The organism is Paenibacillus sp. NPDC057886 (assembly GCF_042796655.1).
GTDB lineage: Bacteria > Bacillota > Bacilli > Paenibacillales > Paenibacillaceae > Paenibacillus.
In genome coordinates this window covers 286,884-344,554 of the sequence record NZ_JBHVMZ010000004.1, presented here as the reverse complement: position 1 = coordinate 344,554, position 57,671 = coordinate 286,884, and the positions used below count along the sequence as shown (strand labels likewise).

55 protein-coding genes (2 of these 55 cut by a window edge) are annotated in these 57,671 nt (G+C 46.5%); 36 read left to right on the top strand and 19 right to left on the bottom strand.

Going from position 1 to position 57,671, the window contains the following annotated elements; all coding sequences use genetic code 11:
• Positions 1-51, top strand: the end of a protein-coding gene (locus ACFVQB_RS15790; protein ID WP_379440821.1) for a hypothetical protein. 753 nt of this gene lie to the left of the window's left edge; the window shows 51 of its 804 coding nt (coding positions 754-804); its start codon lies beyond the left edge, outside the window; the stop codon is at positions 49-51.
• Positions 52-101: 50 nt separating this feature from the next.
• A complete protein-coding gene (locus ACFVQB_RS15785; RefSeq protein ID WP_379440818.1) occupies positions 102-668 on the top strand; it encodes a nitroreductase family protein in 567 nt (188 codons plus the stop codon).
• Positions 669-690: 22 nt separating this feature from the next.
• Here the strand turns inward: ACFVQB_RS15785 and ACFVQB_RS15780 are convergent, their stop codons facing one another.
• Both ACFVQB_RS15780 and ACFVQB_RS15775 read right to left on the bottom strand, forming a co-directional pair.
• A complete protein-coding gene (locus ACFVQB_RS15780) occupies positions 691-2,148 on the bottom strand; it encodes a 4-hydroxyphenylacetate 3-hydroxylase family protein (RefSeq protein ID WP_379440816.1) in 1,458 nt (485 codons plus the stop codon).
• 202 nt (positions 2,149-2,350) lie between these two features.
• The gene (locus tag ACFVQB_RS15775) at positions 2,351-2,503 is read right to left on the bottom strand and encodes a DUF1540 domain-containing protein (protein WP_072733378.1); all 153 of its coding nucleotides are present in this window, start codon (positions 2,501-2,503) and stop codon (positions 2,351-2,353) included.
• Positions 2,504-2,866: 363 nt separating this feature from the next.
• On the opposite strand from ACFVQB_RS15775, the gene ACFVQB_RS15770 reads away from it, so the two are divergent.
• Positions 2,867-3,679, top strand: coding sequence for an AAA family ATPase (locus ACFVQB_RS15770; protein WP_379440811.1), 813 nt, complete (start codon positions 2,867-2,869; stop codon positions 3,677-3,679).
• Positions 3,680-3,840: 161 nt separating this feature from the next.
• On the opposite strand, the gene ACFVQB_RS15765 is transcribed toward ACFVQB_RS15770, so the two are convergent.
• Both ACFVQB_RS15765 and ACFVQB_RS15760 read right to left on the bottom strand, forming a co-directional pair.
• Positions 3,841-5,304 carry a HAMP domain-containing sensor histidine kinase gene (locus tag ACFVQB_RS15765; protein ID WP_379440809.1) on the bottom strand — a complete coding sequence of 488 codons (1,464 nt, stop codon included), beginning with the start codon at positions 5,302-5,304 and terminating at the stop codon, positions 3,841-3,843.
• Complete coding sequence (locus tag ACFVQB_RS15760) at positions 5,289-5,975, bottom strand: response regulator transcription factor (RefSeq protein WP_379440806.1); 687 nt, start codon at positions 5,973-5,975, stop codon at positions 5,289-5,291. The genes ACFVQB_RS15765 and ACFVQB_RS15760 overlap by 16 nt, the downstream gene beginning before the upstream one ends.
• A 190-nt stretch (positions 5,976-6,165) precedes the next feature.
• Between ACFVQB_RS15760 and ACFVQB_RS15755 the strand changes: the two genes are divergently transcribed.
• The 10 genes from ACFVQB_RS15755 to ACFVQB_RS15710 all read left to right on the top strand — a co-directional run bounded on the left by ACFVQB_RS15755 (position 6,166) and on the right by ACFVQB_RS15710 (position 20,263).
• Entirely contained in the window at positions 6,166-6,885 is a 720-nt protein-coding gene (locus tag ACFVQB_RS15755) for a YceI family protein (protein WP_113052015.1), read from the top strand.
• Positions 6,886-7,201: 316 nt separating this feature from the next.
• Entirely contained in the window at positions 7,202-11,563 is a 4,362-nt protein-coding gene (locus tag ACFVQB_RS15750; RefSeq protein WP_379440802.1) for a glycosyl hydrolase 53 family protein, read from the top strand.
• A 161-nt stretch (positions 11,564-11,724) separates the two neighbouring features.
• Positions 11,725-12,741, top strand: coding sequence for an iron-hydroxamate ABC transporter substrate-binding protein (locus tag ACFVQB_RS15745; RefSeq protein WP_379441387.1), 1,017 nt, complete (start codon positions 11,725-11,727; stop codon positions 12,739-12,741).
• 246 nt (positions 12,742-12,987) lie between these two features.
• Positions 12,988-14,028: an SPFH domain-containing protein gene (locus ACFVQB_RS15740; RefSeq protein WP_379440799.1), complete on the top strand. Its 1,041-nt coding sequence runs from the start codon at positions 12,988-12,990 to the stop codon at positions 14,026-14,028.
• Entirely contained in the window at positions 14,025-15,128 is a 1,104-nt protein-coding gene (locus tag ACFVQB_RS15735) for a diacylglycerol kinase catalytic domain-containing protein (protein ID WP_379440797.1), read from the top strand. Before ACFVQB_RS15740 ends, ACFVQB_RS15735 begins: the two co-directional genes overlap by 4 nt.
• A gap of 80 nt (positions 15,129-15,208) precedes the next feature.
• Positions 15,209-15,922: a response regulator transcription factor gene (locus ACFVQB_RS15730; protein WP_379440794.1), complete on the top strand. Its 714-nt coding sequence runs from the start codon at positions 15,209-15,211 to the stop codon at positions 15,920-15,922.
• A complete protein-coding gene (locus ACFVQB_RS15725; RefSeq protein WP_379440791.1) occupies positions 15,919-16,911 on the top strand; it encodes a sensor histidine kinase in 993 nt (330 codons plus the stop codon). Before ACFVQB_RS15730 ends, ACFVQB_RS15725 begins: the two co-directional genes overlap by 4 nt.
• A gap of 171 nt (positions 16,912-17,082) precedes the next feature.
• Positions 17,083-17,853: an ABC transporter ATP-binding protein gene (locus tag ACFVQB_RS15720; RefSeq protein WP_379440788.1), complete on the top strand. Its 771-nt coding sequence runs from the start codon at positions 17,083-17,085 to the stop codon at positions 17,851-17,853.
• Entirely contained in the window at positions 17,828-19,777 is a 1,950-nt protein-coding gene (locus tag ACFVQB_RS15715) for an FtsX-like permease family protein (RefSeq protein WP_379440786.1), read from the top strand. Before ACFVQB_RS15720 ends, ACFVQB_RS15715 begins: the two co-directional genes overlap by 26 nt.
• A 144-nt stretch (positions 19,778-19,921) precedes the next feature.
• Positions 19,922-20,263, top strand: coding sequence for a cupin domain-containing protein (locus tag ACFVQB_RS15710; RefSeq protein WP_379440783.1), 342 nt, complete (start codon positions 19,922-19,924; stop codon positions 20,261-20,263).
• Between the two features lie 261 nt (positions 20,264-20,524).
• Here ACFVQB_RS15710 and ACFVQB_RS15705 read toward each other — a convergent pair whose 3' ends face one another.
• Genes ACFVQB_RS15705 through ACFVQB_RS15685 form a run of 5 tightly spaced genes read right to left on the bottom strand, consistent with a single transcriptional unit; the run spans position 20,525 to position 23,316 of the window.
• Positions 20,525-20,824 (bottom strand): metal-sulfur cluster assembly factor, encoded by a 300-nt coding sequence (locus tag ACFVQB_RS15705; RefSeq protein ID WP_379440780.1) that lies wholly within the window; start codon positions 20,822-20,824, stop codon positions 20,525-20,527.
• Between the two features lie 25 nt (positions 20,825-20,849).
• The gene (locus ACFVQB_RS15700) at positions 20,850-22,082 is read right to left on the bottom strand and encodes a hypothetical protein (RefSeq protein WP_379440778.1); all 1,233 of its coding nucleotides are present in this window, start codon (positions 22,080-22,082) and stop codon (positions 20,850-20,852) included.
• 13 nt (positions 22,083-22,095) lie between these two features.
• Positions 22,096-22,704 (bottom strand): DUF2249 domain-containing protein, encoded by a 609-nt coding sequence (locus tag ACFVQB_RS15695; protein WP_379440775.1) that lies wholly within the window; start codon positions 22,702-22,704, stop codon positions 22,096-22,098.
• Entirely contained in the window at positions 22,691-23,065 is a 375-nt protein-coding gene (locus ACFVQB_RS15690) for a hypothetical protein (protein ID WP_379440772.1), read from the bottom strand. The genes ACFVQB_RS15695 and ACFVQB_RS15690 overlap by 14 nt, the downstream gene beginning before the upstream one ends.
• Positions 23,066-23,082: 17 nt before the next feature.
• A complete protein-coding gene (locus ACFVQB_RS15685; protein ID WP_379440769.1) occupies positions 23,083-23,316 on the bottom strand; it encodes a DUF2249 domain-containing protein in 234 nt (77 codons plus the stop codon).
• Between the two features lie 316 nt (positions 23,317-23,632).
• Here ACFVQB_RS15685 and moaA point away from each other — a divergent pair, with 316 nt between their 5' ends.
• The 6 genes from moaA to ACFVQB_RS15655 are packed head-to-tail and all read left to right on the top strand — an operon-like array spanning position 23,633 to position 32,819.
• A complete protein-coding gene (moaA, locus tag ACFVQB_RS15680; RefSeq protein WP_379440766.1) occupies positions 23,633-24,634 on the top strand; it encodes a GTP 3',8-cyclase MoaA in 1,002 nt (333 codons plus the stop codon).
• A 59-nt stretch (positions 24,635-24,693) separates the two neighbouring features.
• Positions 24,694-28,446, top strand: coding sequence for a nitrate reductase subunit alpha (locus tag ACFVQB_RS15675; RefSeq protein WP_379440763.1), 3,753 nt, complete (start codon positions 24,694-24,696; stop codon positions 28,444-28,446).
• Positions 28,436-29,905 (top strand): nitrate reductase subunit beta, encoded by a 1,470-nt coding sequence (gene narH / locus ACFVQB_RS15670; protein ID WP_379440760.1) that lies wholly within the window; start codon positions 28,436-28,438, stop codon positions 29,903-29,905. Before ACFVQB_RS15675 ends, narH begins: the two co-directional genes overlap by 11 nt.
• Positions 29,890-30,582, top strand: coding sequence for a nitrate reductase molybdenum cofactor assembly chaperone (gene narJ / locus ACFVQB_RS15665; protein WP_379440757.1), 693 nt, complete (start codon positions 29,890-29,892; stop codon positions 30,580-30,582). The genes narH and narJ overlap by 16 nt, the downstream gene beginning before the upstream one ends.
• Positions 30,579-31,304, top strand: a complete 726-nt coding sequence (gene narI, locus ACFVQB_RS15660; RefSeq protein WP_379440755.1) for a respiratory nitrate reductase subunit gamma — start codon at positions 30,579-30,581, stop codon at positions 31,302-31,304. Before narJ ends, narI begins: the two co-directional genes overlap by 4 nt.
• Positions 31,305-32,819, top strand: coding sequence for a nitrate/nitrite transporter (locus ACFVQB_RS15655; RefSeq protein ID WP_379440753.1), 1,515 nt, complete (start codon positions 31,305-31,307; stop codon positions 32,817-32,819).
• A 157-nt stretch (positions 32,820-32,976) separates the two neighbouring features.
• Here the strand turns inward: ACFVQB_RS15655 and ACFVQB_RS15650 are convergent, their stop codons facing one another.
• Positions 32,977-33,678: a Crp/Fnr family transcriptional regulator gene (locus tag ACFVQB_RS15650; RefSeq protein WP_379440751.1), complete on the bottom strand. Its 702-nt coding sequence runs from the start codon at positions 33,676-33,678 to the stop codon at positions 32,977-32,979.
• An 80-nt stretch (positions 33,679-33,758) separates the two neighbouring features.
• On the opposite strand from ACFVQB_RS15650, the gene ACFVQB_RS15645 reads away from it, so the two are divergent.
• A complete protein-coding gene (locus tag ACFVQB_RS15645) occupies positions 33,759-34,487 on the top strand; it encodes a YwiC-like family protein (protein ID WP_379440749.1) in 729 nt (242 codons plus the stop codon).
• A gap of 140 nt (positions 34,488-34,627) precedes the next feature.
• Complete coding sequence (locus ACFVQB_RS15640; RefSeq protein ID WP_379440746.1) at positions 34,628-35,353, top strand: ZIP family metal transporter; 726 nt, start codon at positions 34,628-34,630, stop codon at positions 35,351-35,353.
• A 95-nt stretch (positions 35,354-35,448) separates the two neighbouring features.
• Here ACFVQB_RS15640 and ACFVQB_RS15635 read toward each other — a convergent pair whose 3' ends face one another.
• The 3 genes from ACFVQB_RS15635 to ACFVQB_RS15625 form a co-directional block, all read right to left on the bottom strand.
• Complete coding sequence (locus ACFVQB_RS15635; RefSeq protein ID WP_379440744.1) at positions 35,449-35,874, bottom strand: YlbF/YmcA family competence regulator; 426 nt, start codon at positions 35,872-35,874, stop codon at positions 35,449-35,451.
• 117 nt (positions 35,875-35,991) lie between these two features.
• Entirely contained in the window at positions 35,992-36,678 is a 687-nt protein-coding gene (locus ACFVQB_RS15630; RefSeq protein WP_379440741.1) for a Crp/Fnr family transcriptional regulator, read from the bottom strand.
• 41 nt (positions 36,679-36,719) lie between these two features.
• Positions 36,720-37,709: a multicopper oxidase domain-containing protein gene (locus ACFVQB_RS15625; protein ID WP_379440738.1), complete on the bottom strand. Its 990-nt coding sequence runs from the start codon at positions 37,707-37,709 to the stop codon at positions 36,720-36,722.
• A 314-nt stretch (positions 37,710-38,023) separates the two neighbouring features.
• Between ACFVQB_RS15625 and ACFVQB_RS15620 the strand changes: the two genes are divergently transcribed.
• The 6 genes from ACFVQB_RS15620 to ACFVQB_RS15595 all read left to right on the top strand — a co-directional run bounded on the left by ACFVQB_RS15620 (position 38,024) and on the right by ACFVQB_RS15595 (position 42,185).
• The gene (locus ACFVQB_RS15620; protein ID WP_379440735.1) at positions 38,024-38,632 is read left to right on the top strand and encodes a hypothetical protein; all 609 of its coding nucleotides are present in this window, start codon (positions 38,024-38,026) and stop codon (positions 38,630-38,632) included.
• Positions 38,629-38,790, top strand: coding sequence for a hypothetical protein (locus ACFVQB_RS15615; protein WP_379440732.1), 162 nt, complete (start codon positions 38,629-38,631; stop codon positions 38,788-38,790). The genes ACFVQB_RS15620 and ACFVQB_RS15615 overlap by 4 nt, the downstream gene beginning before the upstream one ends.
• The gene (locus ACFVQB_RS15610; RefSeq protein WP_379440729.1) at positions 38,787-39,344 is read left to right on the top strand and encodes a hypothetical protein; all 558 of its coding nucleotides are present in this window, start codon (positions 38,787-38,789) and stop codon (positions 39,342-39,344) included. The genes ACFVQB_RS15615 and ACFVQB_RS15610 overlap by 4 nt, the downstream gene beginning before the upstream one ends.
• A gap of 77 nt (positions 39,345-39,421) precedes the next feature.
• A complete protein-coding gene (locus ACFVQB_RS15605; protein ID WP_379440726.1) occupies positions 39,422-40,174 on the top strand; it encodes an SMI1/KNR4 family protein in 753 nt (250 codons plus the stop codon).
• A gap of 3 nt (positions 40,175-40,177) precedes the next feature.
• Positions 40,178-41,479, top strand: coding sequence for a hypothetical protein (locus ACFVQB_RS15600; protein ID WP_379440723.1), 1,302 nt, complete (start codon positions 40,178-40,180; stop codon positions 41,477-41,479).
• Between the two features lie 94 nt (positions 41,480-41,573).
• Positions 41,574-42,185 (top strand): SMI1/KNR4 family protein, encoded by a 612-nt coding sequence (locus ACFVQB_RS15595; RefSeq protein ID WP_379440721.1) that lies wholly within the window; start codon positions 41,574-41,576, stop codon positions 42,183-42,185.
• A 66-nt stretch (positions 42,186-42,251) separates the two neighbouring features.
• On the opposite strand, the gene ACFVQB_RS15590 is transcribed toward ACFVQB_RS15595, so the two are convergent.
• On the bottom strand, positions 42,252-42,578 hold the full coding sequence (locus tag ACFVQB_RS15590; RefSeq protein ID WP_379440718.1) for a hypothetical protein: 327 nt from the start codon (positions 42,576-42,578) through the stop codon (positions 42,252-42,254).
• 105 nt (positions 42,579-42,683) lie between these two features.
• Between ACFVQB_RS15590 and ACFVQB_RS15585 the strand changes: the two genes are divergently transcribed.
• Positions 42,684-43,736: a leucine-rich repeat domain-containing protein gene (locus tag ACFVQB_RS15585; protein ID WP_379440715.1), complete on the top strand. Its 1,053-nt coding sequence runs from the start codon at positions 42,684-42,686 to the stop codon at positions 43,734-43,736.
• Between the two features lie 147 nt (positions 43,737-43,883).
• Complete coding sequence (locus ACFVQB_RS15580; RefSeq protein ID WP_379440712.1) at positions 43,884-44,588, top strand: cupin domain-containing protein; 705 nt, start codon at positions 43,884-43,886, stop codon at positions 44,586-44,588.
• Positions 44,589-44,712: 124 nt separating this feature from the next.
• Here the strand turns inward: ACFVQB_RS15580 and ACFVQB_RS15575 are convergent, their stop codons facing one another.
• Positions 44,713-45,759 carry a Rieske 2Fe-2S domain-containing protein gene (locus ACFVQB_RS15575; protein WP_379440709.1) on the bottom strand — a complete coding sequence of 349 codons (1,047 nt, stop codon included), beginning with the start codon at positions 45,757-45,759 and terminating at the stop codon, positions 44,713-44,715.
• A 360-nt stretch (positions 45,760-46,119) separates the two neighbouring features.
• On the opposite strand from ACFVQB_RS15575, the gene ACFVQB_RS15570 reads away from it, so the two are divergent.
• The 4 genes from ACFVQB_RS15570 (at position 46,120) to ACFVQB_RS15555 (ending at position 50,757) form a co-directional block, all read left to right on the top strand.
• Positions 46,120-46,566 carry a carboxymuconolactone decarboxylase family protein gene (locus tag ACFVQB_RS15570; RefSeq protein ID WP_379382031.1) on the top strand — a complete coding sequence of 149 codons (447 nt, stop codon included), beginning with the start codon at positions 46,120-46,122 and terminating at the stop codon, positions 46,564-46,566.
• 37 nt (positions 46,567-46,603) lie between these two features.
• On the top strand, positions 46,604-47,533 hold the full coding sequence (locus ACFVQB_RS15565) for a sigma-70 family RNA polymerase sigma factor (RefSeq protein WP_379440706.1): 930 nt from the start codon (positions 46,604-46,606) through the stop codon (positions 47,531-47,533).
• Positions 47,534-47,751: 218 nt separating this feature from the next.
• Positions 47,752-50,070, top strand: a complete 2,319-nt coding sequence (locus ACFVQB_RS15560) for a PEP/pyruvate-binding domain-containing protein (protein ID WP_379440703.1) — start codon at positions 47,752-47,754, stop codon at positions 50,068-50,070.
• Positions 50,071-50,157: 87 nt separating this feature from the next.
• On the top strand, positions 50,158-50,757 hold the full coding sequence (locus ACFVQB_RS15555; RefSeq protein WP_379440701.1) for an acyl-CoA-like ligand-binding transcription factor: 600 nt from the start codon (positions 50,158-50,160) through the stop codon (positions 50,755-50,757).
• A 138-nt stretch (positions 50,758-50,895) separates the two neighbouring features.
• Here ACFVQB_RS15555 and ACFVQB_RS15550 read toward each other — a convergent pair whose 3' ends face one another.
• A complete protein-coding gene (locus tag ACFVQB_RS15550; protein ID WP_379440698.1) occupies positions 50,896-51,849 on the bottom strand; it encodes a hypothetical protein in 954 nt (317 codons plus the stop codon).
• 239 nt (positions 51,850-52,088) lie between these two features.
• Positions 52,089-52,730, bottom strand: a complete 642-nt coding sequence (locus ACFVQB_RS15545; protein ID WP_379440696.1) for a spore coat protein — start codon at positions 52,728-52,730, stop codon at positions 52,089-52,091.
• Positions 52,731-52,965: 235 nt separating this feature from the next.
• Here ACFVQB_RS15545 and ACFVQB_RS15540 point away from each other — a divergent pair, with 235 nt between their 5' ends.
• Positions 52,966-53,697: a DUF1361 domain-containing protein gene (locus ACFVQB_RS15540; protein ID WP_379440693.1), complete on the top strand. Its 732-nt coding sequence runs from the start codon at positions 52,966-52,968 to the stop codon at positions 53,695-53,697.
• A gap of 145 nt (positions 53,698-53,842) precedes the next feature.
• Here the strand turns inward: ACFVQB_RS15540 and ACFVQB_RS15535 are convergent, their stop codons facing one another.
• Complete coding sequence (locus ACFVQB_RS15535; protein ID WP_379441383.1) at positions 53,843-54,859, bottom strand: alpha/beta hydrolase; 1,017 nt, start codon at positions 54,857-54,859, stop codon at positions 53,843-53,845.
• Between the two features lie 105 nt (positions 54,860-54,964).
• On the opposite strand from ACFVQB_RS15535, the gene ACFVQB_RS15530 reads away from it, so the two are divergent.
• Together ACFVQB_RS15530 and ACFVQB_RS15525 are read left to right on the top strand one after the other, a co-directional pair.
• Positions 54,965-55,558, top strand: coding sequence for a TetR/AcrR family transcriptional regulator (locus ACFVQB_RS15530; protein ID WP_379440690.1), 594 nt, complete (start codon positions 54,965-54,967; stop codon positions 55,556-55,558).
• A 157-nt stretch (positions 55,559-55,715) separates the two neighbouring features.
• Positions 55,716-56,741, top strand: coding sequence for a serine hydrolase domain-containing protein (locus tag ACFVQB_RS15525; RefSeq protein ID WP_379440688.1), 1,026 nt, complete (start codon positions 55,716-55,718; stop codon positions 56,739-56,741).
• Between the two features lie 113 nt (positions 56,742-56,854).
• Here ACFVQB_RS15525 and ACFVQB_RS15520 read toward each other — a convergent pair whose 3' ends face one another.
• A protein-coding gene (locus tag ACFVQB_RS15520) for a serine hydrolase domain-containing protein (RefSeq protein ID WP_379440685.1) crosses the window boundary here: on the bottom strand, positions 56,855-57,671 show its 3' portion. Its footprint extends 158 nt past the window's final position; only the last 817 of its 975 coding nucleotides appear in the window; its start codon lies beyond the right edge, outside the window — the gene reads right to left on this strand; its stop codon occupies positions 56,855-56,857.

Below are 57,671 nucleotides of genomic sequence, written 5' to 3'. Positions count from 1 at the left end.
GTCGATCGGTGGAGAAGTGAGACTGAACCGAAAAAAAACTGGTTGATGTGAAGACTTAGGGGATGTTGTGATATATCGTGCAGATTAAGGAGGGATGAGCCATGTCTACCGGTTTAAGACAAGATGCAGCAAGCGGCAAGAAACGTACAGGAACTTGTGAATTCAGCCCGTTGCCTGTGCCACAGTCGGTTATAAGACGGTTGCTGGATGAAGCAGATCCATCTTTATATGTGATGAGTTCAGAGCCTTGGCGGTTTATGTTGTTCGCCAGTGAAGGACGTCAACTGTATCTGGAGGCGGTCAGACAGAGTTACCCACCACATTTGGCAGATCGTTACGGGGACTGGGCTACATATCAATATACAGAAGCTATTCCGGCACATCTGGTTGTTGTCGCCCCTTCAAGTGCCAGGGAGGACCATTTATTGCCTGCAAAAGCCTGGAGCAAACGTTTTTGCATCTTGGCAGCTGAACAAGGCTTGAATGCCGTCTGGAAGATCAATGATTATCAACAGCATCCCGTGTTTATGAATTTGATGGGTTTAACGAGTGAAGAAAAGGTATTGGGTGTATTCCACATCGGTTACGGAGACCAGTCTGCACTTCGGGGCACCGACGCAGGCAGACCAGCCTCTGAACTGATGACGGTCTACGACCATCTGGTTTAAACGAGGGGATCATTCCTCATTCTTATTTCCCGGTCTTGGCAATAAAATTACGAACAAGCTGACGATACGATTGATCTGCGGAGCATGCTGAGTACAGCCGGTTCGACACGGTGATCGTGTTGCCAAAAAAGAACCGTTCAAACTGGGTCTGTCTACCTCCAAAAGATCCTGCTCCCAGCTCCCAGATCAGGCGGAACAGCGCTGTGCGTTCTTGGGATACCATGTCGGTTCCTCTCAGGTACATATCCAGGTGTGGCGCGATATCGGAGCGGAAGTCTTCTTCCTGTGGCACCATAATTACGCCGCTGGAACCCAAGAGCTGCAAGATTTCAATCATCTCAGGATACAGCTTGGGGAAAATAAGATTTGCTGCCATTAATGGTTTGGGAGCAGGTAATACAAATCCCCGTCCATCTGTTATAGCACCGGCTTCTGATGCCAGAGCCAGTGCTTTTAACGTTTCAAGGCTGGACAGTACCCTGGCTGTTTTCTCCACCACATGAGTTTCGGCAGCTTGGTCGAGTGTGTCCGCGAGTAGCTGAATGATGCCCAGGACAAATTCCGTTTTGGCAATATACCGGCATATGACCTGATGTCCTGCGTGAATGTGAAAATGGCTTCCGCTAAAGAGGCGGCCGGACATTTCCTCATTGCCGGCGAAGAATATCCGTTCATGAGGAACAAGCACATGATCAAAAATGACGATGTTGTCCATCTCTTCATACCTGGAACTGAGTGGATAGTTGAAATTGGATTCGGCTGCGTAGGTATCCCGGCAGATCAGGCTAATTCCGGGCAGGTCATTCGGTACAGCAAAGGCAAAAGCGAACGGATTTTCATCGTCGAACGGTGCAGGTGAAGGGGAAGGATACACCAGGATTTCGTCTGATGTGGCAGCCTGGGTAGCCATCATGAATGCACCATTGATGATCAGACCTTCTTCAGTGCGCTCAACCACTTTGGCGGCAATGGCATCTTCGGTCGTGTCCAATTGTCCCGAAATTTTACTGGCATGAGGCTGGATAAAGGCATGGGAGAGGGTAATATCATTATCCCGGCAGTAGGCATAGTAGTTTCTCAGATTTTCGGCGTATTGTGGTGATGCTTCTTCAAGAATATCTGCTCCAGTATAAAAGGCCATAATTGCTGTGTTCATATAATCGGGTGATCGTCCCAGAAAACCATGGTGAGTCCCTGACCAAATGTTCATTGCTTCTCGGCGTCTGCGTAGGTCATCCACACTGGTTGGAGGCAGAAAGGACATACCGACTGGTTTTCCGTCAGCTGGGGATGCATAAGTCATCGTATCGATCAAATGTGGATCGGACTGAAGATCGTACAGCTTGGCTTGCGTTTCCATCAAACCTGCAAACGCAAAATGTTCAGAACGTTTTCCAGTAACAAGCTCTCCTTTGTACCAGCATGGGACCGTCTGGGCATCGATACGTTCGATATACTGTTTGCCACTTTTTACGGGCATCGTTACTCACCTCTATGATCTATTCGTTCATGGGCAGTTTGACTGCTCTCGTAGTGTACGTCAATAGGCAGTCCAATGTGCATGAAGAGAGGGAAGTTCAAATTTTGCAGAAAAGAGCTTGATAATAATTATCATTCTTGTTACAATAGGAAAAGAAAAAAGGAACCACGAAGGCTCCTTTAACTTGTACCATATGAATTTATTATTTTACTTCAAATGTTTTGCAATCCGTTTCAGCGGATTCACTTACTTTTTTGGAACTGTGACTCACGATGTAGATTGAAGATGCGTTGCATTTGTTCTCTTGAGCCCAGTGACGACATGAATTAACCTCACATAATACGTCTTTTGCCATGATTGATAACCTCACTTTGATTGGATTACATTCGTTGGTATAAAAGAATATCCGGAAATGTCAAGTTGCCGCTTGCAAATCTGGAAAAAATTTCGTGCTCTCTCAAGTAAATAGAGGGCTTTTTTGCGTTATACACAACGATGCATATTTAGAATAGCAAATTTTGCTGCCGCTTGCAACAAATTGGACGAGACCTTCTGTAATATGATGGACAAGTCATGGAAACTTTGCAAAGAGGCCGTCTTATGTTATTGTTTAATAGTAATAATTACGATTAAAAGATCGTTAAATAGGAATGAGAATAGAATCGATACGATTTAACTTGGATGACCCCTGAGAATAGAAGAAGGAGAACGATCAACGATGAGCAAAACCAACCATATAAACCGGATACCCCGAGCGAAGGGCATCGATATGGCCGCTTTTTATTCACCGAAAGAGTGTGGAAGGAAGGCAAAGCATATTGTATTCTCCGCAGACAATGAACGGGTTGTTGAGGAGTTTATTACCATTCTAGGTATGAAAGATCAGTTTGCTGAACATGATGTACCGATGCCGAATAAAATGGTGATGTTTGGTCCTCCGGGTACAGGCAAAACATTAACTGCTTTCCATCTTGCACACCGACTTCAGCTTCCACTGGTCCTTGTAAGACTCGATGCCATTATACACAGCCACCTTGGGGAGACGGGAAGCAATGTCCGTAAACTATTCGAATATGCACGGGCTAACCCCTGTTTGCTATTTCTTGATGAATTTGATGCCGTAGGTCGTACACGTGAAAGTAATGATGAGGTTAAAGAGATGGCTCGTGTCGTCAATACATTGTTGCAGTGTCTTGATGAATTCGAAGGAGATAGCATTCTGGTTGCTGCTACCAATCTGGAGACTCAGCTGGATCATGCGATATGGCGGCGATTTGATACCAAAATGACCTATGGGATGCCGGATGAAGCAAGCCGTAGATTATATATTAGCAAGTTGATGGGGCAGTTTGAGCAGGAGAGCCAACTGAAAGAGTTCACGTGTGAACGCCTCACAGGATGCAGTTATGCGGATGTAGAGCAGATTGTCTTAAAAGCTAAACGGAAAGCAATTATTTCCAGCAGCCCGTTGCATAAGCAATTAATTAATGACGCGTATGCAGAATATATGCCGCGTGTACTGTCCACATAGCTTGCATATGAATATCAGCAACCACTGTCACATATTTAATAGCCCGGTTCCTATGAAGGAATGCCGGGCTATTCGATATTTCAGGAAGTTGCCTGGGCTGCTTGTTCTTGGTTCTTTGGCGGCATAACGAGAAAGCTCGTTTATGACATGCATGCATCGTACTACGCGTTAGCCGTTGCACGGTAAGATGGTTCTATCTCTGGTTTTTCAGGACCCGACCAACGTGGCAAGGCTAAGGTGAAAAGACTGCCCTCGGGACTGCTGGAAGTCAGGGTTAAATCCCCTCCCTGGGCTCGAGCAAGCAAGCGGCTATAGGTCAGTCCCAGACCTAGCCCGCGGGTACGGCGTTTTTTGATCTCGCCACGATAGAAACGTTCGAAGATCTTGGGTTGATCGTCTTTGATGATACCCGTACCATTATCCTGTACATCAACAAACAGGTTGTCCGCCTCCGCACGCAAATGGATATGAAAAACGGCAGCTTGGTCGGAAGCTGCTGCTTGCAGCCCGTTATTGAGCAGGTTGACAATGATCTGCTGAATCCGAAGTGTATCACCGATGGTATAGAGGGTACCCGAAGGTGTGTGCAATTCAATCTCGGGAGACTTGTCCTCATAAGCAATTTTCCACTGATAGATAATCTCATCCACCAGCAAATTCAAATCTATGCGTTCCCGACGAACAGCAACACTTCCAGCGCTCATCGCATTGTAATCCAGCAGATCAGCGACCATACGTTCCATTCGTTCGGATTCTTTGAGTGCGATGTCCAGGAATTCCTTTGCTTCCTCCGGACTGACGATATCGTCCCGGACAGCCATCACGAGTCCTTTAATGGACGTTACCGGTGTTTTCAATTCATGGGTTACCCCAGCAAGTGACAGGGCACGCCATTCCTCCAATTGCTGCAAACGGATGGACATCTCGCGAAAAGATTCAACGAGTTCATTCATCTCCCGTTCCCGTGTGTTCAGATCCAAATTGACTTCATAATTTCCGTTTCGAATCTGCTCTGCGGCATGGGCGACCTGACGAATAGGCCTGGAGAGCTTGCGGGACAGGAGGTAGATTGTAAACCAACCACACAGAATTAAAGCAACGAACAGGATGCATACCACAAGCATCGTTTCCGGATTGTATGCAATGGATTTTTTGGACTGCATGACCCACACTTTACCGAGCGTCTGATCGTCATCTGTGACATTGACCGTCACCCCGGCGAATTTTTTGTTTCTTGGTTCGCGTAGGTCATCAGACAGCCGATTATATACATCTTGCTGCGTCATTTTTGGTTTGGAATAGATCAATTGATTATTGTTGTCGAGCACCATAATACAAAAGTAATTATCTGTATTGAAAAGCTTGGTTCGCTTGTCCACGAGTCTGTCGAGATCCGGGGGAATATGCAGTTTGTTATCCGCTCCTGTTACCTTTTCGGCAATTTCCAGCCCTAGCAGCTGGGCCGTTTTGAGACCTTTTTCAATGGAAGTAGTTCTGATCCAGTAAAGTGCCCCTGCAACAATAATGGTGAAACCAATACAGAGGATTAGAAAATATCGAAGTGTCCAGTAGGACAGAATGGATGTTTTACGTTTGGTTGTATTTCGTTTTAGTTGGCGATCCAAAATTGATACCCCATTCCCCGTAAAGTCCGGATTTCTCCCGTTTCAGGCAACCAGTGGGATAACGCCTGACGCAGCCGTTTGATCGACAGGTCCACAGCCCGGTCACTTCCGTCATAGTCCATGCCCCATACCTGTTCAATCAGATGGTCCAGGGTGAATGTGCGGTTGGGGTATTCCGATAGAAACAGGAGCAGTGACAAATCACGTGGTGTGAGTGCAACCTCGGCACCGTTCAAAAGTACCTGTTTGGCAGCCAGATCAATGACCAGATTGCCAAAATATCGTTTGCCTTCACCCTCAGCTGTCCAGTGTGGATTGCGGCGAAGCACAGCATTGACTCTGGCAACTACTTCCTCGGGCACAAAGGGTTTGCTCATATAATCGTCAGCACCGGCATTCAGCCCGTTAAGACGGTCCTGAATATCATCCAGTGCGGTTAACATGATGACGGGACAAGCACTTTTTTCGCGGATGATTCGTAGCAAATCCCAACCGTCCATTCCGGGCAGCATCACATCCAGCAATACCAAGGAAGGCACATCCGAATCAAATAAAGTTAGGGCAGTGGGTCCATCCGCTGCATGACGAACGTCGAATCCCGCTTTTCGAAGATAGGCAGCCAGCACACGGGCAATGGCTTGTTCATCTTCGACGATGAGTATGGATTTCAAGAAAGTGTCTCCTTTCACTTCAGAAGCTTGTGTACTGATTTTACATGAGCGGAAGCACAAAGCCAATCATGCAATTATTTTCAGAAAAAAATGCGTTACACGTCATCTCTTGACGTCATCCTGACACATTGGGCTGGTAAGATGCTGATAAATAACCAACTTATACAGTTACCCATTGGAGGAAATAGAGATGAATAAAAAGACAAAAACATGGATGATCTCAGGTGCGGCAGCAATCGTCATTCTTGGAGGCGGAGGGTACTATTTCGCGAACAGTTACCTGGGCAACAACGTTGAGATTGAACAGGTACTTCCTGCCAGCACTGCAGCGTCCACAACGGAAGCCGGATCGGACAGTGGTACAAGTGTATCCAACGTTGCAGCAGGAGCAGAGCAATTGAATGGAGACTGGAGCATTAGCGAAGGTTCGAAAGTATATTTTTCGGTAACGACATCCCGGGAAACGGTCAATTTTGCGGACGAGCAGGTTAGTGGAAACTTGACCCTTAATGTAGACGATGCATCCCAGATGAAAGCGGATGGACAGATCGAGATGAGTGACATTGATTCAGGCAATAGCCAGCGGGATGGACATGTGAAAGAAGCTGATTTCTTCGATGTTTCCACCCATCCACAAGCCACATTTACGGCTAACTCATTTGAAGGTGTACCAACGGAATGGGCGACAGGACAGACCGTAGACTTTAAAATGAACGGCACCCTAACGGTAAAAGGCATTGAGAAAGAGGTTGCGTTTGACGTAAAAGCCGCTTATGAAAATGACCAGGTACTGTTGTCCGCCACAACGATGGTGACCTTTGAAGATTTTGGTATGGAGAATCCACATTCGGTGGTCCTTTCTACAGAAAATGACATTCAGGTTCAACTGGAGCTGAAGCTCAGCAAGTAAGTTTCTCGGCATGATTGAATATAAGTGATGCTAAAATTCCATAAAGTGTAGACTGAAATTCTACTTATTCATACTTGTAGTAACAGACAGAATCTGTTCCAATCCGCCCGTGTGGCGGAGGGGGCAGATTTTTTCTGTGAAGAATGGAAATCGATCCACGGCGAGCAAGGAATTACCAAGCATTCAGTTAAAATAACTGCTGTTTCCTTGGCATAATACCGTGTCCTCGTTTGATGTAAAGCGCTTACAATGATAATGATTTACAACATTCATTGTTCAAAGGTGAACCAAACAAATGATAAGGGGGAGATCAAGCGTGCACAAAAGATACATAAGCGGCTGTCTCGTATTACTGATGTTGTTCTGTGATTTGGGTCTGGCAGTTCGGCCCGCAGCGGCAGCGGCGAAAGTAAATGTTGCGCTGAATAAGGCGGTTACGGTCAGCTCAGAGGATCTACAATGGGAGGGCTATAAAGAAAAAGCGGTGGATGGTAATGGAGATACAAAATGGAGTGCGAATAGTCCTACTTCAGTAGATCAACCGCATTGGCTGATGGTCGATTTGGGCGGACCGTTTCACTTATCCGGAGCGGAATTGTCGTGGAAAGACAAGGATAAGGTTGTAAGGTTTGTTGTTGAGGTATCAGCAGATGGCCAGACATGGACACCTGTGGCAGATCAATCTGCGAACGATACAGCTGAATCGCTGGTCAAGCTGGAATTCGAGGCGAATGCGGTTCAGTATGTGAAGGTAACCATTCCTTACTATGCGGGTCCTAACTACTGGCCTGGCATTTCCGAGCTTCAAATCTGGGGAGAGGCAGAGGTACGGAACCCGGCAGATATCACAAGTTATGATCCAGTCAACGTAACTACAGTAAGCCGGAGTGCCCCTGTTCTGCCTAATGAAGTTACGGCGCATTACGAGAACGGGAAATCGGGTGTTGTTTCGGTTGAGTGGGAGGAAATAGAGCCTTCACAGTATGCTTCAGCACGCAAGTTCACGGTGACAGGCGCTGTCTATGGAGCTCCCATTCCTCCTGAAGCTACCATTACGGTGGAAGGATATCGCAGTGATTTTGTCAGAGGGGTGGATATTTCTACGTTAACGGCCATTGAGGATAATGGAGGTTATTATCTGGATAGCAATGGAGCTGAGCGCGATCTGCTCGATATTCTCAAAGACCGTGGCGTGAACTATGTGCGGCTTCGTCTGTGGAATGATCCACAGAAATCGAATGGATACAACGACAAGGAAGATGTAATTCGTCTGGCCCAGCGGGTAAAAGAGAAAGGCATGAAGATTCTGCTCGACTTCCATTATTCCGATGAATGGGCACACCCGGGTCAACAGCTTCGTCCGAAGGCCTGGGAAAATCTCTCGTTCGAAGACCTGAAGACGGCGGTCTATGATTACACGCGTGAAGTGGTAGGCGAGATGAAGGATGCGGGCGCAATGCCCGACATGGTACAGATCGGTAACGAAATCAACAGCGGTGTGTTAAACGGATTGAAGAGTAACGTCAATTTTGATGAAAATGTAGCTTTGCTTCAGCGCGGTGTGGACGGCGTACGCGATGTCCCTGGAGGAGAACAGGTTCAAATCATGATCCATCTGGCTGAAGGGGGCAAAGCGGATACATTTGACTGGTATTTCGGCGAATTGCAGAAACAGGGACTGCAGTACGATATCATCGGGCTGTCGTATTATCCCTTCTGGCACGGAACATTCGCAGATGTGCGCAAAACGATGAATGAGGTATCCGCGAAATATGGAAAAGAAGTCATTATTGCCGAGACGTCATATCCATTCTCGTATAAAAACGGGGACGCGCACGGCAATATTATTGGCAACCCGGAAACGCTGAATGTGGGAGGTGCTACCTTCCCGGCAACCGTACAGGGACAATATGATGCGATTGCAGGCATTATGGATATGATTTCACAAGTTCCGAATCAGAAGGGAGCGGGATTCTTCTATTGGGAGCCAGCATGGATTGCGGCCAATGTAGGCTGGATTGCTTCCGAGGGAGACGCATGGGAGAATCATGCCATGTTCGATTATGACGAATATCCGGCCAATGGCGGTTACTCGTATGAAGGGCGTGCTCTGCCATCGCTGGATGTGTACAAACGTGGTTTAGACGTTCTGCCCGCAGATCGGAAAGAGTTGTCGGCAGCCATTACACGTGCAATGGCGCTTGAATCCAGTGATTTTACACCTGAAAGCTGGACCACACTCGGTCCAGCCATTGTAGCAGCCGAGAATACGTACAAATTGGCTTATACATCTGTTGGTGTGACACAACAGGATACGGACGCTGCGACTACCGCTCTTAATGAGGTTATGCAGCAGCTTGATGTTATAGCGGCAAATCGGAACCCTCTCGAGGCGATCATTGCCGAAGCCAAAACGTATAAGCAAGCGGATTGGTCTGCTGCAACATGGGCTGTTCTGACCAAGGCTCTTACTCGTGCAGAACAGGTCATGACAGACCCAAGAGCTACCCAGACCGAGGTGAATACGGCGGCAAAACAAGTGGAAGCAGCAATCCATGGTTTGTCCAATGTAGACAAAACCGAGCTGACACAGTTCATCGGAGAAACCCAGCAGTTGACCGAATCGTCATATACACAGCGAAGCTGGGCAAACCTGAAAGCTGCATTGCTATCGGCAATCACCGTGAGAGACAAGCAGGATGCCGTACAATCCGAAGTGCAGGGGGCTCTGATTACACTTCAAAAAGCGAACAAAAGCCTTATCCAGCTGGAAGCATTAACAACAGGTAAAACAGCTACCGCATCAAGCAGTGCAGGTACAGGTGGTGGAGAATCCAACTCGCCTGGGGGAGCGATTGACAGTAATCCTAATACTTCATGGGGGACCGATCAGAGCGTAGGTAGTTGGTGGCAAGTGGATCTGGGAGCAACCGCTGTGATCCGCAAACTGGAAATGTCCATGTGGAGTGGAGGAATTAAATATAAGATCGAAGTGTCCAACGATAACGAGAATTTTGTCAAAGTCGTGGATACAACAAGTGATGTGGTTGTATCCACCAGTCCGAGACATATCCTGCCCGCAGGCACGGAGGCGCGTTATATTCGTCTTACCGTAACGGCAGGTTCTGAGTGGGTAGGCTTTATGGATTTTGAAGCTTACGGAATGTTCCCTGCGGACAAATCTGCCTTGGGAACTACAGTGAATTCCGCTGCGAAGCTGCATCAAAGTAATTACACGGCAGCAAGCTGGAATGGGTTTGCACAGGCACTGTCATTTGCTCGCGTGCTTATGGATGATGCAGAAGCCAGTGCACAGGAAATCAGTGCTGCGGATAACGCGTTGAAAGAGGCGGTTAGTCAGCTTGTACGGCAAGAGTCGACCCCGGGTCAGCCATCACAGCCCGGTCAACCTGCGCAGCCTTCCACACCTGGATCATCGCAGAATGCTGGCAATCCTCCTGTAACGCCACCTGTTGAATCCGGTAATCCAGGAGAAAGTGGTTCTATTACATTCAAAGGTACAAGTACCGGAGCGGGCACCTATGTGATTCAACCTGAGATGAAACAGTTGTCTCAAATGATCCAAGGAATGGCAGCAGCCAGCAAAAAGCTGGCCTTGATTGCCGATGTTCCCAACGATGCAAAGGCTGTGACTTTTCAGCTTAACGCCAATCAACTTCAGGAATGGGCACGTACGCTGGCATTACAGTCGCTTGAACTGACCATGAAGCAGACATCTGTCCGCATCCCATTAAGTTTATTGAAGGATGCTCGTAGCGAAGATGTGGCTACAATGGATGTCATTTTGGCCGAAGACTCCACAGCTAATCTGTCTGAAGCGCAAACGAAAGCTATTGGTAACCGCAACGTGGTCAGTGTAAATCTGTTGTTAAACGGGCAGCCGTTACAGTGGACAGATAGATCCATTGAAATTGCGATGTCGAATGTGCAAAATTCAAATGCAGAAGACGTTGAGCTGGTTATCCAATCCCTTTTGCCGAATGGGGAAATGAAACCAGTAACCTTTACTCAATATGATGAAATGACCCAAAGTCTGGCTTTCAAGCCGCTTCAAGCAGGCCGTTTCGTGATTACTGAAGTGCAGGTGCCGTTGAATGACTTACAATCCTACTCATGGGCCATCAAAGAAGTTCAGAATCTGTATGGCAAAGGAATCATTTCAGGCATGACAGATACGCGATTCAGTCCGCAAGCAGAACTAACACGAGCTCAATTTTTGCAAATGATTATGAAGGGTATTGGCGAATCACGCTTGCCGGATACTTCCACTTCAGCTCCAATGGATGTGAAGAATGATCAATGGTATTCAGATTCCGTACGCCTTGGTCTGGAGATGGGAATCGTGCAAGGCCGAGCAGACGGATCATTCGCAGCAAATGAACGTATTACCCGCGAGGATATGGCGGTGATGTTAAACCGTGCGATACAGGTCATGAAGCAGAACGCCAGTGCAGCCGATAATTCTTCATCCAGCAGTAGCGAATTTAGTGACAACGCAGATATCGCTGAATATGCAAAACAAGCTGTTGCAGCGATGCAGGAGCAAGGACTGCTTATAGGAATGGCAGATGGCTCGTTTGCGCCTAAACAGCATGCCAACCGTGCACAGGGTGCAGTCGCTGTAGCCAGAATGATGGAGCAGATCTATAAATTCTAAGTGTATATATGATATAGGGATCGGGTCTTTCTGGCTCGATCCCTTTGTTTATGGATTTCAATTAAAATTGTAGACAGTTAGTAATCAATTCTGCTATGATTCCAATGATAATGATTACCATTATCATAAAAAGCATTGAATTATAGGGGGCCATCATGTTTATTTTTAAATCCAAATCGATTCTTTCCATTTGCATGTTATTCATTGTGTTTACGCTAGTTCTTGCGGGCTGCGGAAATGCAGGAAAGACAACGGATGAAACAGGGAGCGGTTCAGGGCAGACGACTGAGAATCAGGAATCCACTGGAACCGATACAGCTCAGAATGAATCAACGGAAAGTGAAACACGCGATTATGAGACGGATAAAGGGACAGTTACCATTCCTGCACATCCAAAACGCATCGTGACTGATTACTACGGGGGCGAAATTCTCTCTGTAGGCGGTAATCTGATTGGTGTGGAGCCAAGTGCCTTTGATAATCCGTTCATTAAGGACAAGCTAAAAGACACTACAGACGTGGGTTATCCGGTGAACGTGGAGAAGACGCTGGAATTACAGCCTGACTTGATCGTTGTGATGTATGATGACAACTACGAAGAACTGTCCAAAATTGCACCAACCGTGCATATCCCATATGGTACAGCGACAGATATCTACAAGACAGTTGAGCTGTTTGGTGATTTGATTGGTCAATCTGATCAGGCGAAGGCATTCATTGCCGATTATGAGAAAAAGGCGGCAGAAGGACGCGAGAAGCTGAAAGGCATCGTGGACGAAAATACGACCGTTGGATTATACGAGTTGACGGACAAAGGAGATCTGTGGATCTTTGGCGACAACGCAGGCCGGGGCGGACAAGTTGTATACAATGCTTTGAAGCTGAAAATGCCGAGCAAAGTGAGCAAAGACAATCAGACCGTGCAGTTATCGCTCGAAGTACTACCAGAATACGCTACTGATTACATGTTCATGACGGTGTACGATCCTGAGAAAAAAGGCGAAGCGCTTAAGGAATTCAAACAGTCCAAAGTATGGAACGGTCTGGATGCGGTGAAGAATCATCGATTCTTCGAGAATGATTTTGACACATTCTATCGATATGATCCGATCGCCATTACAGCCCAGATTGATTTGTTTGTTGATCTGATCTTGAAGAGCGCTGAACAAAACAAATAAATGATGAACAACGTGGTGACTTCTAATGTTAGGCTAGCGTCTCGCCTAAACTAACCCATTATAAGTTGCCATTACTGAATATAATTATAGAAATGGACCTACTTTAAGGCTTCTGCCTGGGGTAGGTCTTTTTTGATCTCAAAAGCAAAAAAAAAATGTTGTTAATGTCATATTGACAATATTAAATTCGTTTGTTATCATTTCGATAATATCAAAATGACAATATTAAGAAATGGGGAATGAGCGATGTTTGGATTCCGATTCGTGAAGTTTCAACCCAGTGAGTACGTAATGAAAGTGAAGAATGGGCAGGTACAGCGTCAAGGTGTAGGTTTATCCTTTTATTATTATGAGCCGACGACGTCGGTGGTGGTTCTGCCTGTATCTTCGGTGGATGTACCCTTTATGTTCGAAGAAATAACAGCTGATTATCAAACAGTTACGGTTCAGGGTCAACTGAGTTATCGTATTGTTGATTATATGAAAATCACCCAAAGCTTAAACTACACGTACAATTTGCGCAAAAACAGATATATCTCCGACGATCCTGGCAAGTTGGATCAACGTGTGATTACGACCGCCAAAGTGCTAACCAAAAAACATTTGGAGCAGATGCCCTTGAAAGAGGCCATTCAGTCGAGTGAACGGCTGGCCAGCAGCATGAAACGGGAAGTGGTGCAGAGTGAAGAACTGGAGAAATTGGGCGTAGAGCTGATGAGTCTGTCCATTCTGGCCATTTTGCCCAATAAAGAGACGATGCGTGCACTGGAAGCACAAGCGCGGGAAGAGATTTTACGCCAGGCCGACGAAGCGCTGTATGTACGTCGCAATGCATCCATTGAACAGGAGCGGAAAGTGAAGGAGAACGAACTGAACACGGAAATTGCCGTGGAGACGAAGAAACAGCAGATTCGAGAAACGCAATTACATGCCGAGCGTTCGGTGAAACAGAAACAAAATGAGATGGAACAGGAACAGCTCCAATTCAATACGGCGATGGAGGAATGGAAACAACAGCTTATTGAATTGACGATTGCCAATCAGAATGCAGAGGCTGATGCCAAAGCCTATGAAATTGCAGCCGTGATGAACTCGTTACAACAGGTGGAACCTAGCGTGCTACAGGCGATGGCTAACATGGGTATGAACTCGGATAAACTGATTGCCCTTGCATTCCAGGAGCTGGCGGAGAATGCCGGGAAAATTGGACAGCTTAACATCTCGCCGGATCTGCTGCAAGGATTGATGAATCCACCGACAAGAGAGCAGGGAGGTCGAACACGATGAGACTTGGGAAGGCAAGGCAGACTGTAGCTGCACACACTACGGGAGGAGAACCCATGACCGAATACAAGTTGATTTTGGTCAAACGCAGAACGAGGCTGGAAGATTTGGTGGTCCGATATAACACGGTCCAACAAGCCCAGTTCTATATTGAACGCCTGGGAGCAGACTTCAGTGATTACCTGGAGGAGGACAGACGTTATCATCATTCCGTGCAGCAGGCCCAGCAGCAGCTCAGCAAACTGGGCCGGGTTCAGACCATTGATCGGGAACATGTGCCCAACTTTATTTTTGGAGCACAGGACATTGTGGTAGTGATTGGACAGGACGGTCTTGTTGCCAATACGCTCAAGTATGTAACCGAGCAGCCGCTCATTGGTGTAAATCCTGATCCGATGCGTTGGGATGGGGTACTGCTGCCATTTACGGTGGAGGATCTGAGCTTCATTATTCCTGATGTTATTCGTAAACGTCGCTCCCTGAAAGAAGTGACTCTGGCCAAAGTGGAGCTGAATGATGGGCAGTATCTCTATGGCGTCAACGATCTGTTCATTGGCCAAAAGACGCATGTATCTGCTCGTTATGAAGTTCGTATGGGTTCATCGGTAGAACAACAATCCTCCAGCGGAGTAATTGTATCCACGGGAATGGGTTCGACGGGCTGGTTCAAAAGTGTGCTGGCAGGTGCTGCTGGAGTCGTAGGCTCGGAAGCGTGGCAGCACATCCAATCGGGTGAAGCGTTCACCCTCGATAGAGACAGCAGAAGCTCTCATCCAGGCTCGAGGCCTAAAGGGAAAGATTATTCAGAAGCACATATCCCTGCGACAGCATCTGCACAGGGAAGCATAAGTAGCTTGAATCATTTCGGCTGGGATGCGCCTTATCTGTATTTTACAGTACGTGAACCCTTTCCCAGCCGGACGACTGCGGCCAATCTGGTGTTTGGACAGATTCATCCAAAACAGCCTTTGCAGATTGTCTCCCAGATGCCGGAGGACGGCATTATTTTCAGTGACGGGGTGGAACAGGACTTTCTCGAATTTAATTCCGGAGTAGAAGCCACCATAGGTTTAGCGGAGAAGCGTGGGCGGCTCGTAGTCTGACCTTTATTTCCAAACCGTTTCCGGCTAGAATGGTAAACTAGATGTAGAAGATATGTCAGGGAGCGGAAAGAAGGTTGACGATGCAATCCATATTATTGGTTGAAGATGATGCGAAGCTCGCCGGACTGCTGGCGGCATATCTGATCCGAAACGGTTTTCAAGTGCAGATTGTGGCAGATTTCCGTCATGTACTGGATGAATTCGTGCAGCTCGGTCCGGATCTGGTATTAATGGATGTGAATCTGCCTCAGTTTGATGGCTACTACTGGTGTAGACAGATCCGTTCGCATTCCATCTGCCCCATTCTATTTATTTCGGCTCGTGACAGTGGCATGGATCAGGTTATGGCGCTGGAGCACGGGGCAGATGATTATATTACGAAGCCTTTTCAATATGAGGTCGTTCTTGCTAAAGTTCGTAGTCACCTGCGTAGAGCATATGGGATGTATGCAGCTGTACAACCAGAAATGAAAGTGAAAAATGGCTCCATGTTACTGTACCCCGAAAGATATGTGCTGGAGTACGATGGTCGTTCCGTGGAGCTGACACAGAAGGAATCCGTGTTGGTCGAAGCGCTGATGGGCAAGGCGGGTCGGGTAGTGGGCCGGGAACGTTTGCTCGAACTGATGTGGGAAGATCAGCATTTTATTGATGATAATACGTTGAATGTGTACATTACACGTGTTCGCCGCAAGCTGAAGGATCTCGGGGCTGAAGAGGTTTTGGAAACCGTTCGGGGAGCGGGCTACCGATTGCTAGATCTGGAGTCACCAGTGCAAGAGGAGCGCCAATGAAACTGTTCTTAAGAGATCAGATACCCCTTATCGGATTTTATCTGCTGCAAATGCTGCTTGTCCCATGTGTATATTGGCTCTCAGGTGAGGAACGCCCCATGAGGATTGTTCTTTATGGCATGTTTCTGAGTACAGTGGTATTGCTCGTGTATCTGACCGTACGTTATTTCCAGCTCCATCCATATTACCGTGTGCTCCAGCAGCCACAACGGCTGGTACAGGAGCCTTTCCAATCACTCGGTAATGCCCCTGTGGCTAATTCTTTACAGGAATTGATGCATGAACTGGAGCGTAACCGTCAAAATGAGATGGGTCAATTGCGCATTCATAGTGAGCAGCAGGTTGTATTCATGAATCGTTGGGTCCATCAGATGAAGACCCCATTGTCCATTATTCAGTTGACCCTGGAAGATGTGGATGATGATAAAACTGCAGGCAGCATACAGGATGAGTTGGATAAAATGCGCAAAGGGTTGGAAATGGTACTTCATTCTTCACGCCTGGAACAGTTCGAAGGGGATTTTCGCGTAGAGCTTTTATCTCTACCCGAGGTGGTTCGAAGCAGCGTAGCTGAGAATCGACGTTTGTTTATTCGCAGAGGAATTACACCGGATATCCGAATGGACAACGACCTTCGAGTCTACAGTGACTCCAAATGGCTGCGGTTCATGTTTACCCAGATTTTGACCAATGCCGTCAATTACTCAGATAGCAAAGCAGGTAAAAAAGTCACGATTACCGCCTATATTGAGGAAGAACGAATCGTATTAGATATTCAGGATCAGGGTATCGGCATATCGGCTGAAGATATTCATCGTGTGTTTAATCCTTACTTCACCGGAGAGCGGGGAAGACAGTATCATGAATCTACGGGTATGGGACTGTATCTGGTCCGCGAGATCAGTACACGATTGGGTAACCAGATTGAATTGTTCTCCAAACCACATGAAGGAACATTGGTCCGATTCAGCTGGGTGAATCGAAAATAGAGGCGCTTTGCTCATGGGCAAGGTGCTTTTTTTATGGATGTAGGAGAAGGGGGAACATAATCTTAAACGATGTGTAAGGAAAGTTTAAGGTAGATCGATAGCAGGGTTGTAGGAGGTCGTTTAGGATAAGGATATGAAAACAAAGCATAGTTAGTTGGAGGGGAAACACCTATGGAAATGTTGCAAGTTTCGGCACTAAACAAAGTGTATCAGGGCAAAGTGCAGACTCAGGCCCTTAGTGATATTCATCTGACCATCAAGCAGGGTGAATTTGTAGGCATTATGGGACCATCGGGCAGTGGGAAAACGACGTTGCTCAATATGGTCTCGACCATTGATGAGCCAAGTTCAGGCAAGGTGCTAATTAATGGCATGAATCCGTTTGATATGAAAAAGAAAGAACTCGCCATGTTCCGACGCCGGGAACTCGGGTTTGTATTTCAGGATTTTAATCTGCTCGATACCTTGACCGTTGCTGAAAATATAGTACTCCCGTTGACGCTGGACAAGGTTAAGCTGAAGGAGATGGAGAGCAGACTCGATCGGATTACCGCTCAGCTTGGGATTGATCACATTCTGGATAAACGCGTGTATGAAATTTCGGGCGGACAGCGGCAGCGTACAGCCATTGCCAGAGCCATGATTAATATGCCATCCATTGTACTGGCTGATGAACCGACAGGCGCGCTGGACTCCACGTCATCCCAAGCGGTTATGGAATCGCTTGAACAGATCAACCAGCAAGAGAAAACAACCATTATGCTGGTCACACATGATCCACTTGCCGCAAGTTATTGCCATCGGATTGTGTTTATCAAGGATGGCAAGCTCGCAGCCGAGGTGCATCGTGGTGATAACCGCCAGACGTTCTTTCAACGGATTATTGATACATTATCCTTCTGGGGAGGGAATTCGCATGAGCTTTCCTCAGTTCGCCTTTAACAACATTCGCCGAAACGGGCGAGCGTACATCGCCTTTTTCCTAAGCAGTGCATTCATGGTCATGATATTCTTCGCGTATGCCATGTTTATCTACCATCCGTATGTTGAGAAATTGCCGATTGGCAAGACCACGGCAGCGGGAATGCAGGCTGCCTCCGTCATCGTGTACGTATTCGCGATCTTCTTTGTTATGTATTCCATTAGTGCATTTCTGAAATCACGGAATAAGGAATTCGGCATTCTAACCATCTTGGGCGCGGAACCGGGACAGATTCGAAGACTGGTCATTCTGGAAAATATGTTTATCGGATGTCTGTCCATTGTGGCTGGAATAGGTGGAGGCATGTTATTGTCCAAGCTGTTCCTGATGTTAACCACCCGATTTATCGGTATGGAAGATCTGCCTTTTTATTTCCCTGTAAAGGCCATGTTGATTACGGTGATTGCTTTTATAGTACTGTTCTTTTGCATTTCCCTGTTCACACTGGTCTTTATCGGAAATAAGCGGGCACTGGAGCTGCTAACGGGCACGAGCAAACCCAAAAAGGAACCTAAAGCATCATGGATATTCTCTATTCTTGGGCTTGCGTTTCTGGCTACGGGATTCATTGCGCTATACGGCAGTTTGTCGAGTGAGAGCATTCTGATCTCTGCTGTGACAGGCATTGCAGGTACGTATTTTTTCTACTCGCAGCTCTCCGTGCTGGCCATCCGTCTGTTAAAGCGTAATCGCAAACGGGTATGGCATGGTACACGCTTGCTGTGGATTTCGGAGATGAGTTACAAAATAAAAGATAACGCACGCATGCTGTTTATGGTGACAGTGGTGATTGCGATTGCTTCCATGAGTGCAGTGGTCATTTTGTCGCTGGATCAACAGAATCGACACGTGTTTAGAGACAATCATTTTCCGATTCGTTATAACGTGTACAGTGCATCGGAACAGCCTAACATGGCACCTGTCAATGAGGTTCTTGATGCTGCAGGCCTTCAATATCAGGAGGCTTATCTGGAGTATTTTTGGGCAAGTACGGATGACAGTGGCATCAGTGTGATGTCTCTAAGTGATTTCAACCAGTTCAACACAATTCAGAACAAACCGACCTATACTCTCGCAGCTCATGCCGGCATATTCATTGATTCCCGCGATGTGGATAAGCCTCGTCATCAGGAAAGATTTCGTGCTTATGCAAAGGGGGATCAGTTAACGCTGGATATAAGCTCAGGTCCTGTCAGATTCGATATTAAATACACTGAAAATGAACCGGAATTCAACGGGCTCCTCTATACATCATCCCTGGTTATTGTAAATGATGAAGAGTTTAAAGCTATTGCAGGACAACTGGATAAAGATGCTGTTTCCGGTAAATACCTTTATCATATCCCTTTATGGGAAGGATCGGTACCCAATCGGCAATCATCCGAAGTGATGGTGAGCGATCGACTGAAAGGCATGGATGCCATTATCAGAAACAACTCTAACGATAAAGACTTTTCTGGCTTTTTCACAACGCGATATGCTGACTTCGAAGAATTCAGACAGACGACAGCGCTCTTTACCTTTTTGGGCATTTTCATTGGACTGATCTTCTCGATCTCTTCAGCCAGTTTTCTCTATTTCAGACTGCACACGGATCTGGAGGCAGATGGGAAAATGGTGCATTCCTTGTCTAAAATGGGTCTCAGTTTTCAGGAGATGAAACGATCATCAACCATCCAGATTGGTATCCTGTTTTTCTTTCCGATCGGGGTAGCCATTATTGAAACGTTAGTGGTGGTTAAGCCGTTCCTGACGGAATTCGGAATTACCAATTATACCGTTCCGGTGTTGACTGTATTTGGTGCATTTGTACTTGCCCAGACCTTTTATTTCTTCATTATTCGTTCAAGATATATCGCTTCTCTGCGCAAAATGATGGTGTAATCATCCAAGAAACGAATGATCATAAGTGGTCGATCCTAATTCGTTCACAGCCTGCATTTTCTTGATTCAGATCAAGGAAATGCGGGCCATTCTGCGTTAAGATGAATGTATTCACAAGATATATTATTGAGGAGGACGATAATCATGAGTATCACTTCATTGCAGGAAGTCAAAACATTTAGCGCAGACCGCTTTACCAAACGGGTTTTATTTCAACAGGGGGGTGGAGTTACCTTTGCCCTTCATTTTCTGCCAGGACAACAGCTTCCGGTTCATAAACATCCAGGGGCAGATGTAATTCTACTGGTAGTCGAAGGTACCGGCACACTAATTCTGGACGGAAAAGAACATGAAGTAAAGGCAGAGGATGTTATCTCTTGTGGCGGTGAGACGGAATTCGCGTTCCATAACACAGGGGACCAGGAGGTTCGTTTGTTCGTGGTATTGAATAAAGTGCCTGAAGCTTCATATGCGAAGGATATCTAATAGCAAGGAATTCATGAAATGCATCACCGATCGGCAGATTAACATAAGGGGAACTCTTTTCTGGAGTTTCCTTTTTCGTTTTTATAAGTAAATACTCTTCTCCAATAAGTGTCCTTCTAGCAATCTCTGGAGAGTAGGTCAAGTGTAGATTCCTATCGCAAAACAAAAAGCGTACCTGGGTCTGAGAACTTCAGAGCTTAAGTACGCTTCTTCGTATTCTGCCGGCAACTTGTTCATTCATCCGGTCTATAGTCATTCTGTTTAGAAATATCCCAGCATTTCCTTGGCTTCTCTCGACATGAGCTGGGGAGACCACTGTGGTTCCCATACGACTTGAACGTCGATATCGGTCTTGTTCGTATTTTCTTGCAATACCCACTTCACCGCACCAACAATCGTATCGTGCAAGGGACAACCGGGCGTAGTCAACGTCATCCGCACATGTACACGTTCAGGCTCTTCATTTACTTCATAAACCAGACCCAGATCAACGATATTAACACCTAATTCAGGGTCATATACTTCCTTCAGACACTCCAGCAAATGCGTTGTTTGTTCCATCCTTTTCACTCTCCAGTCGATCTTATTAACGTCTGAACACCAAAGCAATATTCGCGATATAAGCGATTGAGACAAGAGACAACATCGTTCCTCCGACCATCATGACCTCTGCCAGATTAATTAAAATGCCACTTACAAGCAACAGGCTGGCGTCAACCATGGCGAGCAATCCCCATTTCACCTTCTTTTCGCTCAACATGCCAGCCATCAGCGGTGTTCCGGGTCGGCCAGCAAGTTTGCCGTATTTGTGGGTCCACCATAGAAAAGGCACGATTTTGGAAGCATAGCCCAGGACGGTGAGGGACACCCATCCTCCGAGATATACCCAGCCAGTAAGAAGAACTACACGTGGATGAAGCAGCAGTTCGGTACCTTGCGCACCGTAGATCAGTAGGGCAATAGCGTACACAGCAAAGGCTCGGCTTATATAGACAGTCCAGCGAATACCAGGGCCCGGGTTGCTTTTGTGCCGTTTCTCCTGAATCTGTTCCAGATGGTACACATAGCAGATTAGCGCAGCGGTCAAAAGCAAAAGTGCGAACCAGAGCAATCCGCCTTTGATCCTTGTCAGAAATGCGATCACACCTGTTACTACAGCTGCGTTCCATAGAATTAAAACCACTTTTTGCAACCGAATTGAGAAATCGTGGGACAAATAGAACATCGGCAGCATTTTGTAACTGAATCCGGTAATTAACATGCCAAACCAGCCGAGAGTTCCCATCCAGATATGTGCTCCGAACAAGCGCTCATGCAGACCATTCCAAGCACCAAAAGCAAAATTAAGCCCCATCAGCATACCGGTCAGCCCGGTTAATACCAAGTAAAGACAGGCACATGCAGCGCTAATCGTCACAGGGTTCCACTGGGAAGCACGGAAGAGGGTAACTGCCATATTCCAGCCGAACGATAGTATGCCTAATAGTGCAAATGTGGCAGAACCGGCAATCCAGTGGACATCCGCACGAATGAAGCCGTACAGCATGCCTGTAATTCCAATCGTGAACAAGAAGTAATGACAATATCCAAGGAACACGCTATAGATATTGGACTGCAAAATGACATGTATCAACTGATAAACGGCACCCATAGCCAGCATGGTTGCCCATCCAAGCACAAACAGATGGGCATGAAACCAGCCTTCGGGACCTCTTAATTCATCACCAAGCCAGCCTGTCAGCGAGAGCAGCGAGAATGCGTGATACATTACAAATCCAAAGATGCCCGTGAGGATAAAAAGAAATGGCAACCTGGACATGGCTCTCGCCTCCTTACCCTTTTTCAATTCTCACTTTGGCGGTACCATCCGCCTGATCCTCAACCGTGTAGAGACAACCCAGATTGACCAGCTCCTCAATCAAGAATACAGGCACACGGTCATTGTGAATCAGTACGACTTCCCCTGGCTTGCAACGCTCCAGAGCGGCAAGCGTTCGCATCATCGGCTGCGGTGGTTCCAATCCGCGATTGTCTAGGACAACGGTTGGAGTCTGAGTATCGTTATGTTCAGCTGCGACGGCTATTCCTTCAGGACGCCCCGCGCAGGATGATGATGCGACACCTGAAACCGAATCTAGTTCCGTTTCAGGTGTCGTACCGGATAAAACCGCTGCAGATATGAACTCTGCACTGGTTTTATTTTTTTTGTGCACAAAAGTGGTGACCCAGTGATCCGAATCCATTCGTTCAGATGTGCTGGAGTACCCTTTCATCTTGAGAATGCCGAGCAGAGGCGTCGGTTTAAATGGAGCATGCAGTACGAATACATCGGAAGGCTTAAGTCCTTTGACCGTATCCATAATTAACTGGAACGGTTCCAGCTTTTTACTCAGATGAGAACGTACATCCAGTTCAACAATGTGCACGTCAGTTGGACACATGTGCATTCACATCCGATCCTGCGCCGGCAACATCGGCCTGCTGTACCAACTGTAGTGATGATTCGTACAAGGCGGCCATACCACCGTACAAGGCATAGAAGAATGACTCCGGTGCATCGAGGGAGAAGGACAGATATGTCTTGGGGTCCATTCCGAGCACACGCTCAAAAAGTCTTGCACTGTCATAGGCGTAAAAACAGAAATGAGTATATTCGAACACAGGCATTTTCTCGTAAATGGTGATGATTTCTTGCGCATATTCCACTTGCTCACGCTGTGCCATTTGAATCATGGTTGTTGCATCTTCCAGCCGTAGCGTGATGCGAAGTGTAGTGTCATCAATGATTTCAACGTGCGCCATAGCGGTTCAGCTCCAATCTATAATTTGCTGATTTTGACCTGGAACGTTGTAGGCCCCTGTTCAATATACTCCCAGTTAAAACCTTCGGGATGTGTGGATTGGAATTGGAATCGGAGCGGTTTCGGATCGTGATCATTAATGAGCAGCATAGCTTCCTGAGGTTGTAGCTGGTCAAAAGTTTCGAAAATAATTTTATGTTTCAAATGCGGTGGATACTCCGTGGCATTAATCGTTGCTGCATATGTGTTCATGTGTCATTCCTCCAAATTGGGATAGTGTGTTGTTGCAATTTGATTATAGAAAACGTGATGAGGGGTCTTTGTGAGCCTGCTCACACATTATCCATTGTCATAATCTTGCCATATTTCAACCGGGTCCCCGCTTGGGACGGAAATTCAGGGTATACAAAAATGTGAATGTAATCTTTGTTTCACTTCTTGTGATATTTTGCACAGTTCGCAGAGCGAGACATCCTTATATTTAGCGTCAAGATGACACTTGATGAGAGGAAGAGGTTCCTCCTTCGGCTGATATTAAGACAGCACCCTAGAGAAGGGAGGTACGTGTATGGAATCAAAATTAATGGATCCGTTTGGAAGAGTACATGATTATTTGCGAATTTCGGTTACGGATCGCTGTAATCTCCGCTGTGTGTACTGCATGCCGGAGGAAGGAATGCAGTTTGAACCGACAGAACGAATCCTGTCCTATGAAGAAATCACGTCCATTGTCAAGGCGCTTGCTCCACTGGGCATTCGGAAATTGCGTTTGACCGGGGGGGAGCCTTTGGTTCGCAAGGGGCTGGATCAACTGATTGCAATGTTATCCGCTATTCCGGGAATTGAGGATATCGCGTTGACAACCAATGGCATCTATCTGGCGGCTTATGCGGATCTACTAAAAGCAGCGGGTTTAACCCGGGTGAACATTAGCCTGGATTCATTGAAGCCGGAGCGATTCGCAAGCATTACACGGGGCGGTAAAGTTCAGCGTGTGCTGGAAGGCATCAAGGCCAGCCATAAAGCCGGATTTCATCCGATCAAATTGAACGTGGTGCTGATGAAAGGCGTGAACGACGATGAGGTGGAAGATTTTCTGCGTATGACCCGGGATGAACCCATTCATATTCGTTTTATTGAGTACATGCCTATAGGTGAAAGTGGAGAAGGCTGGAGATCAGGGTATATGCCCCTCGAGCATGTGCTGGAAACATGCGGAGCATTATGGAAATACGAAAGCTGTGGAGAGATATATGGCAACGGCCCGGCTGATAGTTATCGCATTGTGGGAGCTGTCGGAACCTTTGGTCTGATCCATCCGGTTAGCAGTCATTTCTGCGGAAATTGCAATCGACTCAGACTGACGGCAGACGGAAATATCAAGCCGTGTCTCTACTGGTCGGATGAGTTCAATGTTCGCCCGCTCGTAGGTGATGACAAGGCGGTTCAGGATATATTTTACAAGGCACTCGGAGCCAAACCCGAAACACACGACATGGTAAAAGCCTTAAACGGGCAACAGATCGACGGTACGCCAACGCTGCGACATATGTCGCAAATCGGAGGTTAACAACAGCAGTTTAAGAAGCAGAACTCGGATCAACAGGTCATATTTGTGGGAGGACAACAATGAGTAACAAAAGCATGCCCTGGATGGGCAAACTCAAATATTTTGCCAAACGTGAAAAAAGTGCGGAGGGCTGGAGCGAAATGTCCCCGGTTAACCGGGATTGGGAGGATGTTTATCGCCGCCGCTGGCAGCATGACAAAGTGGTACGTTCCACACACGGAGTCAACTGTACGGGATCATGCAGTTGGCAGATCTATGTAAAGGACGGCATTGTGACCTGGGAAACGCAGGCAACCGATTATCCTTCAACCGGGCCGGATATGCCGGAATTTGAGCCACGGGGATGTCCGCGTGGTGCAAGCTTCTCGTGGTATCTATATAGCCCGTTGCGTGTCAAACATCCTTACGTACGTGGTGCGCTGCTGGATATGTGGCGTGATGCGCTTCAGACACATGGTGATCCGGTCCAAGCCTGGTCCAGCATTGCAGATGATCCTGCCAAAGTGAAGCGATACAAATCAGTACGTGGTAAAGGTGGATTGATTCGCGCGTCATGGGGAGAAGTGACTCAGATTATCGCAGCTTCTCTGATTCATACGATCAAAGAGTACGGACCCGACAGGATTATTGGTTTCTCACCGATTCCTGCCATGTCGATGGTCAGTTACGCAGCAGGATCACGGTTCTTATCCCTGATGGGATCACCTTTGCTCAGTTTCTACGACTGGTATGCCGATCTTCCTCCGGCTTCACCTCAGATCTGGGGAGATCAGACGGATGTACCGGAGAGCAGTGACTGGTACAACTCGGGATACATTCTGGTTTGGGGCTCCAATCTGCCAATGACACGCACACCGGATGCCCACTTCCTGGCTGAAGCACGTTATCGGGGGACGAAAGTAGTATCGATCAGTCCGGATTATGCGGAGTATGTGAAATTCGCAGATACGTGGATGTCGGTAAAACAAGGGACAGATGGCGCTCTTGCGATGGCTATGGGCCATGTCATTCTGAAAGAATTCTATATTGATAAGCCTACGGACTATTTCATGGCGTATGCCAAACAGTATACAGACTTTCCAAACCTGCTGATTGTGGAAGAAAAGGACGGCATGCACACAGCAGGCAGATTTCTCGTTGGGGAAGACCTGGGCATCACAGGCAATAACATGGCATGGAAAACGCTTGTATACGATGAAAACAGTGGAACTTATGCCATGCCAAAAGGAAGTTTAGGCTTCCGCTGGGGCGAAGAAGGCACATGGAATCTCAAAATGGAACAGGTGGAAAACGGTGAGCCGATCGATCCAAGATTATCCTTGCTCGGCGTACATCACGATCTCGTAACGATTCAACTGCCATACTTCGATGACGAGGGAAAACATATCATGCAGCGGCAGATTCCTGTACGTCAAATCCGGGTCGGAGACAAGTGGATTACGGTCACAGCGGTATATGATCTGGTGCTTGCGAAGTATGGAGTCGAACGTGAAATGACCCGTTCTGCGGATTCGGCAGAAGTTGTATCTGGTGCAGAACCGTTGAGTGTACGTGTGAACAACGGCAATGACATCTTGCATGCTCCACAGGAGAAGCCGTTTACCCCAGAGTGGCAAGAGAAAATTACCGGTGTGGATCGGGATACGGTTGTTCAGATTGCACGCGAGTTTGCACAAAATGCCATCGATACCAAGGGGCGCTCCATGATCATCATGGGAGCCGGCATTAACCACTGGTATAACTCTGATGTAATCTATCGCGCCATTATTAATCTGATTCTGATGACAGGCTGTCAGGGTGTGAACGGTGGCGGCTGGGCTCACTATGTTGGTCAGGAGAAACTGCGTCCGGCTGAAGGCTGGCAGACCATTGCGTTTGCTCGTGACTGGACTGGAGCTCCGCGACTGCAGAACGGAACATCCTTCTTCTACTTTGCAACAGATCAGTGGAGATATGAGGAGACTCAGGTAGGCGCATTAACGTCAGCACTTGAGGGTGAACCCCGGTTCCAGCATGTAGCGGATTATAACGTTATGGCTGCTCGCATGGGCTGGTTGCCATCCTATCCGCAATTCAATCGCAACTCGATTGATCTGCATCAGGATGCATTGCAAGCCGGAGCATCAACGAAGGAAGAAATTGGGGCTTATGTGGCCTCTGAATTGCAGAATAAAAACCTGAAGTTCTCGATCGAGCAACCGGATGATCCGGCGAACTTCCCGCGTGTACTGTTTGTCTGGAGAGCGAATCTGATCTCAAGTTCCGGCAAAGGGCATGAATACTTCCTCAAGCATCTACTCGGTGCAACGAACGGACTCCTGAACGATGACGATCATGGACTTCGCCCTGAGCATGTGGAGTGGGTGGATGAAGCACCGGAAGGCAAGCTTGATTTGATGGTTAACATGGATTTCCGTATGGCAGGTACAGCGATGTACTCCGATATTGTACTGCCAGCTGCGACCTGGTATGAAAAAAGTGATCTGAGCAGTACGGATATGCACCCGTTTGTTCATCCGTTCAACCCGGCGGTAGCCGCACAATGGGAATCCCGTTCGGACTGGGATACCTTCAAGGAAATTGCACGAGTGTTCTCGGACATGGCTGCACAGCAGTTTGATGGGCCACAGAAAGAGATCATTGCGACTCCGCTCTTGCATGATACACCGGATGAGCTTGCTCAGCCGTATGGAGAGATTAAGGACTGGAGCGCTGGGGAATGTGAAGCAATTCCTGGTAAAACGATGCCACATATTCAGGTGGTGGAACGTGATTATGCTGCCGTATATAACAAAATGATCAGTCTGGGACCTGTTGTGAAGGATAAACCGATCGGTACCAAGGGCATATCCTGGTCTGCCAGTGAAGAGTATGAGAAGCTCAAAGGCATTTTGGGTGTCAACCGGAAAGATGGCATTGGACAAGGTTGTCCTGATCTGAGCACAGATCGCAACGTTGCAGAGGCAATCCTGACCTTGTCTTCAACAACGAACGGCAAGATGGCTGTTCGTGCTTGGGAGTCGCTTGAAAAGAAAACTGCACTGCACCTGAAAGACTTGGCTGAAGAGCGGTCAGAGGAATGCTTTACATTTGATGAGATTACTTCGAAACCGAAAACGGTCATCACTTCGCCTGCATTTAGTGGATCGGAAAAAGGCGGACGTCGATATTCACCATTTACGACCAATGTGGAGCGTCTGATTCCGTGGCGTACATTGACGGGCAGACAGCAGTTCTATATCGACCATGCCATGCTCCGCGAGTTCGGAGAGACATTAGCGACATTTAAGCCTGTTCTGAAGCACACACCGTTCCATCCAAACAGCAAGCGTCCGATTGAAGGTGGCAAGGAGATTGTACTGAACTACCTTACACCTCATAACAAGTGGTCGATCCACAGTATGTACTATGATGCGCTGCCGATGCTGACCCTGTTCCGTGGTGGACCGACAATATGGATGAACCACGAAGATGCTGAAGAAGCCGGACTCGTTGATAATGACTGGATCGAATGCTTCAACCGTAACGGGGTTGTGGTTGCCAGAGCAGTTGTGACGCACCGTATTCCTCGTGGCATGGCATTTATGTATCACGCTCAGGACCGTCACATTAACGTTCCGGGTACGAAAATATCACAGACACGTGGGGGTACGCATAACAGTCCAACACGTATTCATGTGAAGCCAACACATATGATCGGCGGCTATGCCCAGTTAAGTTATGGTTTTAACTACTATGGCCCAACAGGCAACCAGCGTGACCTTAACGTCATCATAAGAAAACTGCAGGAGGTGGATTGGCTTGAAGATTAAAGCACAAGTCAGTATGGTCATGAATCTGGACAAATGTATAGGATGCCATACATGTAGTGTAACGTGCAAAAACACCTGGACGAACCGTCCGGGTGCAGAATACATGTACTGGAACAATGTAGAGACCAAGCCAGGGGTGGGTTATCCGAAACAATGGGAGGACCAGGAGCGTTATCGCGGTGGCTGGGAGATGAAGAATGGCAAGCTTGAGCTGAAATCAGGCACACGGGCAAGACGCCTGCTTAATATTTTCCATAATCCGGATCAACCAACCATTGATGATTATTATGAGCCATGGACATACGAATATGAGAAACTGACGAACAGTCCGGAGAAGAAACACCAGCCGGTAGCCAGACCGAAATCCCAGATTACGGGTGAATATATGAACCTGGAGTGGGGACCGAACTGGGAGGATGACCTAGCGGGTGCCCATGTAACCGGGATGGAAGATCCGAACATGAAGGGCGTTGAGGAATCGATCAAAATGGATTTTGAACAGGTATTTATGATGTACCTGCCACGGATCTGTGAACACTGTCTCAATCCGTCCTGTGTGTCTTCCTGTCCTTCAGGAGCGATGTACAAACGGGAGGAAGACGGGATCGTACTGGTCGATCAAAATGCATGCCGTGCATGGAGATTCTGTGTGTCGAGCTGCCCGTACAAAAAAGTCTACTTCAACTGGCAGACAAACAAAGCCGAGAAATGTACACTATGCTTCCCGCGGATTGAAGCAGGCTTGCCAACGATCTGTTCCGAAACCTGTGTGGGGCGTATCCGTTATATCGGCCTCATGCTCTATGATGCAGACCGTGTTGAAGCCGCAGCGTCGGTTGAAAATGATCAGGATCTCTATGAATCCCAGATGGATATTTTCCTTGATCCGAATGACCCTGAAGTAATTCGTGAAGCGCGTGAGGCAGGAATTCCAGAAGATTGGATTATTGCAGCGCAGCAGTCGCCTATTTACAAAATGGTTATCGACTGGAAGATTGCACTTCCACTTCACCCTGAATACCGCACCATGCCAATGGTATGGTACATTCCGCCGCTTAGCCCGATTACCAATCGGGTAGAGGGACAGGGAAGTTCGCTGGAAGCGAATGATATTTTCCCGGCAATTGATAACATGCGTATTCCGGTAGAATATCTGGCCAATCTGCTGACGGCAGGAGATACGGGTCGAATCCGTGAAGTACTGCGAAAAATGGCAGTTATGCGTATTCACATGCGTAACCAGCAGACTGGAAAGACCAGTGAGTCGGCATTGCTGGACAGAGTAGGCATGGATGCTCAGGAAATCGAGGACATGTACCGTCTGCTCGCAATTGCGAAGTACAATGACCGTTTTGTGATCCCGCCAGCTCACCGTGAGGAAGTGGAAGATCTCTTCAGCGAACAGGGCAGCTGCGGACTTGATTTTGCAGGTGGTCCAGGTTCTTGCGGGGTATTCTGATGGGAGAGGAGACAACGACAACGATGACGATCGATACCAATGAAGAAACAGGTCAGGCTCTGGTTTACGATACGGATACGAGAAGAATGGTCTGTAAACTGATCTCTTACCTGTTGCAATATCCCGATACAGAGTGGAGAGAAGGGCTGCAAGGGGTTAAGGAAGCGGTACAGTCCAATTCGGATAAGACGCTGAACCAGATCCTGTTGACGTTTGTAGATGAAGCGCTGGCAGTTAGCTCGATTCAATGGCAAGACTCCTATGTCCGCACATTCGATTTTGATAAAAAGTCCAACCTCTATCTTACGTATGCTCTTCATGGAGATGAGCGGGATCGTGGACCGGCTCTGATCGAATTGAAGCGTAGATATGAAGCAGCGGGCTTCTATATGGAAGTTAGCGAGTTGCCGGACTATCTGCCCATGGTACTTGAATTTGTAGCTGAGGCTCCCGAGGAAGATGCCATGGGAGTTCTCTCCAGCTGCCATAAAGCTTTGGTCACGATGACGGAGAGCATTTCAGGACAGAGCAGTCCGTACAGCCCACTTCTTAGCCTGATGTTACAGGTCATCCCTGAGCCTCCTGCCCCTGATGTACCAGAGCAAACGGAAGCTGCTAGCAAGCAGCCAGAAGATCTTGGGCAGATCGCAGCTCAGATGAGGAGGGGGAATCGGTGAGTACATTGGAATTGTTGTTATGGGGAGCTCTCCCGTATATGGTCATTGTGTTCTGTGTTACAGCGACCATCTGGAGATATGTGACGAATCCCTTTAGCTGGACGTCCAAGTCAAGTGAGATGCTGGAGAAACGCATGCTGAAATGGGGAAGCCTGCTCTTTCATATCGGAATATTCGCTGTAATCTGTGGACATATTGCCGGTTTGCTTGTACCGGTGGAGTTCTATCGCTGGATTGGCCTTAGTGATGAAGGGTATCACCTGATGGCTATTGCAGGAGGACTGCCTGCAGGGATCATTGCTTTTGCAGGTGCAGTCATTCTGCTGGTACGTCGATATGTTGCTCGCAGAGTGCGGGCAACGAGCAGCGTTGGGGATTGGTTGGCACTTGCCATGTTGATCATTGTCATTGTAACCGGTATTCTGGCGACTTCGGCCAATGCAGTGAATCACACGGGTTTCGACTATCGGACAACGATTAATCCATGGTTGCGCGGTCTGATCGTATTCCAGCCTGATCCGGTTCTGATGCAGACGGTACCGATGAATTTCAAAGTACACATCCTGCTCACATTTGTACTGTATTGCGTTTTTCCATTTACGCGACTGGTCCACATGCTAAGTATGCCTCTTGGTTATCTAAAACGCAGTTATGTGCTGTATCGCAGAAGAGATGGAGCTGTGTATCCGAATCAGGAACAAAAGAAGGAGAGGGCGATGTAAATGCAACATAAAGGAAAGGTTCAACTGCCCTTGCAAACGGCAAGTCTGATTCTTGGTTTCATGGTATGGGTGATCCTGTCATCCCTTATGCCATTTATTAAAGAGGATATTGCGCTTACGTCTTCCCAGCTTGCATGGGCTACAGCCATTCCCGTATTGATCGGATCGCTTGCCCGTATTCCGATCGGCTATTGGACGAATCGATACGGAGCACGTAATATTTTCATGATCAGCTTTGTACTGTTGCTGGCCCCTGTATGGTGGGTTAGCCGGGCAACATCGTTTAGCGATCTGGTCATTGGGGGACTGTTCCTCGGTATAGGGGGAGCTGTTTTCTCGGTCGGTGTAACCTCACTTCCCAAATATTATCCCAAAGAGCGACACGGTTTTGTGAACGGGATCTACGGAATTGGTAACCTCGGTACGGCACTTTCGGCATTCGGAGCGCCACTGATCGCGGATCGTATGGGATGGTCCACGACCGTTCTGCTCTATAGCATTCTGTTACTTGGAATGGCTGCACTGAACTTCGTCTTGGGGGACAAAAAAGAAACACGTGTGAATGCTCCTCTTATGCAGCAGTTGAAAGCTGTATCAAGCAATAACAAGTTATGGCTACTTTGTTTGTTCTATTTTCTGACCTTTGGTTCGTTCGTGGCATTTACGGTATACTTGCCGAATTTCCTGGTCACTAACTTTCAGATGGACAAAGTCGATGCAGGTATTCGTACCGCGGGATTCATTCTCGTTGCTACCATCATGCGGCCCGTTGGCGGCTGGCTTGGAGATCGATTTAATCCGTTCAAAATATTGATGTTTGTATTCGGCGGACTGACGGTCGCTGCAATCGTGTTATCCTTCGCGCCATCGTTCTATATCTATACGATTGGGTGTCTGACTGTGGCATTGTGCGCAGGTACAGGTAACGGTACTATTTTCAAATTAGTGCCGATGTATTTCGTTAAACAAGCGGGTATCGCAAACGGGATGATCTCGGCCATGGGTGGTTTGGGCGGATTTTTCCCTCCGCTGATGTTGACCTTGTTGTACAGTGTGACAGGCCATTATGCCATTGGTTTCATGGCCTTATCCCAGATTGCGTTAGTCAGTCTGGTACTCGTGATCTGGATGTTCTATCAGGAGAAGCTTCAACTATCTGCGAGCATTTTGAAGAATACAATCGAAGCGATTCTGGTTACCGATACGAATAGTGTCATTACTTCCGTAAATCCGGCCTTTACTGCGGTCACCGGTTATAGTGCTGAAGAGGCCGTTGGACAGAAGCCAAGTATGCTGAAATCAGGCAAGCAGGATAAGCGTTTTTATGATCAACTATGGCTGGAATTACGTGAAAAAGGGTATTGGCAGGGTGAGATCTGGAACCGGAAGAAAAACGGTGAGGTCTATCAGGAATGGCTGAGTATTACGGCGATCCGTAACGAAGCCGGCGAAGTGAAATATTATGCAGGCATGTTCAGTGATATGGGCAAGCCGGAGCTCACGATGGCCAGATAATTGTACTGGGTATGGTGAATACAGCAAGAGACCTTAACTTGAATTGCAGGTGTTAAGGTCTCTTTTTGTACACAAAGATGGGTGTAAGAGTTCGGTGTCCGAACATATTATTTTAATACTTGCATGATGTTGGAAGTGACACCAGTGGACCGAGAGATTACATATCCCTTTGTTGCTTCAATGCTTGCAAGTCATGAATGATAATCCGGCTGCGATCGACTTCAAGCAGATGCTCTTTGGTGAGCTGGTTCAACAGTCGATTCGCGGTTTCCCTTGTTGTTCCGATGGAATTGGCGAACTCCTGGTGTGTCATGGGCAGGTTGATGATGATCTGGTCTCCATCGGTCTGACCGTGCTGCTCGGCGAGCATCAAGAGGAAAGAAAGCACGCGGTTGCGTACATCCTGACCTGAGAGCACCTGCAATTTATCCTGTAATTCCCGTATTTTATCACCAAGCACACGCATGATTTTGATCGCAATGGAGGGTGTGCTCAGCATTAATCGTTCAAACTGTCTTACGGGTATGGCCAGTAGTTCGGTAGGCGTTATTGCTTCGGCAGTAGCCGGATATGGATGCGCGTTAAAAAAGCCGGTGTGTGGGAACATATCTCCTGTTTTGAGGAAAGAGACAATCTGTTCATGTCCGTTCTCATCGGTTTTGTAAGCTTTGACGATGCCGGTACGAATGAAAAAGACAGCTTCTTTTTCGCTACCTTCGCTGAAAATGATCGTTTTCTTGTGGATGCTTCTGGAAATGGCGATATCTTCGACCTGCTTTAATTCCTCCGGGCTAAGGTCCTGAAAGATGGGGAACTGTTGCAAAAAATCTGCTGCTGAATCTTTATTTTCCCTGTTCATGCGAATCCGTCCTCTCTGTGTCATACATCGCTTCTGTATTTAGGCTTCATTATAATTCTTTGTAGGAGGTTCAATGTGAATTGAAAACCAATACCCATACCATTGTTATTCCTCATGAACATGGCGGCTGGGCCATGGTTAGTGTACCTTTTCTGGTCGGTGTAGTTGCGAGTGGGCCGCAGTGGTTACATGTGCCCTTGTTCATAGCCTGGCTTGGACTATATCTGACCGCCTATCCCTTGTTACAGTCACTGAAAAGAAATGCCAATCGACAGCGTCTGTACAGATGGGCTGCGATCTACGGTACAGTGGCTCTAATCTGCCTTATTCCACCGATTCTTGGTCAGTCCTCGCTGTTATTCTTCGGCCCTGTGCTGGGCGGACTGTTACTTGTGAACATCTGGCATGTTAGGCACAAAGTAGAACGTTCGCTTACCAATGACTTGTGCGCGATGCTGATGTTCTCGCTTGGGGGAGCCGCTGCTTATCTTATTGGGCGCGGGCACTGGGACTACAGAATGGCAATGGTCGTTTTATTTTCCTTCTTACATTTTACAGGAAGTACGTTCTTTGTGAAATCCGTCTTTCGAGAGCGAACCAACAAGCGCTGGCTGATGCTGACTCGCCTGGTACATATACTTCTCATGATCATACCGGCGGTTATAGGGTATCCGTGGATGTCTTTGGCGTACATCTACTCCGCTGCCCGTGTGTTCATATATTCAGGCAGAACACTGCGCCCGATGAAGGTAGGGATTATAGAAATTATCGGCGCGGTGCAGTTTCTGCTCTGGTCCATTCTGCTGTAATTCGCATCATTTCATCATAGCGTGATTTTTTAGTACAACAGGTGATATAGATCACAATGTCACAGGAGATTGTTTTTGTTGTGTCAGCCGGGGTTAATGGAATGATAGAACATCATTGAACAAGAGAGGGGTCGGCCCAGATGTGGACTGCATGCATGTGGGGCGGCATCTCTGCCTCAGCGGTTGTCATTGGCGCACTGGCAGCACTGTTCCTTAAGATACCCGAACGAGTCATTGGCTGGATCATGGCTTTTGGGACAGGTACACTGATTGGTGCAGCTACGTTTGAACTCCTTGGAGATGCGCTGAATGATGGAGGGATTGTACCTACGGCTATTGGTTTTACGGCTGGTGCCGTTGTGTATACCCTGTTTGATCTGCTCATTTCGGCAAAGGGAGGGGCAGGGCGCAAACGTTCAGGTAAGAAAGAAGACTGGAATCAAAGCGGGCTCGGGATCTTCGCTGGTACGGTCATGGATGCTATTCCGGAATCCATTATGCTTGGCGCAAGCTTGCTGGCTGGTAATGGTGTTAGCGTGGTGCTGGTCGTATCCATCTTTGTCAGCAACATACCTGAAGGATTGTCCAGTACGTTTGGACTTCAGGGCAGCAAGTACAGCAAAGGGAAAATCCTGTTCATGTGGCTGAGTGTGCTGCTGATATCTGCGCTTGCGGCTCTGGGTGGCTATCTGTTTCTGGAGCTGCTTCCTGAAGAGATGGGGGCAGCGATTGGTGCGTTTGCAGGCGGTGGAATCATTGCCATGATCTGCTCGACCATGATGCCTGAAGCTTTTGAAGAGGGTGGGCCTGTTGTGGGATTGATTGCCTCCATGGGATTGCTCGTTTCCCTTTTGCTGGACTTGTAAACAAGCGAGTTGAATCACACAAAAAAAAGAGTATCTGCTCAGATTGATTCTGATGCATGGATACTCTTTTTGTTCGTTTATGTGTAAACAGGGGATTAATGATTGCCGGAACAGCTTCCTCCGCAACCACAGGCTTCCTTACCCAGTTCATTAGCCTCGGGCAGGCGATTCAACTCCACGGATTTTGTGAAATAGTGGCTGATCTGCTGATGCAGCTGGCTGAACTCCCGCTGTGCATAGATGAATCGGCGAATAAGGGGATGATCGTAGAGAGCACGTTCTTCTTCTTCATATATCTGGATTTCAGATGCCAGCAATTCGATATTCTGCCGTTCCTTCTCTTCGAGTGCCTGATGTTTCTCCATAAAACGCTCATACTGGGCGGTAGCCTCTTCATCTGCGGCAAACTGGTCAATCATGTCCCGCATTTCCTTGTAGCCTTCATCCTGTAACAGCAGTGAGCATAACTCCTGCATTTTATGCATGATAATCTGTTTGTCCAATTTAACAACCGTATTCATATATGCAACCTCCTGAGATTCTTTTCTTAACTCTATACTGTAACTGAAAGGTGTACTGTGACGATACTCACAAGTCATGTTAAATCTTTAACATAAAGGAGCATCGGCCATTGCGCTTTAGCACGCAATGATTTCTTTAAGCTCTTGCAATTGAAGAATGAGAAAACAGTTTCCTGTAACCTGAATCAGTCCCTGTGTCTGCATCATGGCGAGTTTACGACTAAGCGTTTCGGGTGTGATGCCGAGTAGCAGTGCCATATCTTTTTTGGAAACAGGTAAACGTATCTCATGCCCTGCATGATTTCGGGTGTGGAAATACAATAGCAGCTTGGCTATCTTCTGCTCTGTTGTCATTGCACTGAGCGAGCTGTTCCACGCATCGGTCTCACGGAGCAGATCGGAAATGGCGAGCAGGAAATGATAAGCAAGCTTCGGATCATGTTCAAGTAACTGGTCAAAGTCATGTTTGCTAATTGAGCAGATGGCAGAGGACTCCAGAACCTCAGCGTTCGCGGCTTGTGGTTTTTGGTGTAACAACGAATCTTGTCCGAAGAAATCTCCCGGAAACAGGAAACGGGTGATATGCTCCTTGCCGTTCTCGTTATATTTGGATAACTTCACACATCCCTGATGAACGACATAGAGCATATCGGAACGTTCCCCTTCCTGAACGACATAGTCTCCTTTGTGATATTGACGGGTATGTAGAAGGGAAGTCAGTAATTCAGATTCGGCCTGATCAAGATGCTGAAACAGAGATACTTTGGAGAAACAGGCATCATTCGCTTCATGCGTGCAGATCATCTTTCAATCACCTCGAATGGTTCAGGATAGGATGGATGCACTCAGTGGGACATCGCTGGCCCACCATGATCTGTACCATCCTTGGTCACACGTAGAACAGCTGAAGCTCCTTTGGCTACATGGTTAAATTGGTGCGTCACAATGGGATAATCGCCTTCCTCGGTTACTGTGAACTCCACGACGGCTCCGCCACTTGCAGGAAGCATGACGGTTTGTATTCCGTACTGCATGTTGCGTGGATTACCGTCGGTATACACACGATCCATGATCGTACCCACGATGTGGAAGGAGGAAACTTCATTGGGCCCAGCATTGCTGACATAGATCCGCACCGTATCTCCAACTTTAGCCAGAAGAGGATGCTGGGTTAGACCGTAATCATTGCCGTTAAAGACGACATAATCTGGCTCCCCATTCAAAAAGGCATCGTAGTCATGCTCTTTATACCACTCACTCTGAACCAGAGTATACTCGCGATCAACGAGATGATCGGAAGGGTATCCCGCCTTGGGCTCAACAATGATCATGCCATACATACCGTTGGCGATATGTGCAAGAACCGGTTTGGTTCCACAGTGATACATGAACACGCCTGGGGAGGAGGTTGAGTAGGTAAAGGTACCCTCTTCGCCAGGCATGACATCAATGAATTTGCTGCTGGGTGCAGCATGTACAGCGTGAAAATCCATGGAATGGTTCATTTTGGCGTCTTTATTTTTCAACGTGAAAACCAGGGTGTCCCCTTCGGTTACGCGGAGAACAGGTCCAGGGACTGTACCATTGAACGTCCAGGCGTTATAGATGACGCCTTTGGAGATTTCAATATCTGTCACCTGTGAGGTCATCTCAATAAATACGGTCGTTCCTTCTCTGCGGATAATCGGATCAACTGGCGGCTGACTGATCGACTCTGTGGAGACTTCACTGTGCTGAACAGGCTTGATCGATTCGGAAGAACTGCAATGAGAAAGTACGGCGGTGAATATGGTGAGCACTAAAGACAGTTTGGATAAATTCAACCAGAAGGACATGAGAACACAACCTTATTGAAGTGATATATTTCACAATAAAAGAGATGGATACGTTTCTTTTAGATATAGGATACGACATGAAGACGAAAGCAGGTGTGATGAGAAACACACTTGCTTCGCTTGAAGAATTGCAACATTTTGCATCCTAGATGCTTGCGTTTCTTGTGCTAAGCAACGGAGTTTCATATAATTTTAGGTAGAGCAACTGGGAAATGTTGAGTGTTCGGTTCGAGGCGTATAACGATGGATGAAAGCTGGTTGGAGTGCAAGTACCTGAGATATCGTAAATTTGCAGACGAAAGGCGGGATTAATAATGAAACGTTTCGAAGACGAAGGAGCTTACAAATACAGCTTCTACGCTGTTCTTCGGAGGGGAGAGCAAGTCGATGTCAAATGTGAATGTTGTGGCGGCCATGCTTATATTGTAAAGCAAGATGATCACCTGGTATGGAAATGTTCGCAATGTTACGCTTATGGAATTCAAGTGACGGAATATCAGTACAATGCCAAGAGCAATTGCATCCGATGTGAACGCTGGTTCAACGTTGAAGTGACGGATGAGAAAAAAACACAGCATAAATCATCGCATATCGAATGTCCACACTGCGGAAGTGTTAATCAAGTCGAATTACATAAAAAGCCAGCATATAGAGGGTGTTATCCTGATATTCGAGACGGACGAGATCCGATCTTCCATATGGAATTATACTTTCTGGACGATGTGAGAGGAAAAGTGGTGTGGGCCGTCAATCGGGTGCATTTAAACTATCTGATTTCGTATATTTCAGCTGATTTGCGCGTGAAGCCTGGAAATATGCCTTTGAAGACGGCTTCACATTCCATCCCTGCTTACATAAAGAACGGCAAGAACAGGGAGCTGGTTGTCCGCACATTAGCCAAACTTCAGCATAAGACAGGATGAGCCGCTCAAACAATGGAGGCAGCGAAGCTGTTCGTGATCCTTATATCACCATGACGCCGATGTTCCATGATAAGTTGGACATCGATGTGAAAGTGGACGTCGATGAAGAACATAAAGGCGTAATCATTCGAATGAATAAAGTGGAGGCGAGATCATGAATTTGTTTGGTGTACATAAAGGACCTACATATTTGGAAGGTTTGGTTCGGGAGATTTCCGGTGTGAAGACTCATGAAGTCGAATGGAAAGGCAAGTTGCAAACGAGCGATGGTCATGACAAGTTCCATATCTTTTATTATGGTGACTTAACCGAAGATGATCTGATAACCTGGCATGATTCGACACCGCTCATCGTATATGCGGAGCACACCGTAACAGGAGAACGTTACTTACTCATCGATTCAGCCAAGCACGGTTATGATGCCATGTTGTGTGAGACATATCCGGAGGAAGACTTGAATAACAGGCCGCTACGCCCCTACTTGGACGTCGAAGGAGAAGACATATTTGAAGTACAGTTATCTGCCTTTTACAACGTACCGTGGGATGAAGAGTTCGGGGAAGATGTGGATGAAGACGGAACCTACGAATTAATTACAGGAGAGAGCGTGGATTTTGAGCAGGTGAAACGTGACGGCTATGATGCATTTGCCATTAGCATTGTAAACCGTAAGGGTGTAATAACCGATATTGTGCAGGAAGGACTGGCTTAGCCTTAGCCTGGTTGAATTGCTGATTGATTGAATGAACTGTCATGAATTGAACGAAAGATCGTAGGGAGATGTCGTGAATGTATATTGTAACTCGTGTGTTGAAGCCAGTACCGGCTAAGGAACTGGATCATTTTGAAGAACAGCATTCCATCTCGTTACCTGCGTCATATCGCCAATGGCTGGAACAATACGGGGAAGGGACGTACACAGGCTGGATGAATGTGCAGCGGCCGGATCAGGAGGTATTGAAACCTTTTGCTGAATATGACTTTTGGATGCACACGGAGCATACACCGGTTACTCAGGATCAGCTTCAGGAGTGCATCAGTATCGGAAGTTCGGTGGATGGTGATTTCCTAGCGATTCATCCAGATGTGAGGGGACTGTTATGGCTCCCGCGTCATGATGAGCATATTATCTTGTGGACGTGCTCAGAAGCTGACTTCGGAGAGACACTGGACCGGATCTATTGCGGATATTACCATCAGGATAAACCGCTGACCCCGGCGCATTTCGAACCGTGGAACGAGCTGCGGAACCACACGTTTTATCATTTAGTTAACGTTGAGCGTGAAGGTTCCATGAAAGAACTGGCCGATTTGTGTAAGAGCAGATTCAAATGGGATGCAGTGATGGAAAATGAGTACACATGTAAGCTTTTTATGCTCTCCATGGGCGGGTATTTACGTTTTAATTATGCGAACGGCAGAGAAATTGCACTTTTCTATGAAGAAATGGATGGGTCAGAAGGGGCGATGGATCACGAGATTAATCTATTTTTATTGGCGCATCACTGTGCAGCTCTGAATAGAGGCGGAGGAGGGGAATAACCATTGTGTTGGATAAACGAAGAAATTGCGGAAATATGGCGTAACGAAGGCAAACGATATGCAAGGAATGTTAATGCATTTGTGCGCAGAGGTATGGCAGGAGAGCAGCTGGATGAATCGGAACTCGCGGAGGATGCCAGAGCTCAGATCAGCACTGAAGTGTGGAATATAGTGAAGCAAGCCAATCTTCAAGGAGATTTGGAACGACTCCGGCTTGAACTTCCTGCTGCAACATGGCCATTGAATGAACATTTTCAATCTTCTATGCAGGCCGTGCGAGTGGTTGGTTATCTGAACGAGGAAACGATTGTTTTCACAATCGGCGCCTTCACGGAGAATGGCTGTGTGTATACGGCTGATCGACATGGATGGTTGCCTTTCTACCAGTATACCTTCGCAGGTTGTTCACCGGATGGTGTAGACTATGCGCTTGCTGGACCGGAAGGTATTCGTGTCATCAGACAACCTGATCGCCATCTGGGAGGACAAGAGCTCGCAGTGTATCGCTGGGAAGATATCCAATCCAGTATTCAGAAGGCTTTGCCGCGCATTGAATCCCTTGCTGACTGTGAACATCCTGAACGCACACTGGAAGGACTCATTCCATTCAATGATGGAAAATCCGTTCTTATTTTCTCCAATTACGGAATTTACCTGGTAGAGCAAGGCGAAGTATCCCTGCTGCACCCGGATCTTGCAGAGATCGAAGAATACGAGTTGGAAGATACACAGATTGATATGGGTCATGCAGCAGTCTCACGTGACGGTCGCTGGATTGCTTATGGCAGCCAGGTGAGCAACCATATGGTCCTGGACCGTGAACGGAGTAAGACGTATTCGCTTTATCCCGAATCCAGCTATCCTCATCACGCGGTATTCACCGCTGACAGCTTGAAGGTATGGTTAAATGCATGTCACTTTTATAACGGTGCTACAATACAAGTTGAGCTGGAAACGATCGATGGTAATGAGATTAAGGAAGATTGGCCTGTAATGGATGAGAATGCCCGTGTTTACGCTGCAGTGGAAATTGATGCAGGCATGGTGCTTGGGGACGCATACGGATATTTATATTGTGTGAATGGTGACGGGCAGGAAGTGTGGAGACATTTTGTAGGCAGCACCATCTATTCCTTGGTGGTCTCCCCTGATCAATCGAAGCTTGCAGTGGGTACGTTCGGAAGCATGCTGCATATTCTGGATCTGCATTCCGATAAGATGGATGAGTATGGGATAGGTACAGGTACCCTCCGCGAAATCGAACGCTACGTGTTATGGCGGGGAGAGGAACCTGTCCGCTGGTAATGTCTGACGGATGGAAGGACAAATTTATACCAATGGGTTGCAGGAATATGTGCGGGGAACGGGCAGAGAAGAGTGAAGAAGGAGGTGATGCTTCGTGGCACTTGAGACTAACGCAAGATGGAACGACTTGTTCGACACGCTGAACGAACTCCTGAATGAAAAAGTGCAGGATGAAGAAATTCGGCAGTTATATGAGGAATACCAGCATCGGAAAGGAGCATCCGAGGAAACCCTGATCGTATTGGAGGAGGAGTTCGGTGTCCGATTGCCGAAAGACTTTCGTGCTTTTTACAAGCGCAGGGACGGCAGTGGTTATGCATTTCACGTCTTGTATCCCGGTGATGCCGAGAGAGAGGAATGTACCCCGTTCTATCTGATGTCACTGGAGGAAATACGGGAAACTAAACAATACTTTTGTGATGTAGACGAGAAACTGGATGAGTACTACTCTGCGGAAGAGATTAGCAAGCTGGACCCGGAGATCAAGCCGTACTTATTCCATAAAGAATGGATTCCTTTCGCCACGATGGCCGGGGGTTCCCTGTATTTGATGCTTGATTTTGATCCAGCAGAGAAGGGAACCTACGGACAGATTATTATGTATGTGCATGATCCGGATTTTGTTTATTATTTGACAGATACATTTACGGAATTGCTGGAAGTGTCTAACCGGAATCTAAAGATAATGGATGAGATTGAGTATTGATAAGGGAGTATGTTCCATAGTTAAAACACAGAAGCTGCCGGAAGCAGCTCCTGTGAGTGATTATTTTTACCGTTGAAAGAAACGATGGCCGTGGAAACCTCCGCCAGGTCCACCAGGCCCCCCGGGTCCTCCACCATGTGGCCCACCCGGATAGCCACCTCCAGGGAATGGACCGTGCGGACCACCCGGGTAACCGCCATGCCATCCCGGTCCACCGATATGCCCGATAGGAATGGGGAGCGGGAACGGTACGATGGGGGGATAGGGATAAGGATAAGGATAAGGATAAGGATAAGGATAAGGGTAGGGGTATGGATAGGGCGGTGGTGGATAATAAGGGTAAGGGTAACCCGCAGTTGGCGGGATAGGAACTGAACCAGGTCCGTAAGCCATGATGCATGCCTCCAGTGTTTGATTGATGATATCAGCCTATGCTGCGATGCAATGGGGTGACACAGAGGGTCAATAGAACGTGGTACGGGTGAAGGGGGATATGATTTGGTAGCTGTATCGTTTCATACTGATCCAAGAGGCGCTGCCTATGAACAGTTAATTGACGAGTTGATCGAGAAAACAGATCGTTTTTTGCTTGTTGACAGAGGAAGATACGATGACGACGAACCACCAGGGGTTTCAAAAGTATTGCGAAGACTTCAGCCTTACCTTATTGAAAGCTGTACGATGGAAGAAATGATGATGCAAAGTGGTGCCATGTATTCAGAGGGGATTTATTACATATATCGCTGCACACCGGAATCAGGGCAGATCCTTAAGGAAGAAGCAAATCGTTTTCATGACTGGTTGTATCCATCATTGCCCGATGATCTTTGTTTTTTGAAAGAGGATGGAAGTGATTATTTCTTTAGTGTTGCTCATGAGAACATATATGGTATGCGGATTACACAAGAAGAAGCAAGTGAGCTGATGGAGCGGATCACGGGGTTATTCTTTGATTTGCATCGGCATCGGGATGTCCAATGTCTGCTGGATGATGCGATCAAGCATCAGACCGACATCCTGAATATCAGTTCACATGGTCTGACCGAGATTCCTGAAAGGATTAGGGAATTGAAGCATTTGATGCAGTTGACGATATTTGAGCAGGGTCTGTACACGCTTCCTCCAGCTCTTTTTGAACTAACTTCATTGGAGAGATTGGAGATCATGACATTGGACCTGGAGTGTATTCCTGGAGATATCGGGAAACTGAAAGAACTTCGAGAGCTGAGAATATATTGTGGTACTCCGTTTGCTTCTGTGCCTGGATGGAGGCCCAAGCTGCAAGCGGAGCTGGGATTGAAGTGTATTCCGCCCGAGATCGGTGAACTGAGCAATCTAAAATATTTGGAGATTGTTTATTCCGGTATACGAGAATTTCCTCCCGAACTGGAGAAACTTAAAAACCTCAGGGCATTGCTGGTTACGAATTCATTAATAGAGGGGACACCAGATATCGTTACACGAATGAACTGGTTGGAGTATGTGGACTTGATGAATATTCCGTTCGGTACCAGTTGGCAAGAGGTTTGGGACATGAAAAAAGACCAATAACGAACAAACCCTGATCAGGCTGTCTGCTTCAGGGTTGTTTTAGGTAAACGAGCCTTTAGCATAAATGGGCTCACGCATAGAAGCCCAGAGCATAAGCTGGCGTATAGGTTATCACCTAAACCGAGAGCGAAGGGCAGGCGTTTTATTTTGGCAACTTCCTATATGGACTATACCTTACCAACCACCCAATTTACATTTGACCTTAATCAGAATCCTTTCTTCAAAAAGGATGAACAAAACTATATTAACTTCCTATCCATTAAGCAATTAAATACGTTGGGAAATAATTCCCTGCTGGATATTTTTCTGAGTACCGGCAATGTAGTTGAACCTCATATTCACCAGAATGCATCCGAACTGGTTTATTGCATCAGAGGTTCAGCCGTTGTTTCCCTCATTAACCCGTTTACCAATGAGTTGTTAAACTTTACGATTACTCCGGGCCAAGTAGCCAATGTTCCACAAGGCTGGTGGCACTATGAAATGGCAACGGTAGATCAGACCCATCTACTGGCTATCTTTGATGCTCCGATTCCTGAAGCCATATTCGGCTCGGATATTTTACGTCTGACACCTGCGAATGTTCTGGCTCATACGTATTGTCTGGATGAGAACAAGGTGAAGGAAACGCTCGCTCCAATTCAAAAAACGGTGATCGTTGGGCCACCAGCAGACTGTGTGACTCAAGTTTCCCCGACCACAAATATGCCGCATCCAAATAGCGAGCCTAACGCACAGCCGTATGTAAATCGCCTTCCATATTGGGGAACATGGGTTGATCCCCGTATTATTCACGAACCAGGCTGTCCATATTATACAGAACCTTCTGTGAGCACGAGTTATCAAGGGTAAGTCACAAAGATAGGCATATTATAAGTAGGGTCAATCCCAGTACATTGTCACGAGCGAAAGTGTAGCAACTATAGAAAAAGAAGTGTTCGTAGGAACTCTTCTTTTTCTTGTCCATTTGTGTTCTTTATGATGTATAATTTCTTCCCAAACCAAGTTCTGTCAATAACTGACGATAAGCAATAGAGGTACGGTCTGCGGGAATGTGCGCTTCTGCATGCAGATCCAGCGGCAAATCCTCTGGCTTTTGTGATTCCACCATTTCACGATCTTCTTCAAATACTTGTAAGTTAAACTTGATTGTATCTTCAATCGGAGCATCCTTGTCAAAGTTACGGGTAATCGGACAGAACAATCTGGTAAAACGTGCAGAGATGGGAGAGGCACAGTTCAGAATGTTCAGCTTGTCGTTCTCCGGGAAGTGAACCGTAAGGGATGCAGCAAATGGTGGGAAAACGCGGAATTCACGCAGCCATTGAAAACCTTCGGGTGCCATATTATCCTGACCCTTGCCATAGTTGCTGACGGAACTCCAGTATTCGGCAAGCAATTCATTGCCTTCACGTTTTACTTTGTATTGGGGCACTTCGGTGTTGTTCCGGTCGCCGAACGTCTCGGTATGCACGTAGGCAAAATGGGATACATCCAGAAATCCTTCCATTTGACGTCCTGCCGAACCAGCGATATCAAAGTTTGGGGGCAGGATATTGATATAATCCGGATCATCCCATCCCGGGAATGAAGGAATATGCTCATCTGTTCCGGCGAGTGAAGTCCAGATCAGACCATAACGTTCGACTGCTGGATACACAATAAGTTTCAGTTTGGGAGAGATTTTGGAGCTGGGGTGTGCAGGTACGGCGGTACATTTACCCTCACAGTTGTAACGGAAACCATGATAAGGGCAGACGATTTCTCCATTTTCTACCCATCCTTTACTAAGTGGGGCCCCGCGGTGAAAACATAGATCCTTGGCGACCACAACTTTGTCGTTGCTGCGATACAGGACCAATCGGACATCAAGCAATTGAGCTGCCAGCGGTTTATCCGTCACTTCGCTTGCTTGGGCAATCGGATACCAATATTGAGATAAGGTATGCCAGTCTTCAGCGGAGAACGTGCAGCCGCGAGGCAGTTCGGATGTAAGTTGAGGGTTTAAATTGGAAGTTATCATGGAAGTCACTCCTTGCTAGGATAATGAATCATTCGTTTTTTAATGTTAGAAAAGTTTACTTTGTAGCCGTATGTTACTACTCTTTTGTTTAGTGTATCAATATGTTTAATCGTTTTTTGTTTAAAATGACAAACAAAACAACAGACACCTAACATAAATACGGAATTATCTGTTTATACATAACGCTTTATGTGAAATATAAAAATGTCGGTCAAGCTTCAATCAGGCTACTCTTTTTGGCATTGCAACCTTTTTCTCTGTTCTCGAATATGTGTGGAAAAAATTATTTTATTAAGAATGTCACAGATATAAGCCCTTATTTGTCTTAAGATTGTAAACCAAAATACGGAGGCGAATGAGATGAATTTAAGAGTAAACTATAGAGTGGCTAATCCGGGGGCTTTCAAAGCGATGATGGCCATGGAGCAGCATGTTTCGGGTCAGTTTGAAGATAAAGTGTTATATGAGCTGTTGAAAATCCGTGTATCGCAAATCAATGGCTGTGCGTTTTGTCTCGATATGCATGCCAAAGATCTGTTGAAGCTGGGAGATTACGCCGATCACATTTTACTGCTGAGTGTGTGGCGCGAGGTACCTTTGTTTACGGAAAAAGAACGTGTTATGCTGGAACTGGCTGAAGCCGTAACCCGTATTTCGGATCAAGGCGTGCCACTTGAGTTGTTTGAAAAAGTGAAAGAACATTTCAGTGATGCCGAACTGGTGGATCTGATTCTGGCGATCAATACCATTAATAACTGGAACCGGATTGCGATTACAACGGGGATGTATCCTGGTTGCTTTAACTAATTGAATTTACGACCATCTGCCAGAGGAGGCCATTCTTATGAAATCCAATTTCTTCACCAATGAGCCAGAAGTGTCTTCTCTGGAGGTTGGTGATCTGTACATTCGCTACAAAGCCTATGCCTTTTCCATAGCTTACCGCATGCTCGGCAGTGTTGTAGAGGCTGAGGATATTGTTCAGGATTGTTTTGCAGATCTGCAAAGCAAGTCCCTTAATGACATCCGTAATGCCAAGTCCTATATTGCAAGACTGGTTGTCAACCGAAGTCTGAATCTGTTGAACTCTGCCCGCAATCAAAGGGAATGTTATGTTGGGGAATGGCTTCCTGAGCCAATGAGTGACGGTGAAATAGCCAACATTCCGGAGGAAACGATGCAGCAAAAGGAGATGATCTCCTACGCTTATCTGGTTATACTGGAGCAGCTGTCCCCCACGGAGCGTGCCGTTTTTGTACTTCGTGAGGCATTCCAATATGAGTATAACGAAATAGCGGATTGGTTGGGCAAATCAGAGAGCAACTGTCGTCAGATTTTTAGCCGGGCAAGACGCAAACTTCCTGATAGACTTCCATCGATGGAACAGAGCTCTGATAATTATGCTGCAAAAGAGCAAGTGCTTGCCCGCTTTACCACAGCTTTTCTAAATTATAATGTCTCCGAGATGCTCGATCTGCTGGCCGAACAACCTATTTTTACCGCAGATGGCGGTGGACGTGTGCATACGATCATGAGAACGATGAGAGTTCGCAAGGGTGTACTCGCTTTGTTGACCTCTCGTCGGGTACTTACCCGATTGAGAGAACGAGAGTGGTTGCCCACAGTTATTAACGGAGAGCCTCACCTTGCATTGTTGGAGAACGGGAAGTTGTCTGAAGTGCTTTGTCTGGAACTGGACTCTCTCGGAGAGCGGATTGAGGGATTCTATCTCGTGGTGAATCCAGACAAACTCAAGTCGGTATGTATGATATGACCCATTTTAAAATAGAAATTTTAAATATTGAAGCCGTTGCGAATTCATTTGCATCGGCTTTTTTCGCATGCCCAGTAATACGTTCTTAGGCATGGGAAACTCCAATTTACAAATAAACAATTGACGAATGACTAAAAATGAAATAAAGTTTCAAAAGAAACTTTATTTCATTTTTTTTATTTTTGCTTTGTGCATTTTTTTCGGAGGAGGTATGAATAATGATGAACAGTGTTCAAGGATTCAGAGAGCTTTCCCCAGCCATGGCAGATCTTGCTGGGGGGAAAGGGGCCATGCTGGCCAGAATGTTTCAAAAAGGCTACCCAGTGCCTGATGGATTCATTGTATTGCCCATGGCCTTTGAGGTATCGGGCCTTAATGCCGAGTCTTGGGAGGATATCCGAAATCGGGTGTATGTGATGAGACAGAACCAACCAGGGGCACAGTTTGCAATACGCTCTTCAGCGATGAGTGAGGATTCGGAGAATGCTTCATTCGCTGGAGAATTCGAGACGTTATTAAATGTCAGGACAGATGAAGAAATTCGTGAGGCGCTTATGACTGTGTATCGTTCTCGATCTGCGGAGAGAGTGGAGTCATACAGTTCAGCCAAGGGTTATGGAAAAAAACATCAAATTGCTGTCGTTGTTCAGTTGATGGTCGACCCTGATTTCGCAGGAGTATTATTTACAGTTGATCCTCTGACAGGGAGCCATTTAACCATGAAAGGAAATTATGTGCATGGTTTGGGAGAAAGGCTTGTATCCGGTGAAGCCAATCCGCATTCATTCACACTGGCAAAACCTCATGGGAAGTATCAAGGACCGCAGGAACTGCGTACATATGCCAGAAAGTTATACAACTATGCTTCAAAGCTTCACCGGGAGCAAGGGATGGCTCAAGACATTGAATGGGCTGCAGTACAAGGTAAGCTTTATATGCTGCAAGCAAGGCCAATCACTACATTGAATCCGGGGAATAAGCATAGCTATGAATGGAATGACTCGTTTACTGGTGATTTCCTGTGGACCAATACAAACGTAGGGGAGTCCATACCGGACGTATTAACACCACTTAACTGGTCTATTCTTCGAGAACTGGATCTGGAGCAGCAAGTTATCCCGGGGTACTATATGTTCTCAGGAAACATTTGCGGAAGGGTTTATTCGAATATTAGTATGTCAGTCTCCGCATTTCAGGCGTTAGGCATGCCCAAACGATTGTTGCTGAGTAAAATGAGCCATGTTTTTGGCACGTTGCCTCAAGGAACAGGCATGCCTTGGTTTCCATTTAACAAATGGGAATTACTCAGGGCAATGTGGCCTAGAATCCGGTATGCAAATCGGCGGACCAAGGAAGCCATCAGGCAAATGCCGCAACACCTAGAATCAACAATAGACTGGTGTATTCAGATTAAAGCCTCCATTCATGAAGTTCAGACCCGTGAGCAGTTACTACACCTTTGGAACACAGAACTGTGGCCCCGAAATACATCAGCCCTTTGGTCTGCGTTCGAGGGGAGCAGCCCCAAAATGCAAAAGTATATGAAAGTAAAACAGAAACTGGTTTCAATGCTTGGTGAGCAGGAAGCTGATCTGCTGCTCTCCAATGCGGGAAACACTACAAAACTGGAGAGTCTTGGCCCCTTAAGAGGAATCTATAGTGTTGTTAAGGGTCAGATGACACATGAGGAATACCGGAAGCAATATGGACATCGCGGGCCACATGAGCATGAACTCTCCATTCCAGATCCGGGAGAAGATGTGGCATGGCTGAATCATCAGATTCAGAATTGGGAGGATTCACCTGTGAATGTGGAAGCCATGTTATTACAACAGCAAGTTCAGTACAATAAGGCATGGGAAAGATTCAGGCAGTCTTATCCGATCAGAGCGAAACGGTTAAGCAGGAAACTGGTCAAATTGCTGGAAGGACCAGCATTGCGTGAAGCAGCCCGATCGGAATGGACTCGTGTTTTTCGGGTAAACCGCTTTTTTGTTCAGAAAGCAGGAGAGCTATCTGGAATGGGTGAGGATATATTTTACTTTTACCTTAAGGAAATCCTTGTATGGTTGGGAGGAGGAGAGCTACCTGTAGGCGATATATCGGCAAGAAAAGAAATGTATAATCGATATCAAAATCTGCCTTCGTTTCCTAACCTGATCCGCGGTCGCTTCGACCCTTTCATGAGAGCACCAACTCCAGATCACCATGATAATGCTGTGCAATTAAATGGATTTCCCGGGGCGTCCGGCCAGATTGAAGGGATAGTTAGAATTCTGACTAAGCCTGAGGAGGGGGATATGTTGAAGCAGGGTGAGATTTTGGTGACTTCAACAACCAACGTGGGTTGGACGCCTCTTTTTCTCAAATCTGCTGCTATTGTTACCGATATTGGAGCACCCTTGTCTCACGCGGCCATTGTTGCCAGGGAACTGGGGATTCCTGCAGTTGTTGGTTGTGGCAACGCAACTTCGAGTTTGAAGACGGGGGATCGTATCCTGGTCGATGGAGCCAAAGGTAAGGTATATTTATTGTAATTCAGCACATGTGACTTAAAGGATGCTATCGTGATACACTGAATGCCTAGAGTTTAAGCATATGATGAGTATCGGAGGCTGAATATTGTGTCACCTGAGCATCAACGTAAATCGGGACTTCGGGAGCGGAAAAAGGCCAAGACCATGACAGCGGTACAGAGTCAGGCTCTTCGACTGTTTCAGGAACAGGGCTACAAAGCAACGACAGTAGAACAGATCGTGGAAGCAGCGGAAGTATCCTACAGCACATTTTTTCGGTACTTTAACAGCAAAGAAGATGTGCTGATGACGGATAATTACGATCCTTTGCTGATTGCTGCATTTGAGGAACAACCTGTCCATCTCGGACCCATTGAGGCTTTGAGAAAAGCGATGATTGCTGAAATTTCCACATGGTCTGCGGATGAACTTAATACGATGCGTCAACGGAATACTCTGATTATGAGTATTCCAGAGCTCAGAGCCTCGTTAATGAATAATATGGCCCAGATGATGCATCTTGTTGCAGAACTGGTTGCCACACGAGTTCATCTCGATCCGGAAGATATTGCAGTTCGCAGTTTGGCTGGGGCGGTTATCGGTGTTAATATTTCCGTTATGGAGTATTATGCAGACCACCCGGATGAGGATTTTGGTTTGTTGCTTGAGAAGGCATTAATCCAGTTGGAAAAAGGATTTCAGATCTAGAACACAACAAAGCGGCACATCCTTTGATAAGTGTAGATGACAAGAACTTGGGTTATCTACTATATGGTGCCTTTTTCTTTTTATATGACTATAAGGACTGCCGCTTTTTGTTGTATTCCTGGAATAGATATTAATTAATTACTCGCCGACAAACTGTTTAGATACAGATTCGATTATTTTCTCTATTTCGGGAGTGAGTTCATCATTGTTTTGATTAAGCAGAGGCAAGATCCGTTCGATCGTATCCAGAAGCACACTTTTGGTTTTGGGATCCCGGTTCTTAACCGCTTTTTCATAAGCTTTTTTTACTTCTGGATCAAGTGTACGAATCTCTTCTTCGGTGTACCAATCATAAGCAGGCGAGTTGTCACTTCCGTAAAACAGATAACCTACAAATAACAAACGCTCCACCGCTGTTGTGCAACCGGAATTCGGGTAGTTATTCAGAAAGGCTTCCTTCTCTAACGTGCGCCGGATTAACTCATCCCAGGATATAACAATGGCGGCATCCGACGTGGTGGGCTGGTTGGATTCGGCAGCCATTATATCAATATAGGCAGCAATGTCGGGTTTTACGTAGGGTTGGAATTTTTTGTAGGCTTCATAGTTGATAACAGGATAATAAATACCCTCACTGGTCTCAAGTTTGTATCCAAGATCGGAAGCTTGCTGCAAAAATTTGCGTATGGCCGGATCCTTGATCTCTTTGAGCAGACTGCTGTACGTCGGCTTCTTTTCATAACCTATTTTGGAATGAGCCTGTGAAAGGGCTGTTTGAATCCGATCTGTATAGATCTTTTCATCCATTTCAGCCAGTTTGATGCCCTGAATGCTTTCCAGTTGCGTGGTCATCAGGGTAGCCTGCCAAGAGCTGACTTCATGCACATGGTTCATTAAATATTTGCGTGCCTGGATCAGACTGGCTAAGGATTTCACTGCATTTTTCCAATAGATCTGAAACTGATGATACACCGCTTTGGAAGCCGGAACGGGGGCGGCTGATACCGTCTGGGGCACTAGAGTTGTACCAATGGTAGTGCAGCCTAACGTAAAGGCGAGAAAACCAAGTTTAACAGCATTATTCAACCGCATCCAATATTCCCTCCCGAAATGGAACAATAAGTGATAATAAATGATTTATATGACTTCTTCACATCACTAGACCTCGATCGATCCGTCGACCATGTAAAGGATTGTATATTCGATTAAACCAGTTTTTGGTAAGCAGATCAAGTGAATATTCATTGTCCTTTAATTGTAGAACAAAGAACAGCCATTGCAACCTGTTACGGTTGAATTGGCTGTTCTTTGTGGTCCGTACTTTATTAATATTAATGGAGAGGAGCTTTATTGTTCGTTGGCATCTGCGGTGCGCCGGTTGCTGGTACGTAAGCCTTAAGCATCTGCTGTGTGTCATTTGCATTGAGTTGCGGAACTTGGTAATAAGCATTTTTGTTTTGATACATAAAAATTTCGTAAGCCATCTCGATGAAATGTTGTACCTGAGAAGCAATTACACGGCGTACTGTCGGATTTGTGATTTCAGGAGCAGACATGGCGAGCAGAGAAGCGTGTGATTTGATCAGACCCAGCATATGACCGCTGATTCCGGCATCTTTTACATCAGCCAGGGATTGGTTTGGTTTTTTTGGTGCAGTTGGCTTAAGACCATACACAGGCGGAACCATGTCTGGAATCATGTAGGTCGCTGTCTCCTGCCCAGGTTTCTGTCCAGTGGAGAAACATTCAGCAGTCAGATTGTACTGGGACAACATGAAATTGTACTGGCGGTCAAGAATATCAAGCAGTTCGGTATCTTGTACAAATGTTCTGGAGATCATGTATTGATCCAATACGTTGATTGCACATGATAGAACTTCATGCATATCGAACATTTCATGTCCGCCATGGTTCATATGTGGTGTTAGGCCTGGATTTGCTTCATTTCTGAATTGCATTTGATTTTCATTCATGTGAATTTGATTCTCCTTTGGGAAGTGGTATGATTCTAGTATGGTTTTTACCAGTAAAATTATGTAATGATTTAATTTGAATTCTGAAAATAGTAGATCAGGGGCGTGAATTGCCACAATACGGCATGAAAGACAAACGAGGACTGAACCTTCGTGTGGAAAAGGATAAGGAAGAAATCACCCGATAATTCGAAAATAATGGAATTCAGTTCCATTTCAAGAGAGGTCAGAATCATTGAGAAAGCTGAACTATATTAAAATTTTTATTTTCCTTAGTGTGGTTACTGTCGTGACGGTGGGCTTGTATTATGCAGCTGCGAATTGGCTGGATCAGCGTTATTTTCGGTTTCTCATCTGGAATCTGTTTCTGGGCTGGATTCCTTTTGTATTCTCCTATGTGGCCTATGGCTTCAGCCATGCTAAATGGAAAAGGGCAGCATGGTTTGCCGTTGCAAGCGGACTGCTCTGGCTATTGTTCTTCCCGAACTCTTCCTACATTGTAACGGATCTTGTTCACCTGACGGCACGCAGTTCCCGCTATTATGGCGGAGGCACTGGATTGGACTACAAGTACTGGTATGACTTAATTGTGGTCTTGATGTTCGTTTGGACGGGCTTGTTGCTCGGATTCCTGTCGATGTATCAGCTTCAGGAAGTGATCCATTACAAAATGGGACGTTGGGTTTCATGGATCTTTGTGCTAGGGGGTTGTGCACTGGGGAGTTACGGTGTCCTGCTGGGACGTGTTTATCGCCTGAACAGCTGGGATGCGTTAACCAATCGAGAGACGCTGGTTGAACTTATGCACGAGAGCGTGAGTCGTCCGTCGCTCGCGTTCTGTATGTTCTTTGGCACATTTATTCTTACAATCTATGCAACGTTATACTATCTAATTAATACGAGATCTGCACATAATAGGAAGACGGAGGTTGGAAGTTCAGTGGCTGATCTGCAAGGCTTGCGATAATTGCCTGTTTAGCATCGGAGCAATTTCTGTTCATTCTATTGTGTGATACGCATTTTGAAGGGCTGTCCCAAAGTCATGAATATGACGGGACGCCCTTTTTGGTTTAATGAACTCAGTTCATACTACTATTGGACAAGATATGCATTTACTTCTTATTTGGAATTAAATTCAGAATGGTCTGCACAACCAGTTCAGGTTCATCATGAATAACCATATGACCACTTTTCGTGGCAATGAGAAGCTGGCTATCCTCTGATATGTTCAACATATTACGCTGTCCCGATTGCCAGATGGATTCCAGTTCCTCTCCAACTTCAGCTGAAATTCCTGCCTGAGCATAGTCCTGCGGGAGTCCGCGCGCAATGATTCGTACGGGGATCGATCCGAGCTTTTGATCCCTAATGGCATCTTCTGTTGTATAGGCGAGTTCGGCTTCTTCCTCCTTGGCATGAAAAAAGGAGGGGGTTGCGATTACATTAATAAACGCATCCCGATCTTGCTTGGCAACAAGCCCCTCAAGCATAAAGTTTGGAAACAGCCTGAAGCTCCCTGACAACTTCAGTAAGGATAATAAGGAGGCAGGCGGGTTACCTTGAAACTGAGCTTGTTCCAGCAGGACTTTCGTATTCTTTTCATCATCCTCAGGTCTCGCATCAATCAGGACAAGGCCCTGGATCTCACTTATGTAGGTCTGTGCAAACAGCCTTGCATACATTCCACCCAGAGAATGACCAACCATAATATATGGGCCACGGATGCCTTCTTTCTCCAGGGCATCATGCAGCTCCTTAACGATGTTTGCGCCTGTGCGTTCTGATGGTGCGGACTCACTCCATGCATATCCCGCGCGATCATAAGTAACCACGGTTGCATGTTTTGCCAGTTCAATTGGAATGTCTCTCCAAGACAAACTAGTCTCGCCACTGCCCGCCTCCATAATGATGGTTGGGGTACCGACACCCTGTTGGTGAATATGAAGCTTGTAGGCTCCGGTTTCAACTAATCTTCCATGAGGGGGATATTCCGCTCGGCTATGAGAAGAGGCGTACCATTCATAGAGGAAACCTGAGCTGATAACTAATAACACTGTAATGAACAGCATAAGCATGAATTTTAATGCTATCCATTTTTTACGTCGCTTGCTTGGAATGCTTGTGTGCATCATCCGCTAATTCCTCTTTCTATAATGTTTTTATAATACAATGTATTAAAAAGTTATTATAGCACGATGTATTATTAAAAGCGAAGCTTGGTGTATAATGAAACTATGCCAAAAATCGTAGATCATGAAAAACAAAGAATAATCGTTGCTGATGCGGCCATTCGTGTCATTCGGAATAACGGACTGGATCATGCTACCGTACGAAATATAGCGAAGGAAGCGGGTTTATCCGTAGGTTCAATGAGGCATTATTTTGCCACACAGGCTGAACTCTTTTCCTTTTGCATGACCCTTTTTTCCGAAAGGGTGCAACAGAGAGTAGAAGCATTACAGATGACTGATTCTGTATTGAATAATATGAAACAGCTGCTATTGCAATTTCTTCCTTTAGATGAAGACAGGAAAATGGAAATGGAGGTCTGGTTCTCTTTTTCAGCTAAAGTGCTGGTTTATCCCGAACTGCAGAAATTAAGTGATCAGATGCATCAAGGAATGTATAGGTCTGCTCAATTTGTAATTCAAGAATTGCAGAAACAGGGCATGACACGTACGGGAGTGGGTGCTGAGATCGAAACAGAAAAGTTGTATGCCTTGATTGATGGACTTGCCATTCATATGTTGTTGCAACCTGAAAGGCTAACGGTTAAACAGGTGGAAAACGTGATTGAACAACATTTGAGCATGCTTTGTCAGGCATAATTTGAAGCAACTGAAGAGGGGGATTTCCTGCACAAGATAAGGAAATACCCTTCTTTTTTTGTGGAAATATGAAGGTATACAGGGTCTGATCCAGAATAAATTATGAGGAAGATAGGGGCATAGAAATCAAATCAGAAGAAGTCAGGTGAATGATAGAATGACGAGTATAACGGAACTGACACGCAAAATAGAGGAAGTGATGGATAAAGTTGATTTTTCGGGCGTAGTTTTGATAAAACAAAACGGGCATACGCTATTAAGTACGGCTCGTGCATATGCCAATCGAAGTGATGAACGTTTGAATCAGCCAGATACACGGTTCGGCATTGCATCTGGATGCAAGATCTTTACCGCAGTGAGTATATGCCAATTGATTGAACAAGGGAAATTATCGTATGATTCCAGGTTGGCAGATGTCTTGAGTATTAAGTTTCCTCTATGGGATCAAGGAGTTACAATCCATCAGCTGTTAACACATACTTCAGGCATCCCGGACTATTTTGATGAAGAAGTGATGGAGGACTTCGCTGAATTGTGGAAGGAGCGGCCCGTCTATTCGATGCGGCAATTGAATGATTTTTTGCCGATGTTTCAGCATCAGCCCATGAAATCGGCTCCGGGTGAACGGTTCCACTATAATAATGCAGCATTTATCGTATTGGGCCTCATTGTTGAAGAGCACACAGGGCAGTCGTTTACGGACTATGTAGAGGAATATATTTTCAAAAGGTGCGGCATGCTGAATTCGGGTTATTTCGTGACAGATCGGCTTCCGAGTAATACTGCGATCGGATATATGGATCAGGAAGACGGCTCATGGACAAGCAACATTTTTTCCATTCCTGTGAAGGGTGGGGCGGATGGTGGAGCTTATACGACAGCGCCGGATATGATTCGTTTCTGGAATGCGTTATTAAGTAATGAATTGTTGAGCGAAGAAACAACGGGAAAGTTAATCACGCCATATGTGCATGAGGGTGATGACACCTATTATGGGCAGGGGATCTGGATTGATCGGAAAGGGGAGGACCTATTCAAATTGCATGTGATGGGTTTCGATCCTGGGGTATCGTTCATGTCTTCCGTATATCCAAATCACAACGTGCAAGTTGTTGTTCTCTCCAACAAAGAATCGGGTCCTTACCCTATAACGCTTGCCGTGGAAGAGGCTTTGGTAAGATAATTCTAATTCCAACGAAATTTTAGAAAAAGTGAAATAAATAACCCTATAATTACTAGTCAATGACAGGTGAATTATGGGGTTATTTCCTATGTGACCAAAATCAAAGTAACGGTCTATAAGAGCTTCGACAATTGAGGTGCAATCCGTTTGGGGAACACATCCAGTGGAGGCTTTTCCTTTTTTCGTTTGTCATTGGTGAGCACGGCAACGAGTTCAAGAGCCGGGACGATATATACAAATTGACCGCCAAATCCACGGGCGTAGTAATAGTGGAGTATGGGAGTGGGCTGTTCCGAAACCTCGGCTTCCGAAGTTTCGTGGGTATAGACATCCACCCACCAATGCCAAGCGTAACTACCATGATTGGGTGGGGTAACCGTAATGGCGGATTTTGTAGAGCGGCTAACAAGATCACTCGAAATCAGCGACTGCCCGTTCCACATGCCTTGCTGCAAAAAAAGTTGCCCGAATTTCAACAAATCCTCCGGCAACATCTTTAAGCCGAACCCCCCGGTATGTACACCCTGTGGGTCACTTTCCCATTCATACTGTTGGATCCCCAACGGGCCAAATAGATAACGTTCCGCGAACTCAGCTACGGACATACCTGTACTATGCATTAGGATGGCAGACAATATCTGTGATACCCCTGAATTGTATTCCATATATGTACCTGGTACATGACTTAAGCGTTGCTCCAACGCAAAATTCACCCAGTGATCCGTACGCGTCATACGCGGAAATGAATTCTGTCCTCCGAATTCGTCCCAGTTGAATCCGGCCGTCATGGTTAGTAACTGCTCTAACGTAATCTCCGGTTTGCGGGGGTCAGGGTCTGACACCAGCTGCGGGAAAAAGGTGGAGATTGGAGTAGACGCTTCGGGCAGCCATCCGTGATCCATCGCAATACAGATGAGTGCAGACAGCACA

Excerpts from the sequence above, each read along its gene's own strand:
- ACFVQB_RS15785 (WP_379440818.1), top strand. The coding sequence starts at position 102 with ATGTCTACCGGTTTAAGACAAGATGCAGCAAGCGGCAAGAAACGTACA.
- ACFVQB_RS15535 (WP_379441383.1), bottom strand. The coding sequence starts at position 54,859 with ATGCACACAAGCATTCCAAGCAAGCGACGTAAAAAATGGATAGCATTA.
- ACFVQB_RS15740 (WP_379440799.1), top strand. The coding sequence starts at position 12,988 with ATGTTTGGATTCCGATTCGTGAAGTTTCAACCCAGTGAGTACGTAATG.
- ACFVQB_RS15755 (WP_113052015.1), top strand. The coding sequence starts at position 6,166 with ATGAATAAAAAGACAAAAACATGGATGATCTCAGGTGCGGCAGCAATC.
- ACFVQB_RS15695 (WP_379440775.1), bottom strand. The coding sequence starts at position 22,704 with ATGTGTCCAACTGACGTGCACATTGTTGAACTGGATGTACGTTCTCAT.
- ACFVQB_RS15720 (WP_379440788.1), top strand. The coding sequence starts at position 17,083 with ATGGAAATGTTGCAAGTTTCGGCACTAAACAAAGTGTATCAGGGCAAA.
- ACFVQB_RS15625 (WP_379440738.1), bottom strand. The coding sequence starts at position 37,709 with ATGTCCTTCTGGTTGAATTTATCCAAACTGTCTTTAGTGCTCACCATA.
- ACFVQB_RS15635 (WP_379440744.1), bottom strand. The coding sequence starts at position 35,874 with ATGAATACGGTTGTTAAATTGGACAAACAGATTATCATGCATAAAATG.
- ACFVQB_RS15685 (WP_379440769.1), bottom strand. The coding sequence starts at position 23,316 with ATGAACACATATGCAGCAACGATTAATGCCACGGAGTATCCACCGCAT.
- ACFVQB_RS15650 (WP_379440751.1), bottom strand. The coding sequence starts at position 33,678 with ATGAACAGGGAAAATAAAGATTCAGCAGCAGATTTTTTGCAACAGTTC.
- ACFVQB_RS15615 (WP_379440732.1), top strand. The coding sequence starts at position 38,629 with ATGAGCCGCTCAAACAATGGAGGCAGCGAAGCTGTTCGTGATCCTTAT.
- ACFVQB_RS15690 (WP_379440772.1), bottom strand. The coding sequence starts at position 23,065 with ATGGCGCACGTTGAAATCATTGATGACACTACACTTCGCATCACGCTA.
- ACFVQB_RS15530 (WP_379440690.1), top strand. The coding sequence starts at position 54,965 with ATGCCAAAAATCGTAGATCATGAAAAACAAAGAATAATCGTTGCTGAT.
- ACFVQB_RS15525 (WP_379440688.1), top strand. The coding sequence starts at position 55,716 with ATGACGAGTATAACGGAACTGACACGCAAAATAGAGGAAGTGATGGAT.
- ACFVQB_RS15725 (WP_379440791.1), top strand. The coding sequence starts at position 15,919 with ATGAAACTGTTCTTAAGAGATCAGATACCCCTTATCGGATTTTATCTG.
- ACFVQB_RS15545 (WP_379440696.1), bottom strand. The coding sequence starts at position 52,730 with ATGAATGAAAATCAAATGCAATTCAGAAATGAAGCAAATCCAGGCCTA.
- ACFVQB_RS15570 (WP_379382031.1), top strand. The coding sequence starts at position 46,120 with ATGAATTTAAGAGTAAACTATAGAGTGGCTAATCCGGGGGCTTTCAAA.
- ACFVQB_RS15775 (WP_072733378.1), bottom strand. The coding sequence starts at position 2,503 with ATGGCAAAAGACGTATTATGTGAGGTTAATTCATGTCGTCACTGGGCT.
- ACFVQB_RS15700 (WP_379440778.1), bottom strand. The coding sequence starts at position 22,082 with ATGTCCAGGTTGCCATTTCTTTTTATCCTCACGGGCATCTTTGGATTT.
- ACFVQB_RS15605 (WP_379440726.1), top strand. The coding sequence starts at position 39,422 with ATGTATATTGTAACTCGTGTGTTGAAGCCAGTACCGGCTAAGGAACTG.
- ACFVQB_RS15780 (WP_379440816.1), bottom strand. The coding sequence starts at position 2,148 with ATGCCCGTAAAAAGTGGCAAACAGTATATCGAACGTATCGATGCCCAG.
- ACFVQB_RS15675 (WP_379440763.1), top strand. The coding sequence starts at position 24,694 with ATGAGTAACAAAAGCATGCCCTGGATGGGCAAACTCAAATATTTTGCC.
- ACFVQB_RS15735 (WP_379440797.1), top strand. The coding sequence starts at position 14,025 with ATGAGACTTGGGAAGGCAAGGCAGACTGTAGCTGCACACACTACGGGA.
- ACFVQB_RS15575 (WP_379440709.1), bottom strand. The coding sequence starts at position 45,759 with ATGATAACTTCCAATTTAAACCCTCAACTTACATCCGAACTGCCTCGC.
- ACFVQB_RS15715 (WP_379440786.1), top strand. The coding sequence starts at position 17,828 with ATGAGCTTTCCTCAGTTCGCCTTTAACAACATTCGCCGAAACGGGCGA.
- ACFVQB_RS15550 (WP_379440698.1), bottom strand. The coding sequence starts at position 51,849 with ATGCGGTTGAATAATGCTGTTAAACTTGGTTTTCTCGCCTTTACGTTA.
- ACFVQB_RS15620 (WP_379440735.1), top strand. The coding sequence starts at position 38,024 with ATGAAACGTTTCGAAGACGAAGGAGCTTACAAATACAGCTTCTACGCT.
- ACFVQB_RS15590 (WP_379440718.1), bottom strand. The coding sequence starts at position 42,578 with ATGGCTTACGGACCTGGTTCAGTTCCTATCCCGCCAACTGCGGGTTAC.
- ACFVQB_RS15730 (WP_379440794.1), top strand. The coding sequence starts at position 15,209 with ATGCAATCCATATTATTGGTTGAAGATGATGCGAAGCTCGCCGGACTG.
- ACFVQB_RS15770 (WP_379440811.1), top strand. The coding sequence starts at position 2,867 with ATGAGCAAAACCAACCATATAAACCGGATACCCCGAGCGAAGGGCATC.
- ACFVQB_RS15560 (WP_379440703.1), top strand. The coding sequence starts at position 47,752 with ATGATGAACAGTGTTCAAGGATTCAGAGAGCTTTCCCCAGCCATGGCA.
- ACFVQB_RS15655 (WP_379440753.1), top strand. The coding sequence starts at position 31,305 with ATGCAACATAAAGGAAAGGTTCAACTGCCCTTGCAAACGGCAAGTCTG.
- ACFVQB_RS15565 (WP_379440706.1), top strand. The coding sequence starts at position 46,604 with ATGAAATCCAATTTCTTCACCAATGAGCCAGAAGTGTCTTCTCTGGAG.
- ACFVQB_RS15640 (WP_379440746.1), top strand. The coding sequence starts at position 34,628 with ATGTGGACTGCATGCATGTGGGGCGGCATCTCTGCCTCAGCGGTTGTC.
- moaA (WP_379440766.1), top strand. The coding sequence starts at position 23,633 with ATGGAATCAAAATTAATGGATCCGTTTGGAAGAGTACATGATTATTTG.
- ACFVQB_RS15630 (WP_379440741.1), bottom strand. The coding sequence starts at position 36,678 with ATGATCTGCACGCATGAAGCGAATGATGCCTGTTTCTCCAAAGTATCT.
- ACFVQB_RS15710 (WP_379440783.1), top strand. The coding sequence starts at position 19,922 with ATGAGTATCACTTCATTGCAGGAAGTCAAAACATTTAGCGCAGACCGC.
- ACFVQB_RS15610 (WP_379440729.1), top strand. The coding sequence starts at position 38,787 with ATGAATTTGTTTGGTGTACATAAAGGACCTACATATTTGGAAGGTTTG.
- ACFVQB_RS15705 (WP_379440780.1), bottom strand. The coding sequence starts at position 20,824 with ATGGAACAAACAACGCATTTGCTGGAGTGTCTGAAGGAAGTATATGAC.